The following is a 57671-nucleotide window of genomic DNA, read 5'->3' on the forward strand; positions in this document are numbered from 1 at the left end:
GATCTTGATCCACCCGCCCCTATCGGGAGGCCGAGTGGAGGTGTTCATCAGGGGGTGGGCGCGCAGCGCCGTACGGCGCAGCCGGACACATCGAGAGGAGGTCGTCGCGAAGCAGACCGTAGGCGATGCCCCCTGATGGACACCGGAGCGAGCAACTGTGTTTATCGTCAAGCCGATTTCAGCTCAAATGGCTTTTGATCCCTGAGCATCGCGTTCAGAATTGTCAGCAGCTTTCTCATGCAGGCCACCAACGCCACCTTCCTGGGTTTACCCGCGGCGAGCAAATGCTCATAGAACGCTTTCAATTGCGGGTTCTTCGCTCGGATCATGCCTAAAACCAGCATATACAGCACCCGTCTGACCTCGGTTCTACCACCCCAGATACAACGTTTCCCCTTCCAGGTACCGCTCTCGCGATTGAACGGGGCGACGCCGGCCAACGCGGCGATTTGCTTACGGTTGAGCTTTCCAAGCTCTGGAAGCAACGCCAGCATCGTCCAGCTTCCGACTGGGCCTATTCCTTTGCATTCGCTCAAAAGATCGTAGTTGGCTTGCCATGCGGGGATTTTCTTGACCGCCTCATGAAGCCCCTGATCCGAGGCTCTGAGGCGTTTTTCAAGCCACTCGACATGACCTTTGATGTCTTTGCGCAGGGCCTTGCCCTGTGCTTGTTTCAGTCTCTGCTTTTCAGAAACCAGCATGTCAACCAACTGCCGGCGGCGAATCAGCAGGTTCGCCAACTCCAGCGTTTCCTCCGACGGCGCCTCCCTCAGTTGCGGCTGGCAGCGCTCACCAAATAGCGCCAACAAACTTGCATCAAGCTTATCCGTCTTGGCCAATAGCCCAAGGCTACGACCGAAGTATTTAACCTGGCGTGGATTTACGACAATCGCAGGTAGTTTAGCTACCACCATCTGTGCAAACACCAGACGCTCATAGCCGCCCGTTGCCTCCATAATGATTCGGTGGGGACTGAGCTTGACCAGCGCCTCAACCAAAGCGCCAATCCCTGCCTCGTCATTGCTGTACTGACTGAACTCCTTCGTAGCGCTGACAAAAACGTCCAGCTTGTCCTTCGCAATATCAACCCCTATGAAAACCTGTGGCTGGTCCATAGCGATTCTCCTGTTTCCCGGCCTTGCTAATCGGGCTTTATGCCCAGGCAACTGTTCGGGATGTGGAAGAGAACCTGCTTCGACCCTCGCTCGCTCACGGTTTCGAAACCTAGGGGACCCTCGATCTGAAGCAGGCAATGACAAACTTACAAGGGGACGCCGAGCCTAGGCGAGGTGCCGTACGCTTGGGGTTTTTTTGCTTACTTTTTTTAGGCGCTTGTAAAAAAAGTGAGTCGCCGTCAGGCGAAACCCTAAGTGGCCGTTACCGCAGGAATGGATATGTACACCTGCAAGACATTGGCCGGCTGTCCGGCCGTCATCGCGAGCAGGCTCGCTCCCACAGGTGAACTGAGTACATCCGCAAGAGATAGGCCGGCTGTCAGGCCGCCTTCGCAGGCAAGCCAGCTCCCACAGTTTTGATTGGTGTACATCTGCGGGAGATTGGTCGGCTGTCAAACGCCGTGATGGTGAAAATCGAAAACACGAACAGCTTACGTGCCCAAACCGTGTCATCCACCGCCTTGTAGCCAGTCCACGCCATGTACAACCAGTACATGCCCATGGCCGCCGCAACCGCGAGATAACTCATGCCAGCGTAACCGCTGAACGTCAGCATCAAGGTCGCCACCAGGAACGCCAGGATGTACAGCAGGATGTGCTTCTTCGCCACCTGAATCCCGCGCTTCACCGGCAACACCGGAATCGATGCCGCCAGGTAATCGTTGAAGCGAAAGATCGCGATCGCGTAGGAATGCGGCATCTGCCACAAACTGAACATCACCAGCAGCGTCAGCGCCGCCATGTCGAAGCTATTGCTGACTGCGACATAGCCGATCACCGGCGGCATCGCCCCCGACAGACTGCCCACCAGCGTGCCGTGAACAGACTTGCGCTTGAGGTACAGGCTGTAGAAGCCGACGTAGATGACAAAGCCGATCACCGCGAACAACGCCGCCAGCGGGTTGGCCACGCGATACAGCAAGGCCACGCCGGCGACACCCAGGACGGTCGCGTAAACCAGTGCCAGTTTCAGGGAGATCAGGCCCTGCACCAGCACACGGTTCTTGGTGCGTTCCATCTTCAGGTCGATGTCACGGTCGATGCAGTTGTTGAACACGCAACCCGACGCGACCACCAGGGACGTGCCGATCATCGCAGCCAGGAAAATGGCCAGATCGACATGCCCTTTCGAGGCCAGGAAAAACCCGCCTGCCACAGAAAGCACGTTACCGAAAATGATCCCCGGTTTGGTGATTTGGATAAAGTGCTTTAAGGACATCCGGACTTTCCTCAGTGCGCCATCATGACGGAATGGATGCTGTACATGATCCACAGCGACAGACCGACCAACAGGACGATAACCAGCGCCGCGAAAACAAACGCAATCACGTTGTTACGCTGGGCGGCGGAGCGGTCCAGGTGCAGGAAGTAGACCAGGTGCACCAGCACCTGGATCACTGCGAAGGCCAGTACGATCGCCAGGGTCATGGCTTTCGGCAGGGATGGGTACATCACCAGGCCGAAAGGAATGATGGTCAGGATCACCGACAGGATGAAGCCGATAGCGTAGGACTTGACGCTGCCGTGGCTGTCGTCGTGACTATCGTGTGAGTGAGCTGCGTTAGCCATTTACAGAGTCCCCATCAGGTAAACAACGGTGAATACGCAGATCCACACTACGTCCAGGAAGTGCCAGAACAGGCTCAGGCAGCTCAGACGGGTCTTGTTGGTCGCCGTCAGGCCATTCTTCTGGACCTGATACATCATGATCGCCATCCAGATCAGACCGCTGGTCACGTGCAGACCGTGGGTGCCGACCAGGGTGAAGAACCCGGACAGGAAACCGCTACGGTTCGGACCGAAGCCTTCGGAGATCAGCGTATGGAACTCGTTGATCTCCATGCCGATGAAGCCCAGACCGAACAGGAAGGTGATGGCCAACCAGCCCAGCACCTGAGTCTTCTTGCCTTTGAACAACGCCAGCATGGCGAAGCCGTAGGTGATCGAGCTGAGCAACAGGCAGGCGGTTTCGCCCAACACGTAGGGCAGTTCGAAGATGTCGTGGCCCGACGGGCCACCGGCTACGTTGTTTACCAGTACCGCGTACACCGCGAAGATCGACGCAAACAGAATGCAGTCGGTCATCAGGTAGAGCCAGAAACCGAATACGGTCATCTCGCCCGAGTCGTGGTGATGGTCATCGTGCCCATGGTCATGACCATGGGCGTGTCCAACATTGGTCACTAAGTTCGACATGGTTTAAGCCTGTTCCAACGAGGTTTCAACACGGGTGGCGGTGGCCGGAATCGCTTTGGCCGCAACCAGACGCTTGTGCTGCTCGGCTTCAATGCGCTCGATCACGTCGACCGGCACCATGTAGCCTTGATCATCACGGGCAGCGTGGATCACGAAATAGATCACGGTGCCAGCCAGGCCAAAGATGGCCATCCACCAGATGTGCCAGATCATCGCGAAACCGAACACGGTCAACAGAGCACCCATGACCAGACCGGTCGCGGTGTTGTTTGGCATGTGGATCGGCTCGTACTTGGCCGGAGCCTTGTACGCAGTACCGTTTTCCTTGGCTTCGGTGAACGGGTCGATACCGTCGGCTTTCGGCAGTACAGCGAAGTTGTAGAACGGTGGTGGCGACGAGGTCGACCATTCCAGCGTGTGGGCATTCCACGGGTCGCCGGCTTCGCACATGTTCTGCGGCAGCTTGCGATCACGGATACTCACGTACAACTGGATCAACTGGCAGGCAATACCGAAGGCGATCAGTACCGCACCGACCATTGCCACGTGCAGGTATGGCGTCCACTCAGGGTTGGTGGTGCTGTTCAGACGACGGGTCATGCCCATGAAGCCCAGTACATAGAGCGGCATGAACGCGACGAAGAAGCCCGAGATCCAGAACCAGAACGCTGCCTTGCCCCAACCTTCGTGCAGCTTGAAGCCGAACGCTTTAGGGAAGTAGAAGCCGAAGCCAGCGATGTAGCCGAACACGGCGCCGCCGATGATCACGTTGTGGAAGTGCGCGATCACGAACAGGCTGTTGTGCAGTACGAAGTCAGCACCCGGGATGGCCAGCAGTACGCCGGTCATGCCGCCGATGGCGAAGGTCACCATGAAGCCCAGGGTCCACAGAACCTGGCTGGTGAAACGCAGACGGCCCTGGTAAATGGTGAACAGCCAGTTGAACAGCTTCACCCCGGTCGGGATCGAAATCAGCATCGTCGCCAGACCGAAGAAGGCGTTGACGTTGGCACCCGAACCCATGGTGAAGAAGTGGTGCAGCCAAACCATGAAGCCCAGGATCGAGATCGCGCCGCTGGCGTAGATCATCGAGTGGTGGCCAAACAGTTTCTTGCCGGAGAAGGTCGAGATGACTTCGGAGAAGATCCCGAACGCCGGCAGAATCAGGATGTAAACCTCGGGGTGACCCCAGGCCCAGAACAGGTTGACGTACATCATTGGATTGCCACCAAGTTCATTGGTGAAAATGTGGAAATCCATGTAACGGTCAAGCGTCAGCAGTGCCAGGGTAGCGGTCAGGATCGGGAAGGAAGCGACGATCAGTACGTTGGCCCAGGTGCAGGTCCAGGTGAAGATCGGCATGTCCATCATTTTCATGCCCGGGGTACGCATTTTCAGCACGGTGGCCAGGAAGTTGACCCCCGTCAATGTCGTACCCAGTCCGGACAGTTGTAATGCCCAGATGTAGTAGTCCACACCCACGCCCGGGCTGTAGCCCAGTTCCGACAGCGGTGGATACGCAACCCAACCGGTACGGGCGAATTCGCCGACACCCAGGGACACGTTCACCAGTACCACGCCGGAAACCAGCAGCCAGAAGCTCAGGGAGTTCAGGAACGGGTAGGCAACGTCACGCGCGCCGATCTGCAGCGGCACTGCAAGGTTCATCAGGCCGGTGAAGAATGGCATCGCCATGAAGATGATCATGATCACACCGTGAGCGGTGAAGATCTGGTCATAGTGTTCAGGTGGCAGGTAGCCAGGCGAACCCTCAGTGGCCAGGGCCAGCTGGGAGCGCATCATCACGGCGTCGGCAAAACCACGCAGCAGCATGATCATGGCAACGATGATGTACATCACGCCGATTTTCTTGTGGTCGACCGACGTCAGCCACTCGGTCCACAAATAGGTCCACTTCTTGAAGTAGGTGATTGCAGCAAATACCGCCAGACCACCGAGCGCGATCATGGCGATGGTCACCATCACGATCGGCTCGTGGAACGGGATCGCTTCCCAACTTAATTTACCAAACATCGTTTACTCCTCTGCCCCGGCAGCTGAATGCGAACTCATGTCCATCCCTTCCATACCGGCCACTTCCTTCCCTTCCTTCTCGTGGTGCATCGGCTTGCCCGGTTTCATGCCTTCATACTTGTCGATGATGGTCTGGAACAGGTTCGGCGCGTACGAGGAGTAGAGTTCAACCGGGTTGTTCTGGCTTGGTTTGGAAAGGGCTTCGTATTCAGCTTTTTCAAGCTGTTTAGGTGCCTTCTTGACATCACTGACCCAGGCGTCGAAATCTGCCTGAGAGGTGGCGATTGCTTTGAATTTCATGCCAGTGAAGCCAGCACCGCTGTAGTTGGCGGAGATACCGTCAAACTCGGCATTCTGATTGGCGATCAGGTGCAACTTGGTTTCCATGCCCGCCATCGCGTAGATCTGACCGCCCAGGCCCGGAATGAAGAACGAGTTCATCACGGTGTCGGAGGTGATCTTGAAGTTAACTGGCGTGTTGGCCGGGAACACCATCTTGTTGACGGTGGCGATGCCTTGTTCCGGGTAGATGAACAGCCACTTCCAGTCCATCGCGACCACTTGAATGGTGATCGGCTTGACGTCGGATTCCAGCGGACGGTAAGGGTCCAGCGCGTGGGTCGACTTGTAGGTGACGTAACCCAGGGCAATGATGATCAGGACTGGGACAGCCCACACCGCGATTTCAATCTTGGTGGAGTGCGACCATTTCGGGGTGTAGACGGCGTCCTTGTTGGAAGCGCGGTATTTCCAGGCGAACAGGAAGGTCATGACGATGACCGGAACCACGACCAACAGCATCAGCAGCGTTGCGGTGATGATCAGGTTGCGCTCGTCCAGGCCGACCTGGCCCTTGGGATCGAGCAGGGTCATGTTGCAGCCTCCCAGCAACAGCGTGCCGAGCAGCGGCAATAAGCCTAGTAGTCTGGGGTACCTGTTTTTACTCATCTCACGACCTCTAAAGCAGCTTGCGCAATGCAGTTGGGTTTTGATCGCCAACACTTCACCCTGCCAAGGGTTGGCATTTTTCTTGGATTGAATAAGGGCTTGCCCGTCGCGCGCTAAACGCTGGTCGACACATCCTGGGCTAGCGGTGAGTTCTTATTCGAATTCGTGGTCAAAGGCCTTGTTACAGACCAATTCCATTTGGTGCGGATAGTTGAAAGGCGCCGACACCTGGCGTCGAATGAAGCCCGTTACAGCCCCACGACCACCCCTTGTGCCAAGGAGAGTGCCGCCCCGGAATTTCAGTGCGGGCGATTGTAGATATGTAACGTTGTATAAACCATGTCTCAACTCGAAATAATTTTTATCGGATACCGCAACAATCATTAACGAAATCTGCAAAGATTATCCACGATATCGAGACAGATTCTCAACAACAACCCCGAAAAAACCAGCGCTACTGTCCGCAGTTCAGACAGCTTCAGCTTCTCTCGAAGCATCGCCGACCTCGCGCAAGCCCCCTTGTCACAAGGCCTTTAGCCATTCGTCCGAGCCTGTTAAAACTGCCTGCTGCAACGGATTTGCCGGCTTCCGGAGAGGTCCGTCAGCAAGGTAAATTCCCTGTCAGTTTCAGCGACGACAATCGTCTTTGAAATGAGTTGCGACACCTTGGCTGTGACAACATGTCGCACACGTGTCACACCCTTCTTTGCCGCACGTCACGATCCTTTGACAGACCCGCTGAAACGCAAAGCGCCCCGGCCTCTTTTCGAGGTCCGGGGCGCTTTATTCAAGGCCTGCGGCTGCGGCGAGAAGCCTCAGTTCAGGTGTTTGCGGTTACGCGAAATGAGCAGCGGCACCAGCACCACGGTCAACACGAAGGCCACCAGCGCCCACTGTGCCAGCGACAGGCCGAGGATCGGCGGGTACGGCGTCTCGCAGAAGCCGTCGACCTGGAAACCCAGCGGGAAGATCTTCGCCAGCGGCAAGCCGTCGACAATCGGTTGCAGCACATCGATGCCGCAGCTGACCGCCGGGTAGAACTGCGTATAGACGTGATGCCCGGCCGCTGCAGCGCCCGCGAGGGCGAAGATCACCACCAGACCTTCGAACACGGTGATGCTGCGACGGGTGCGCATGGCGGCACCGATAAAGGCACTGATCGCAATCAGCAACAGCGCATAGCGTTGCAGGATGCACAGCGGGCATGGCGCCTCGCCCAGCACCACTTGCATGTAGAGCGCGCCGCCGATCAGCGCCAGGCAGATGATGCCCAGCAACACCAGGAAGCGCCGCTCACGGCCCAACCGCATCATTTCCTCATTCATCGCGTTTCCCTTCTGACTATCTATTGCTCGCAAGTCTACACGCTGGCCCTGACCTTTGAGAGTCTGGCGCGTGCGGGTGGATAGGGGAATAGACGACAGGCGGGTTAAGAAGGGATTAACTTTCGGGTGTTTTGCAAGATTCGGGACCGTGGTGTGGCCATCGCGAGCAGGCTCGCTCCCACACTGGATCGATGTGAACACACATCGTGCGTACGTCGCAGTTCCAATGTGGGAGCGAGCCTGCTCGCGATGAAGGCGACTCGGTCCCCCGAGTCGCCTTCATCCGCTTACTCCAGCGCAGCAGCCGGGCCGAAGAACTCGTAGCGGCTCTGTTTCTCCGGAACACCCAAGGCCTTGAGGTGGCGCTTGATCGCGGCCATGAAGCCTTTCGGGCCGAGGAAGTAAGCGTCCAGGTCGCGCTCTTGCGGCAACCAGTCCGCCAACAGCTCCTGACTCAACAGCCCGACCTTGTCCGCCGCCGGGCTGACGCCGTCATCTTCGGCGTAGCAGTAGAAGCGCTTGAGTTGCGGGTGACGCTCGGCCAGGCCGTCGATCCAGTCGCGGAAGGCATGCACGCCACCGTTACGCGCACAGTGGATAAAGTGCACCGGACGCTCGGTGGCCAGCGCCGCTTCGAGCATCGGCAGGGTTGGCGTGATGCCGACGCCGCCGCTGATCAGCACCAGCGGTTTATCGCTGGCGGTCAGGGTGAACTCACCCGCAGGCGGGAACAGCAGGATGCTCGCGCCGACGTGGAGCTGGTCATGCAGGTAATTCGAGGCACGACCGCCCTCTTCGCGCTTGACGCTGATGCGGTACTGACCGTTGTCGCCCAGGGACGACAGCGAGTAGTTGCGGCGGATTTCTTCGCCGTCGAGGATCAGTTTCATGCCGATGTACTGACCCGGTTCTGCCGCGAGAATCGGCCCCTTGTCCGCTGGTTCAAAGTAGAACGAGGTGATTTCCGCGCTCTCTTCCACACGCTTGGCCAACTTGAATTCCCGCGCCCCGCGCCAGCCGCCGACCGCTGCGGCCTTCTGGTCGTAGATCGCGGTTTCGGCGCCGATCAAAATGTCGGCCAGTTGGTTGTAGGCGGCGCCCCAGGCGCTCATCACTTCGGGCGTGGCGATCTCGTCACCCAGCACTTCGGAAATCGCCCGCAGCAGACAGGCGCCGACAATCGGGTAATGCTCCGGCAGGATTTGCAGGGCAACGTGCTTGTTGATGATCTTCGCCACCAGGTCGCCCAACTGGTCGAGCTGATCGATGTGCCGCGCATACATCAGCACCCCGCGAGCCAAGGCCCGTGGCTGGTCGCCGCTGGCCTGGTGCGCCTGGTTGAACAGCGGACGAACCTCTGGGTACTCGGAGAGCATCATGCGGTAGAAGTGAGTAATCAGGGCTTCGCCACCGCTTTCCAACAGCGGTACGGTGGATTTGACGATGGCACGGTCTTGAGCGCTAAGCATTAAGGGGGTACTCCTGAACGACTGGGTTTATAGTTTTCTACCCATGACGTATCAGTTTCTGTGCCAACAATTAAAACCATATAAATCAATAACTTAATAAACATGTAGTCATAACGACACAAGCGGATTTATAGTCACCTCGACTACATGGAGTCAATATGACTGCAAAACCCTTGCTCACCGCGTTGCTGCCGCTGGTCTCCGACCTTTCCCGCGAACTGCCCGAAGGCGAGCGTTACCGGCGCCTGCTCGAAGCCATGCGCGCCCTGCTCCCCTGCGATGCCGCCGCCCTGCTGCGGCTCGACGGTGAATGGCTGGTGCCGCTGGCGGTGGATGGCCTGAGCACCGACACCCTGGGGCGGCGCTTCAAGGTCAGCGAACACCCGCGCTTTGAAGCATTGCTCAGCCGCTCGGAGCCGACGCGCTTCCCCAGCGACAGCACCTTGCCCGACCCTTATGACGGTTTGGTCGACGGCCACGGCGACCACCTGGAAGTCCACGACTGCATGGGCTGCCCGCTGTTTATCGATGAGCGTCCATGGGGCTTGCTGACCCTCGATGCGCTGGACCCGGAGCGCTTCGAACCGATCGAGCTGGACGCCTTGCAAGCCTTTGCCAGCCTCGCCGCCGCCACGGTCAACGCCGCCGAGCGTATCGAACGGCTGGCCAATCGCGCAGAAGATGAACACCAGCGCGCCGAGGTCTATCGCCAGGCCAGCGGTCAGCAGAACCGCGAAATGATCGGCCAGAGCAAAGCGCACAAACGCTTGGTGGAAGAAATCAACCTGGTCGGCGGCAGCGACCTGACCGTGCTGATCACCGGCGAAACCGGGGTCGGTAAAGAGTTGGTGGCCCAGGCGATCCACGCCGCTTCACCGCGTGCCGACAAACCGATCATCAGCCTCAACTGCGCCGCGCTGCCTGACACGCTGGTGGAAAGCGAACTGTTCGGCCACGTGCGCGGCGCCTTCACCGGGGCGCTGAACGATCGGCGTGGCAAATTTGAACTGGCCAATGGCGGCACGCTGTTTCTCGATGAAGTGGGCGAGTTGTCGCTGGCGGTGCAGGCCAAATTGCTCCGTGTGCTGCAAAGCGGTCAGTTGCAACGCCTGGGTTCGGACAAGGAACATCAGGTTGACGTGCGCCTGATCGCCGCGACCAACCGTGACCTGGCCGAAGAAGTGCGCAGCGGTCGCTACCGCGCCGACTTCTACCATCGCCTCAGCGTCTACCCGCTGCTGGTGCCGGCGCTGCGTGATCGCGGTCGGGATGTGTTGTTGCTCAGCGGTTACTTTCTTGAACAGAACCGCTCGCGGATGGGCCTCAACAGCCTGCGCCTGAGCAGCGACGCCCAAGCGGCATTGCTGGCCTACAGCTGGCCGGGCAACGTCCGTGAGCTGGAGCACTTGATTGGTCGCAGTGCCTTGAAAGCGCTGGGCAACTCGCGGGAACGGCCAAAGATTCTCAGCTTGAGCGCGGCAGATCTGGACTTGCCCCACACGCCCCTCGAATCGCCCCCGGCGCCAGCCAGCATTGAACCGCTGCCCACCGCAGAAGTGTTCGGCGACCTGCGCCAGGCCACCGAGAACTATCAACGCCAGTTGATCACCGCTTGTCTTGAGCGCCATCAAAACAACTGGGCCAGCGCCGCCCGTGAGCTAGGCTTGGACCGGGCGAACCTTGGGCGGATGGCCAAAAGATTAGGCATGAAATGAAGCGATCCCCGTAGCAGCTGCCGAAGGCTGCGTTCGGCTGCGTAGCAGTCGTAAACCCTGGGTACGCGGTGTAACAGATATAACGCGGTGCCCGGTTAAGCGAGGACTCCGGTCGAGCGCGACCCCGGCCCGAACGCAGCCTTCGGCAGCTGCTACGGGAGTTACGCCGATCAGGAAACCGGGATCAGTCCTAAAGCCTGCCCCGCTGACGTCGATAACCCGATATCAATAGTTGCTGGCGATCCAACTATCGCCCGTCACCTTTTCCACAGAAGGTTTTTATGTCCTCCAACAAAGCCCGCGCAGATTCACTTTCGCTTCTGCTCTTTACCTTGCGCAGTGGCAAGCTGATGGCGATCAACCTGCTGAAAGTCAGTGAAATCATCCCCTGCCCGCCGCTGACCAGGCTGCCGGAGTCGCACCCGCACGTCAAAGGCATCGCCACCCTGCGCGGTGCTTCGCTGTCGGTCATCGACCTGAGCCGGGCGATCGGCGAGCGGCCACTGGTGGACCCGGACGGCGGCTGCCTGATCGTCACCGACATCAGCCGCTCCAAACAGGGCCTGCACGTACAAGCGGTAAGCAAGATCGTCCATTGCCTGACCACCGACATCCGCCCGCCGCCCTACGGCTCCGGGGGCGTGCGTTCGTACATCACCGGCGTAACCTCGGTCGACGGCACGCTGGTGCAGGTGCTCGACATCGAAAAAGTCATCCACGGCATCGCCCCGGCGCAGATCGAAATGGCCCCGACCGAACTGAGCATGGAAGACGCCGAAGTATTGGGCAACGCACGCATTCTGGTGGTCGATGACAGCCAGGTGGCGCTGCAACAATCGGTACACACCCTGCGCAACCTCGGCCTGCAATGCCACACCGCACGCAGCGCCAGGGAAGCCATCGACTGCCTGTTGGACCTGCAAGGCACTGCGCAGCAGATCAACCTGATTGTCTCGGACATCGAAATGTCCGAGATGGACGGTTACGCGTTCACCCGAACCCTGCGTGAAACCCCGGATTTTTCCCACCTCTATATCCTGCTGCACACCTCGCTGGACAGTGCGATGAACAGCGAAAAAGCCCGTCTGGCCGGGGCGAACGGGGTGCTGACCAAGTTCTCTTCGCCAGAGCTGACCAAATGCCTGATCACCGCCGCAAAAGCCGTCGCGCAGCAAGAACAAGGTCACTGAGCCTTGGCTGAGGAGTATTGCCTGCTGCTGCGGCGCGACCTCGCCGGGGTGTTGCCGCCAGTCGTCTGGCCGGATGGCATCCGGCTGAGCCTCTATCGCCCGCAATTGGCCAACGCCGTTCATGAGGTGATGGAACAGGGTTATCAACACGGCGGCGGTCGAGTACCGGCGCTGGAGGTGTGGCGCGAGCGCTTTGAAAGCGATGCCGAATATGACCCGGCGCTGTGTTTCATCGCCTCGGATGCCCAAGGCATTGTTGGCGTGGCCCAGTGCTGGACCAGCGCCTACATCAAGAACCTGGTGGTGCATCCACGGGCTCAGGGCCAAGGCTTGGGACGGGCGTTGCTGTTGCATGCCTTCAGTGTGTTTCAACAGCGGCGCGAAGGGTTTGTTGATCTGAAGGTGCTGGAAGACAACCAGCGCGCTCGGTGCCTGTATGAAAGCGCCGGGATGCGCATGGTTCGCCGCGAGCTGGTTCCAGACTGATAATCGCGGCCCGCAACTGGCGCACAACTTGCTTTGGCCCCCTCCCTCGCGGTGGTTTTTCGTCATCGCTGACGCCCCTGGAATGTGACCGGTCGCCTAATGAATACGACGTTTTCCTGCGTAGGTTGTGGCAAATGCTGCAGCGACCACCATGTACCCCTGACCCTCGCCGAGGCCCGAATGTGGGCGGCTGACGGCGGGGCCGTGATCGTGCTGGTGGAAGGTTTTCTCGGTAATGGCCTGGGCCTTCCGGCCTTGCAACGCGAGCACGCCGAACGCCGTTCCGTGGTGGTGCCCAGCGGCGCGAGCCAGGCCCATGTGGCGATCACCTTCGCCGCGTACAACGCCGGCCCCTGCCGGAATCTTGACGAAGACAACCTCTGCCGCATCTACGAGCGCCGGCCGTTGGTGTGCCGCATCTACCCGATGGAAATCAATCCGCACATTCCGCTGACGCCAACGGCCAAGGACTGCCCGCCCGAATCGTGGGAGCAAGGTCCTGCGTTGATCGTCGGCGGTCAGTTGGTTGATCAGGCATTGGCCGATCTGATCCAGCGCTCGCGTCAGGCAGACCGCGACGATGTTCAGGCCAAGGAAGCGATTTGCCAACGGCTGGGGATTCGCACCACGGCGCTCAAGGGTGACGGGTTTACCGCCTACCTGCCGGACATGGCCGCGTTTGCCTCGGCAATTGATCAGGCCCTGGAAGCGCCGTTGCCAGGTTCGGCCAGTGAATGGCAGTTCCATGTGTCGGGCAACGACATCGCTGAGCAAGTGCAGGCCGCTGGTGCGAACGTGGTCACGGCAGAGCCGCTGAACTATGCGTTTATCTCGTTGCGCGCGGCCTGAGATTTATAACTGAGCGGAGCGACTCAGCGCTTGCCCATCGAGCGACGGGTGCCAGGAGGCGCTGCGCCCGGGACCTTGGTGTGGCCGTTCTTGGCGCCGTTCTTGTACCACGGCTGGCTGGCGTTTTTGGCGGAGCCCAACTCGCCCGGTTTGAACGGGAACTTGAAGGCCGGAATCACCGCTTTGGTTTCGCTGTCGGCGCTGGAGTCGACGCTGTCTGGCAGGTCAGCCTGTTCGTCAGCAGCAGGCGCTTGTATCGGGGAAGTCATGAATGCTCCGGGTGTTACAGTGAGTCGGGCCCGATGGGTGGGCCGCGAAAGGCCGGCAGTATACCTGCGTGCCCGCGATCTTTAACCTCCCGACGCATGAATGGTCACCTTTGCTGACAGCCCTGTCAGTTAGCCGTCACCCTGCTGACCGCAACGAAAGACTATAACTAGGCCATTATTCTCCGTCCTTTTGCCCCGGCGTTCGATGCTCATGCCCATTCCAGGAAAAAAACTGCTGATCGCCGCACTGCTGGTGACGGTCACTGCCGTGGCCATTGGCGTTGCGATCAAACCGGCGACGAGCAAACTCTCGGCCCCCACCGCGGTTCCGGTGCGGGTGGTCAGCGTCGTCGAACGCGATGTGCCGCGCTATGTCAGTGGGATTGGCTCGGTGCTGTCGTTGCACAGTGTGGTCATCCGTCCGCAGATCGACGGCATCCTCACCCGGCTACTGGTCAAGGAAGGTCAGTTGGTGAAGGCCGGTGACCTGCTGGCAACTATCGACGATCGCTCGATCCGCGCCAGCCTCGATCAGGCCCGTGCGCAATTGGGCGAAAACCAGGCGCAGTTGCAGGTCGCCGAGGTCAATCTCAAACGCTACAAATTGCTGAGTGTCGATGACGGGGTTTCCAAACAGACCTACGACCAGCAACAAGCCCTGGTCAATCAGTTGAAAGCCACCGCGCAGGGCAATCAGGCGGCCATCGATGCGGCGCAGGTGCAGCTCTCCTACACACAGATTCGCTCGCCGGTAACGGGTCGCGTCGGTATTCGCACTGTGGATGAAGGCAACTTCCTGCGCATGAGCGATACCCAGGGATTGTTCTCCGTCACCCAGATCGACCCGATTGCCGTCGAGTTCGCCCTGCCGCAGCAAATGCTGCCGACCCTGCAACGGCTGATCAGTGCAACCCCGCCGGCTGACGTGAATGCCTACCTCGGCGCCGACACCAATGGCCAGACCGGCGACCTGCTCGGCGAAGGTCATCTGACGCTCATCGACAACCAGATCAATGCCAACACCGGGACCATTCGCGCCAAGGCCGAATTCAGCAACGCCGGGCAAAAACTCTGGCCCGGGCAACTGGTGACCCTCAAGATCCAGACCGCCCTCGACAAGCATGCGCTGGTGGTGCCGCCGTCTGTGGTCCAGCGCGGGCTGGATCAGCATTTCGTTTACCGGGTCAACGGCGACAAGGTCGAATCGGTTCCGGTGCAAATGGTCTATCAGGACAGCGGGCTGAACATCATCACAGGGGTAAAGGCCGGTGATGTGCTGGTCAGCGATGGTCAGTCGCGGCTCAAGCCCGGGGCCAGCGTGCAGATTCTCGGCGAGCCGCCAGCGCTTACGCAAAGCACTGCGGCGGAGCAACAGCCATGAAAATCCATGGCGGCATTTCGGCCTGGTGCATTGACCATCCGGTCGCCACGGCACTGCTGACCTTCGCCCTGGTGCTGCTGGGCCTGATCGCCTTCCCTCGCCTGCCCGTCGCCCCTTTGCCGGAAGCCGAGTTCCCGACCATTCAAGTCGCCGCGCAGTTGCCCGGCGCCAGCCCCGATACCATGGCTTCGTCGGTGGCGACACCGTTGGAGGTGCAATTCAGCGCCATCCCCGGCATGACCCAGATGACCTCCAGCAGTGCCTTGGGTTCGACCAACCTGACCCTGCAATTCACCCTCAACAAAAGCATCGATACCGCTGCGCAGGAAGTTCAGGCCGCGATCAACACCGCTGCCGGCAAACTGCCCAAGGACATGCCGACGCTGCCGACCTGGCGCAAGGTCAACCCGTCCGACAGCCCGGTGCTGATCCTCAGCGTCAGTTCGACGCAAATGCCCGGCACCGAACTCAGCGACTACGCCGAAACCCTGCTGGCGCGGCAACTGAGCCAGATCGACGGCGTCGGCCAGATCTACATCACCGGCCAGCAACGTCCGGCGATCCGGGTCCAGGCCTCGGCCGACAAACTCGCCGCCATCGGCCTGACCCTGGCCGATGTGCGCCTGGCCATTCAGAAAACCAGCCTCAACCTGGCCAAGGGTGCGCTGTACGGTGAGTCGAGCATTTCCACACTGTCGACCAACGATCAGTTGTTCCATCCCGACGAGTACGGCCAGCTCATCGTCTCCTACAAGAACGGCGCACCGGTCCAGCTCCGGGACATCGCCACCGTGGTCAGCGGCTCGGAAGACGCCTACGTCCAGGCCTGGTCCGGCGATCGGCCGGGGGTCAACCTGGTGATCCTGCGGCAACCGGGCGCGAACATCGTCGACACCGTGGACCGGATTCAAGCCGCGTTGCCGGGCCTGCAAGCGATGCTTCCGGCGTCGATTCAGGTCAACGTGCTGATCGACCGGACCCAGACCATCCGCGCTTCGCTGCATGAAGTGGAAGTCACCCTGCTGATCGCGGTCCTGCTGGTGGTCGCAGTGATGGCGCTGTTCCTGCGCCAGTGGTCGGCGACGCTGATCGTTTCCAGCGTACTCGGGGTCTCGCTGATCGCCAGTATCGCGCTGATGTACATCATGGGCTTTAGCCTGAACAACCTGACGCTGGTGGCGATCGTCATTTCCGTGGGGTTTGTGGTCGACGATGCGATTGTGGTGGTAGAGAACATCCACCGCCACCTGGAGGCTGGCGACGGCATGCGCGAGGCGGCGATCAAGGGCGCTGGCGAGATCGGTTTTACCGTGGTCTCGATCAGCTTCTCGCTGGTGGCGGCGTTCATTCCGCTGCTGTTCATGGGCGGCGTGGTCGGTCGGTTGTTCAAGGAGTTCGCCCTGACCGCCACCTCGACCATCATGATTTCGGTGGTGGTGTCGTTGACCCTGGCACCGACCATGGCCGCCCTGTTCATGCGTGCGCCGGTACACGATGCCCACGCCAAACCCGGTTTCGGTGAACGCCTGCTGGCGCTGTATGAACGCGCACTGCGCCGCGCACTCGCCCATCAGAAACTGATGCTGGGGATCTTCAGCCTGACGCTGTGCATGGCGGTTGCCGGCTACGTGTTTATCCCCAAGGGTTTCTTCCCGATACAGGACACCGGCTTTATCCTCGGCACCACCGAAGCCGCCGCCGACGTGTCGTTTCCGGAGATGGTGAAAAAGCACCAGGCCCTGGCTGACATCGTCGCCGCCGACCCGGCAGTGCAGACCTTCTCCCACTCGGTGGGCGTGTCCGGCAGCAACCAGACCATCGCCAACGGGCGCTTCTGGATCTCCTTGAAAAAACGTGGCGACCGCGATGTGTCCGCCAGCGCGTTCATCGACCGGATCCGTCCGCAACTGCTGAAGGTCCCGGGCATTGTGCTGTACCTGCGCGCCGGGCAAGACATCAACCTCAGCTCCGGCCCCAGCCGCGCCCAGTATCAATACGTGCTCAAGAGCAACGACGGTCCGACACTGAACCTCTGGACCCAGCGCCTGACCGAAAAACTGCGCAGCATCCCGGCATTCCGCGACATTTCCAACGACCTGCAACTGGGCGGCAGCATCACCCACATCCACATCGACCGTGCCGCGGCGGCGCGCTTCGGGCTGACCGCCAGCGATGTCGACGAAGCGCTTTATGACGCCTTCGGCCAACGGCAGGTCAACGAGTTCCAGACCGAAATCAACCAGTACAACGTGATTCTCGAACTCGACACCCGCCAGCGCGGCAAGGCCGAAAGCCTCGCCTATTTCTACCTGCGCTCGCCGCTGAGTGGCGAGATGGTGCCGTTGTCGGCGCTGGCCCGTTTCGATGCGCCGACCATCGGCCCGTTGTCCATCGCCCACGACGGCATGTTCCCGGCCGCTAACCTGTCGTTCAACCTCGCGCCTGGCGTGGCCTTGGGTGATGCGGTGATTTTGCTCAACCAGGCGAAGAACGACATCGGCATGCCCGCCTCGGTCAACGGCAACTTCCAGGGCGCGGCCCAGGCATTCCAGAGTTCGCTGGCCAGCCAGCCGTGGCTGATTCTGGCGGCGCTGGTGGCGGTGTACATCATTCTTGGCGTGCTCTATGAGAGCTTCGTGCACCCGCTGACGATCATCTCGACCTTGCCTTCGGCCGGTCTCGGCGCCTTGATATTGCTGTGGATCCTCGGCCAGGACTTCTCGATCATGGCGCTGATCGGCCTGGTGTTGCTGATCGGTATCGTCAAGAAGAACGGTATCCTGATGATCGACTTCGCCCTCGACGCCCAGCGCAATCGCGGGCTGTCCCCGCAAGAAGCAATTTTCGAGGCATGCCTCACGCGGTTCCGGCCGATCATGATGACCACCCTCGCCGCCCTGCTCGGCGCGCTGCCGCTGATGCTCGGCTACGGCACCGGCGCCGAACTGCGCCAACCGCTGGGGATCGCGGTGGTCGGCGGTTTGCTGGTCAGCCAGGCGCTGACGCTGTTTACCACGCCAGTCATATACTTATGGCTTGAGCGGGTGTTCCATCGCTCCACACCAGCGCCTGCGCTGGCGACCACAGACTGAGGCGGGTCATGCGCGTTCTGATTATCGAAGACGAAGAGAAAACCGCGGATTATCTGTACCGCGGCCTGACCGAACAGGGTTACACCGTGGACCGTGCCCCGGACGGGGTCGAAGGTCTGCACCTGGCGCTCGAAAACGATTACGCGGTGATCATCCTCGATGTGATGCTGCCGGGTCTCGACGGCTACGGCGTGCTGCGCGCCCTGCGTGCCCGCAAACAGACCCCGGTGATCATGCTCACCGCCCGCGAGCGCGTGGAAGACCGGATCAAAGGCCTGCGCGACGGTGCCGACGATTATCTGGGCAAACCCTTTTCGTTTCTCGAACTGGTCGCCCGCCTGCAAGCGCTGACCCGCCGCAGCGGTGGCCACGAGCCGGTGCAAGTGACCATTGCCGACCTGTGGATTGACCTGATCAGCCGCAAGGCCACCCGCGCCGGTACGCGGCTGGACCTGACTGCCAAGGAGTTCTCGCTGCTCAGCGTGCTGGCCCGGCGTCAGGGCGAAATCCTCTCGAAAACCGCGATTGCCGAGATGGTCTGGGACATCAATTTCGACAGCGACGCCAACGTCGTCGAAGTCGCGATCAAGCGCCTGCGGGCGAAGATCGACGGGCCGTTCGAAGAGAAACTGCTGCACACCATTCGCGGCATGGGTTATGTGCTGGAGAGCCGCAGTGCCTCGTAACTCCATAGCCCTGCGCCTGAGCGGCATGTTCACGCTGGTGGCGGCGCTGGTGTTTCTGTTGATCGGCTGGGCGCTGTATCAACAGGTCGAAAAGGGTTTGGCGCTGTTGCCGGCAGCCGAACTGGATGCGCGCTACAGCGTGCTCGAATCCACGGTCGGACGCTTTGGTACGCCAGAGCACTGGGTGAAGATCAACAACAAACTCAAGCTGCTGGGCGAAGAAGACAAGCGCATCAGTTTCTGGATCATCAGCGGCGATGCCAACTACGAATACGGCAACATCACCCCGCAGATCCGCGCCTTGGCGCAAGGGCCAACCGGCAAGCGCGACGTCCAGCTGCCGGAGCAGTCCTATCCGATGAAAGTGCTGGTCAGCCAGTTTCCGGCCAAGGACCAGCGCCCACCGTTGCGCTTCATGATCGGCATCGACACGCAAACCTTCTATGAGACCCAGCATCACTTGCTGATCGCCTTGATCAGCCTGGCGATCATCGGCGTACTGCTGGCCTCGGCGCTGGGTTACTGGGTGGCGCGAATCGGCCTCAAACCGTTGATCAAGTTGTCTCAGGAAGCTCAACGACTGGCACCGCCGCTGCTGTCCTCACGGCTGCAACTGTCGCCGTTGCCGCCGGAACTCAATCAGTTCGTCAACTCGTTCAACGAGACGCTGGAGCGGGTCGAACAAGCCTATACGCGACTTGAATCGTTCAACGCCGATGTCGCCCACGAACTGCGCTCGCCGCTGACCAACCTGATCGGCCAGACCCAGGTTGCCCTGACCCGTGGGCGCTCGGCAGAGCACTACTTCGAAGTGCTGCAATCGAACCTCGAAGAACTCGAACGGTTGCGCTCGATCATCAACGACATGCTGTTTCTGGCCAGCGCCGACCAAGGCAGCAAGGCCACCAAACTGACCACCACCTCGCTTGCGGACGAAGTCGCCACCACCCTCGACTACCTGGATTTCATCCTCGAAGACGCTCAGGTCAAGGTTCAAGTCAGCGGTGATGCCCAGGTGCAGATCGAAATCGCCCACCTGCGCCGGGCGCTGATCAATCTGCTGAACAACGCCGTGCAGCACACGGCTCCCGGCCAGGTGATTCGGGTGCAGATCGATGTTCAGGAGCATCAGGTCAGTATCGGCGTCACCAACCCCGGTGAGCCCATCGCCAGTGAACATCTGCCGCGCTTGTTCGAGCGCTTCTACCGGGTCGACGCCTCGCGCAGCAACAGCGGCGCCAATCATGGCCTGGGGCTGGCCATCGTCAAGGCGATTGCGCTGATGCACGGCGGCAATGTGTTTGTGCGCAGCGATAACGGCGTGAACACGTTCGGGATCTATTTGCCGATTTGATTCCTGTGGCGAGCGAGCTTGCTCGCGCTGGGCTGCGAAGCGGCCCCAATACAATCAACCGTGTTTAATCAGATATACCTCCTGCCCCGAATTACGACTGCTACGCAGCCGAGCGCGAGCAAGCTCGCTCGCCACAGGTCGGTGCGACTGTTGCTCTTGATGCAACAGTCCTTTATGCAATCCGCTCTTTTTCCCGCCACCCAAGACCTTTACCTTGGCCACACCAAACAGTACTTGCCAAGCAAGAAGGTTTTCCAAATGTCCAACAGTATGGGTATTGCCAGCGCTTTCATTTTGTCGTCCTTGTTCCTGTCGCCGTTCGCCATGGCTGAAGAGTCGCCGGCATTTGTCGCGCATAATGCGGCGCGTGCCGCAGCCTTCGACAAGGCCCAGGCTGAACTGACCGCAAAATCACAGAAACCTGAGCAAACCCGGCAAACATCAGCTGATCAGGCTCAACCACAGGTTGGAAAAGACAGCTGATCGGCAACACCACTCAGTTTCCCTCGACACTTCTCAGGGCTCTTTCCCTTGAAAAGTTGTCTTCAAGCCGCTGCTATCAGCGGCTTTTTTTCGTTGTGTATTTGTCAGGCATTCCTTCGTTATTACCCAATAAGAAACCCCCGGATTATTAACTATAACAACGCTTGTTATTGACCCAAGGAGCGGTATCCCGCGTGAGCATCACCCTCAAACTCAGTCCGCTATTCATTGCAATGGCCGCAACGATGGCCGCAAACGTCCAGGCCGCCGACGATTCCCGCCGCGAAGGTTTCGTTGAAGGTGCAAGCCTTAAACTCAATGCCCGCAACTACTACCTGAACCGCAACCGTCAGCAGCAGACTAACGACAACATTGAATGGGGCCAGGGTTTCCTCGGTCTCTTCGAATCGGGCTACACCCAGGGCCCGGTCGGTTTTGGCGTGGACGCCAACGCCATGCTCGGGCTCAAACTCGACGGTGGCGGCGGCACCGGTGGTTCGAGCATCCTGCCGATCAGCGATGACAACGGCAAAGCACCGGGCTCGTTTTCAAGCGCTGGCGGCGCCCTGAAAATGCGCGCCCTGGACACCGAGCTGAAAGCCGGCGACCTGTTCCTCAACAACCCGGTAATCGCCGGCGGCATGAGCCGCATGCTGCCGCAGACCTTTCGTGGCGTCAGCCTGACCAACCACAGCTTCGACGGCTGGCTGATCGAGGGCGGCCAGGCGAGCTTCACCAAGCCTTACAACCAGAGCGGACACCAGCGCATCGGGACGTCCTACGGCAAACTGGCGGACGGCGACAAAAGCCAGCACCTGAACTGGGCCGGTGTGGCCTGGAGCGGTCTGCCGGGCCTGACCAGCAGCCTCTATGCGTCCGAGCTCAAGGACATCTGGAACCAGTACTACTACGACCTGGACTACACCTACGCGGTCAACGAACTGGTCAGCCTCAACCCGGGCCTGCACTACTATCACACCCAGGACACTGGCGACGCACTGCTCGGCAAAATCGACAACAACACCTACAGCCTGCACTTCACCGTGGGCGTCGGTAGTCACAGCGTCACCGCCGCTTACCAGCGCGTGAACGGCAACACGCCGTTCGACTACATCGCCCAGGGCGACAGCATCTTCCTCGACAACTCGCAGCAGTATTCGGACTTCAACGGCCCGAACGAGCGTTCGTGGAAGCTCAAGTACGCCTATGATTTCGCTGGCGTCGGCGTGCCGGGCCTGACCTCGGCCGTGTCGTATTCGCGTGGCACGCTGGACCTGAGCAAGGTCGACCCGAACAGTCGCGGTTATGCCAGCTTCTATAACGAAGCGGGTAAAAATGCCAAACACTGGGAGCGTGATGTCGATCTCAAGTACGTGGTCCAGGGCGGTACGGCCAAGGATCTGGCGGTGCGTCTGCAATGGGCCACCAACCGTGGCGGCAACGGCTATGGTGCGCTGGATACCGACACCGATGAATACCGGGTGATCGTCGACTACCCACTGAACGTTTTCTGAGAAAAATTCACAAAAAGGCCAGCACCGGTGCTGGCCTTTTTTGTATCCGGGATCTATACATGCACTGAGATCAACGAACTGATATCTGCAATGCCGCCCGGTATGTCCGGGAACTACGCTGATGATGTCCCTGTGCAGAAATCAGAACCATGAGTGCAAACCGCACACACCACGCCATAACGAGCCCTACCCGCCGACCGGAATTGCTGCTGGTTCTCGGCAGTTCGCTGACCGTCGTCGCGATCATCGCCATCGTCACCTTCCTGCTGATCCGCGAACACGCCAATGCCATGCAGGCGGCGACGCGGGGTGCGACCAACATCGTGCAACTGATCGACGCCGATGTGCTGCGCAACGTCGAGCTCTATGACCTGTCACTGCAAGGCTTGATCGCTGCCGCCCAACGTGACGACCTGCAGAAGGTTTCGGCGCAGATCCGCCACCTGGTGCTGTTCGACCGCGCAAGTACTGCACGCTACAAGGGTGATGTGCTGCTGCTCGACAAGCACGGCGATGTGATCGCCAACTCGTCGTCGATTCAGCCCAAACAGGGCAATTTTGCTGACCGTGACTACTTCCAGGCCCACGTCAGCAACAGCGATAGCGGGATGTTTATCAGTCGCCCGTTCAAACCCCGTTGCGACTGCCCCGAGAACGATCAGTGGCGCATCAGCTTCAGCCGGCGCATCTCTTCGCCCACCGGAGAGTTTCTTGGCGTTGCCGTCGCGTCCATGCAACTGGCGTACTTTGACGAGCTGTTCAGCAGCTTGGACATCGGCTCTAACAGTACCCTCAACGTGCTCGACAAGGACGGCATACTGCTGGCGCAAAAGCCGATGCTGACCGATGACAGCATCGGCAAGAGTTTCGGCAATCGACCCAACGTCATACGCATCATGCATGAAGGCAGTGGCCACTTCAGCAGCGTGTCGAGCATGGACCACCAGGAACGCCTGTACACCTTCTCGCGCGTCGGCAACCTGCCGTTGACGGTCAGCGTCGCGCTGTCGATGGACGAAATCTTCGCCAGCTGGAGACGCACCGCATACGTGATCAGTGGCGCAACCGGTGTGTTGTGTATCGGCTTGATGTGGCTGACCTTGCTGCTGTGCCGCGAGTTTCGCCTGCGCCATCACGCCGAGCAGGAGCTGGCGCAACAGGCCGCCATCGATGCCCTCACCGGCGTGGCTAACCGGCGGACCCTCGACCAGGCCCTGAATCGTGAATGGTCCCGCGCCCAGCGCTCGGGCAAACCGTTGTCGGTGTTGATGATCGACGCCGATCACTTCAAGTCGTTCAACGACCGCCACGGCCATCAGGGCGGCGACGATGCGTTGCGCGTGCTCGCTCGAGTCATCAGCGAAAACATCCGTCGCCCCTCCGATCTCGCCGCGCGCTATGGCGGTGAGGAGTTTTCCGTGGTGTTGGCCGAGACTGACAGCGCAGGAGCCCTGCGGATTGCCGAAAATATCCGTGCGGCAGTCGAGCAACTGCCACCGTTCGAAGATGACGAGGGGCCCATCACTGTCAGCATCGGCCTCAGCACCTCGACAGGGCAACCGGGCGAGAGCCTGGAAAACCTGATGCATGCAGCCGACAAAGCGCTGTATCAGGCCAAGCACCGTGGGCGTAATCGGGTGGTTAGCGCGCAGGAATAGGGGCGGATCTATCTCTCGTAGCAGCTGCTACAACGGCATAAAAAAAGGCCACCCGAAGGCAGCCTTTAAAAACTAGAGAGGTTTTTGCTTACACGGCCGCAACTGGACGCATGTAAGAGATCGGTGCAGTGCTGGCGTCTTCAAACGTCACGACTTCCCAAGCATCTTTCTGCTCAATCAATTTGCGCAGAAGCTGGTTGTTCAGTGCGTGGCCCGACTTGAAGCCTTTGAACTCACCAATCAGGCTATTGCCCAGCAGGTAGAGGTCACCAATTGCATCGAGGATCTTGTGCTTCACGAATTCGTCTTCGTAGCGAAGGCCGTCTTCGTTCAGTACACCATCCGCGTCGACCACGATGGCGTTTTCAACGCTACCGCCGAGTGCGAGGTTGTGCTTGCGCAGGTACTCGATATCACTCATGAAACCAAAGGTCCGGGCGCGGCTGACTTCTTTTACGAACGAAGTGCTGGAAAAATCCACGCTGGCACTTTGAGTGCGGTCACGAAACACCGGGTGATCGAAATCGATCTCGAAGCTCACTTTGAAGCCTTCGAAAGGGACGAAAGTGGCGCGCTTGTCGCCGTCTTCCACTGTCACTTCACGCAGGATCCGGATGAACTTCTTGGCTGCGTCCTGTTCTTCCAGGCCAGCCGATTGAATCAGGAATACGAAGGGTCCAGCGCTACCATCCATGATCGGGACTTCGGACGCGGAGAGCTCGACGTAGGCGTTATCGATGCCCAGGCCAGCCATGGCCGAGAGCAAATGCTCCACCGTGTCCACTTTGACGTCACCGTTGACCAGTGTCGTCGACATAGTGGTTTCACCAACGTTTTCCGCGCGAGCAGGAATCTGCACCACAGGGTCCAGGTCGGCACGACAAAACACGATGCCGGTGTCTACAGGTGCTGGCTTGAGGGTCAGGTATACCTTCTCCCCGGAGTGCAGGCCTACACCTGTGGCACGGATAATATTTTTCAGGGTGCGTTGTTTAATCATGGCTTGGGCCGCTTCAGCGCAAATTGCGAACTGGTATCAACAAAGGCTGGCGATAATAGCAGACCCGGCCTTTGCTGAACACCAATCACCTTCATAGCCCTGATACATTCCATCAATCGGCCTGACGACGCAGGAATGCCGGGATGTCCAGGTAGTCCAAATCGTCTTGCGGATTGAGTTTAGCCGCCGCCGCTGCGCCGGCCTGAGCCTGGTTGCGCATCACGGTTGGACGGTCCAGGTCGCGGTAGTTGACCGACGGCATTTCCTGACGCGCGGCAGCAGGTGCGGCAGCAGCCATGGAGGTTTGAACGGTATTGTCGATGACCTTCACAGGTTTCTCGATTTTTGCGCCCAGACCAGTGGCAACCACAGTCACGTGCAATTCGTCGCGCATGTCCGGATCGATAACGGTACCGACCTTGACCATCGCGTGCTCGGAAGCGAAGGCTTCGATGATGCTACCCACGTCGGAGTACTCACCCAGAGACAGGTCAGGACCGGCGGTGATGTTCACCAGGATGCCGCGTGCACCTTGCAGGTTGACGTCTTCGAGCAGCGGGTTACGGATCGCCGCTTCAGTCGCTTCACGTGCACGGTTCGGACCGCTGGCGCAGCCAGTGCCCATCATTGCCATGCCCATTTCGCTCATGACGGTACGGACGTCGGCGAAGTCGACGTTGATCATGCCTGGACGCTTGATGATGTCGGAGATACCGCGAACGGCACCGGCCAGTACATCGTCAGCCTTGGCGAAAGCCGACAGCAGGCTTGCGTCTTTACCCAGGATGGTCAGCAGCTTCTCGTTGGGGATGGTGATCAACGAGTCGACGCTTTCGCTCAGCGCGCGGATGCCTTCATCGGCGATCTGCATACGCTTGCGGCCTTCGAACGGGAACGGACGAGTCACCACCGCAACGGTGAGGATCCCCATTTCCTTGGCCACTTCAGCAATGATCGGCGCAGCACCGGTACCGGTACCGCCGCCCATGCCGGTGGTGATGAACACCATGTTCGTGCCTTGCAGCACTTCGGCGATGCGCTCGCGGTCTTCCAGAGCGGCCTGACGACCGACCTCAGGGTTCGCGCCAGCACCCAGACCCTTGGTCACGCCGGTGCCCAATTGCAGGATGGTCCGCGCGCCGATGTTTTTCAGCGCCTGGGCATCAGTGTTGGCGCAGATGAACTCAACGCCTTCAATGTTGCTCTTGACCATGTGATTCACAGCGTTTCCGCCGCCACCGCCAACACCGATAACTTTAATAACCGGGCTTGCGGGGATGTTGTCTACGAGTTCGAACATTTTCCCTCTCCTTACATTCTCTAGTTTTTTTCGCCTACTGCGCCTACTGCGTACAACGGTGCTGCGGTATCACGGTGTTGCGGTAAATCTTCAGAAATTGCCCTGGACCCAGCTTTTGATGCGATCGATCAACGGGCTCTTGGCCTCATCGTTGTTGTTGTAGCTATCGCGACTGCTGCTGATCCCGGAGAAGGAAATGCCATCGGACTGCTTTTGCAGGCCATACATCAGCAAACCAACACCGGTGGAATAAATCGGGTTGCGCACTACGTCGTCCAGGCCTCTGAGGCCATGCGGTACGCCCAGGCGAACCGGCATGTGGAAAATCTCTTCGGCCAACTCGACCGCGCCTTCCATCTTCGAAGTACCGCCGGTCAGCACGATGCCGGCCGGGATCAGGTCTTCGTAGCCGCTGCGACGCAGCTCGGCCTGGATCAGCGTGAACAGCTCGTCGTAACGCGGCTCGACCACTTCGGCCAGGGCCTGACGGGACAGCTCGCGCGGCGGACGATCACCGACGCTTGGGACCTTGATGGTTTCACCGGCGCCGGCCAGTTTGGCCAGGGCGCAGGCGTAGCGGATCTTGATTTCTTCGGCGTACTGGGTCGGAGTGCGCAACGCCATGGCGATGTCGTTGGTCACCTGATCACCGGCAATCGGGATCACCGCGGTGTGACGGATCGCGCCTTCGGTGAAGATCGCGATGTCGGTGGTACCGCCACCGATGTCCACCAGGCACACGCCCAGCTCTTTCTCGTCATCGGTCAGCACCGAGTACGCCGAAGCCAGTTGCTCGAGAATGATGTCGTCGATTTCCAGACCGCAACGACGCACGCACTTTTCAATGTTCTGTGCGGCGTTCACCGCGCAGGTGACCACGTGAACCTTGGCTTCCAGACGTACACCGGACATGCCCAAAGGCTCGCGAACGCCTTCCTGGTTATCGATCACGTAATCCTGCGGCAGCGTGTGCAGAACGCGCTGGTCCGCCGGAATCGCCACGGCCTGGGCGGCATCGAGCACGCGCTCGAGGTCGGCCGAGCTGACTTCGCGATCACGAATCGCCACGATCCCGTGGGAGTTCAGGCTGCGAATGTGATTGCCGGCCACACCGACGAACGCCGAGTGAATCCGGCAGCCGGCCATCAGTTGCGCTTCTTCGATCGCGCGCTGGATGGACTGCACGGTGGATTCGATATTCACCACCACGCCCTTCTTCAGGCCGCGGGAGGGGTGCGTACCGATCCCGACGATTTCCAGTTGGCCATCGGCCGCGACCTCGCCTACCAGCGCCACCACCTTGGAGGTACCGATATCCAGACCGACGATCATTTTGCCGCTTTGCACGTTTGCCATGGTCCTGCCTCTTCTCAATTCTTCGCGACAGCGCGTTGGGCCGTCGTGGGCGCTACAGGTTCCCGCCAGCCAACGGCCAGGCCGTTGGCATAACGCAGGTCGATGCGCGCAATGTTCGTAATCTGTTCTTTAAGCGTCTTGTCGTAGATGGCAATGAAGCGGCGCATCTTTTCCACCAGGTGATCGCGTCCCAGCAACAGCTCGATCCCAGGGCCCGCGCTACCCGCGCCAGTGGTCAGAAACCAGCTGCCGCGTTCACGCAATTCCAGCCGGGCAACCGAGAAGCCCAATGGCCGTAACATCTGGCTCAACACCTGATACTGCTGCATCACTTGCTGCTGGGCCCGTTGTGGGCCGAACAGCTGTGGCAAATGTTCGTAGTTGGCCAATTCACGCGGCGTAAACGCCTGCCCCTGGTTGTTCAGCAGCGCTTCGTCACCCCAACGGGCCACGGGCAGTTGCTCTTCCAGGCGAATCACCACCTGGTCAGGCCAGACGCGACGCACTTCGGCGTGGGCAATCCATGGCATCTGTTCCAGCTCGGTACGCATGCTCGCCAGGTCAATGGTGAAGAAGCTCGCCGCCACGTACGGGGCGATCCGCTGCTGCACCGCTTGCTGGCTGATGTAACTCAAATCGCCCTGCACGTTGATCTTGGTGATCGGCCGGTCGGCGTACGGCAGCAAGCGCTGTGCACCTTCGTAAGTACCGAACCCCAACGCGACCAACAGCACGGGCCAGAACAAGGCTTTGAGAAAACCAAAACTGGCTTTCGGCAGGCGCACCGACATCGGCTCTTTGGCCACCATTCGGCTGGCACCCCGCGGCACCGGCTTGCGGCCGGGTGCGGAGGGCTGATGACGTAGCTGGGCGCCTTGCATGGTCTTAACCTCGCGGCTCTACGTGACTGGCAACACTGGCCGCCAGGATCGCCAGCACCAACTGCTGGAAATCCAGACCGGCGGCGCGTGCGGCCATTGGGACCAGACTGTGATCGGTCATGCCCGGTGCGGTATTGACTTCCAGGAACCAGAACTGCCCATCGGCGTCCTGCATCACGTCAGCCCGTCCCCAACCGGCGATACCCAGCGCCTCACAGGCTTTTGCCGTGAGGTCCATGAGTTCTTGTTCCTTGGCGCTATCGAGGCCGCACGGGATCCGGTACTGGGTATCGGAAGCCAGGTACTTGGCGTCGTAGTCATAGAAAGTGTGTGGCGTGCCCAGAGCGATCGGTGGCAACACCTGATCACGCAGGGTCGCAATGGTGAACTCCGGACCTTGAATCCATTGCTCGACCAACACTTGCGAATCGTAGGTACTGGCCGCTTTCCAGGCTTCGATCAATTCAGCTGCCGAAGTCACTTTGGCCATACCGATACTTGAACCTTCATGCGCCGGTTTGACGATCAAAGGGAAGCCCAGTTCCTTCGCCGCCAAAATACAGTCGGCTTCGCTGCCCAGTACCGCGTGACGTGGCGTCGGAATGCCGAGGCTGTGCCAGACCTGTTTGGTCCGCAGCTTGTCCATGGCCAGTGCCGAAGCAAGGATGCCGCTGCCGGTGTACGGAATCCCTGCGCATTCGAGCAAACCCTGCATGCTGCCGTCTTCACCGCCACGACCGTGGAGAATGATGAAGGCGCGGTCGATTTTTTCGTTCAGCAGGCGTTGCAGGAAATCGTCGCCGACGTCGATGCCGAACGCATCCACGCCTGCGGACTGCAGCGCTTCAAGCACCGCGTTACCGGATTTCAGCGAAACCTCACGCTCGGCGCTTTTGCCACCGAACAGCACGGCCACGCGGCCGAAGTCTTTCGGGGCGATTGTCGAGAACAGGTTGGCGTAGGCAGCAGTCATTTCAACTTTCCTTCGTTAGGAGCGACAACGGCACCCGCGAACAACGGACTATTCAACAGTTTCGGTGCGAGACCGCCGATATCACCGGCGCCCTGGCACAGCAGGATGTCGCCGGCACGCAGCAGCGGCTTGACCAGCGGCGCAAGGTCGACACCACGTTCGATGTAGATCGGGTCGAGCTGACCGCGCTGGCGGATGCTGTTGCACAGCTTGCGGCTGTCAGCCCCCGGAATCGGCTCTTCGCCGGCCGGATAGACTTCCATCAGCAGCAGCACGTTGGCGTCGGCCAGTACATTGACGAAATCGTCGTACAGGTCGCGGGTTCGGCTGTAGCGGTGCGGCTGGTAAACCATCACCAGGCGCCGCTCTGGCCAGCCACCGCGCACGGCTTTGATCACCGCTGCGACTTCGGTCGGGTGGTGACCGTAGTCGTCCACCAGCATCACGTTGCCGCCTTCGACTGGCAGTTCGCCGTAGACCTGGAAGCGTCGACCAACACCCTGGAAGCCCGACAGCCCCTGAACGATGGCTTCATCGCTGACGCACTCGTCGGTCGCGATGCAGATGGTCGCCAGCGAGTTCAATACGTTGTGGTTGCCCGGCATGTTCACCGAAACATCCAGCGGCTCACGGTCAGGACGCAGCACGGTGAAGAAGGTCTGCATGCCTTGCTGGCGAACATTGATGGCGCGCACGTCGGCGTCTTCGCTGAAGCCGTAGGTCATGGTCGGACGCTTGACCAGCGGGAGGATTTCACGCACCACCGGGTCGTCCAGGCACATCACCGCCAGACCGTAGAACGGCAGGTTGTGGAGGAACTCGACGAAGGTTTTCTTCAGTTTGTTGAAGTCACCGTCGTAGGTCGCCATGTGGTCGGCGTCGATGTTGGTGACCACAGCCACCAACGGCTGCAGGTGCAGGAAACTGGCGTCGCTTTCGTCGGCTTCGGCGATCAGGTAACGGCTGGTGCCCAGCTGGGCATTGGTGCCCGCGGCATTCAGGCGACCACCGATCACGAAGGTCGGGTCCAGGCCACCGGCCGCGAACACCGAAGCGATCAGGCTGGTGGTGGTGGTTTTGCCGTGAGTACCGGCGACGGCGATGCCGTGGCGGTAGCGCATCAGCTCGGCGAGCATTTCGGCACGCGGCACCACGGGGATACGACGCTCCAGGGCCGTCGCAACTTCCGGGTTGGCGGTGTTCACGGCGCTTGATACCACCAGGACATCGGCGGTCGCGGCGTTCTCGGCGCGGTGCCCGATGAAGATCTGGGCGCCGAACGATTCGAGACGCTCGGTCACCGGCGAAGCTTTCAGGTCGGAACCGGACACTTGGTAGCCCAGGTTCAGCAACACTTCGGCGATTCCGCACATGCCCACACCGCCGACTCCGACGAAGTGGATGCGACGGATGCGGCGCATTTCCGGCTGCGGCATGGCTTTCTGATTCTCAACCATGAACCACCTCCAGGCAGATATCGACCACGTTGCGGGTTGCATCAGGTTTGGCCAGGCGACGAGCGGCGCCAGCCATGTCGTTGAGTCGTTGCGGTTGCATCAAGACCTCTGTCAGGCGTGCAGCGAGATCCGCTGCGCCAGTCGTTCTTTGCGGCATCAGGAAGGCAGCGCCTTCACGAGCCAAATATTCGGCATTGCGGGTCTGGTGATCGTCGATCGCATGGGGCAAAGGCACCAGCATCGAGGGCAGACCGGCAGCAGCCAGCTCACTGACAGTCAGCGCGCCAGCGCGACAGACCACCAGGTCGGCCCAGCCATAGGCTTGGGCCATGTCTTTGATGAAAGGCTGCACTTGCGCCTCGACACCGGCCGTGCGATAGCGCTCGGCAGTCACTTCATCGTGGTTTTTACCGGCCTGGTGAAACACTTCCGGACGCAGCTCAACAGGCACCTGCGACAGGGCTTCAGGCAGCAATTTGTTCAACGGTTCTGCGCCCAGGCTTCCACCCAGGATCAGCAAACGCGCTTTGCGTCCGGCCAGGGCTGGACGCGCTGTATCGAGGAACAACTCGGTGCGCACCGGGTTACCGGTAGTGCGCCGGCTGCCACTGGCAGCAAAGGTGTCCGGGAAAGCTTCGCAGACTCGCGCGGCCAACGGCACCAGCAGCCGATTGGCGGTACCGGCAACGGCGTTCTGCTCATGAACGATGACGGGTACACCGGCCAATCTGGCGGCTACGCCACCAGGGCCGGTGACATATCCGCCAAAGCCCAGGACGCAGACCGGTTTCAGCTGACGAATGACCGCGCGTGCCTGCCAGATCGCCTTGAGCAATACGAAAGGTGCCTTGAGCAGCGACAGCTTGCCCTTGCCGCGAAGGCCGCTGACGTTGATCAAATGCAACGGCAGGCCGGCATTCGGGACCAGTTCGTTTTCGATCCCGCGTGGCGTCCCGAGCCAGTGCACGGTGTAACCGCGCGCCTGAAACTCGCGAGCACAGGCCAGCGCCGGGAACACGTGGCCACCGGTGCCGCCCGCCATGATCAGCACGTTAGCGCCCATGGGTCGGCTCCTCGGCGAAGTCACTCTCGCTGAACTCCATCTCTTCGCTGCCCAAGTGGGTTCGACTCTCCCATTCAATGCGCAACAACAAGCCAAGACAGGCGCAGCAGATCACCAACGAACTGCCACCGTAACTGAGGAACGGCAGGGTCAGGCCCTTGGTCGGCAGCAAGCCGACGTTCACCCCGATGTTGATCAGGAACTGACCAATCCACAGGAACGACAAGCCGTAGGCGACATAGGCGGCAAAGAATTGCTTGGCCTTCTCTGCCCACAAACCGATGTACATGCCGCGTATGCACACGAAGACGAACAGCGCGACGGTGGCCAGGGAGCCGACCACGCCCAGCTCTTCGGCCAGGACCGAGAACACGAAGTCGGTGTGCGCTTCCGGCAGGTAGAACTGTTTCTGCACGCTGTTGCCCAGGCCAACGCCCAGCCACTCACCGCGACCGAAGGCGATCAGCGCCTGGGTCAACTGGTAGCCGGAACCGAACTGGTCCGCCCAAGGGTCGGTGAAGGTGGTCAGACGAGCCATTCGATAAGGCTGCATCTTGATCAGCAGCACCACCGCCACCACCGCCAGTATCACCATCAAGGTGAAGCGGAACAGCCCGACGCCGCCCAAAAACAGCATCGCCGCCGCGGCCCCCATCATCACGACGGTGGCACCGAAGTCGGGCTCCATCAGCAGCAGGCCGGCCATTGGCAGCAGCACGATGAACGGCTTGAAGAAGCCCATCCAGCTTTCACGCACTTCTTTCTGCCGACGCACCAGATAACCGGCGAGGTAGATCACCACAAAGACCTTGGCAATCTCGGAAGGCTGGACGTTGAAGAAGCTGAAACCGATCCAGCGCATCGAACCGTTCACCTCACGGCCGATCCCCGGGACGATCACCATCACCAGCAAACCGAACGCACCAATCAGCATCAGCCAGCCCAGGCGTTGCCAGGTCGCGATCGGAATCATCATGGTGACGATGCAGGCACCGACGCCGAGCACGATGTAGACAAGGTGGCGAATCATGTAATACAGGGCGCTGCCCGACTGTACCGCCGCCACTTCGGTCGAGGCGGAGGCGATCATGACCAGCCCCAGGCCGATCAATGCCAGGCAACCGGCGAGCATCGGGAAGTCGAGGTCGATACCACGCCCGGTGATGATCGGCGACGGGTACGGCTTGATGATATTTCTCAAGCTCATGCCAAGTCCTCCGCGGCCAGATCTTTCACGGATTGGACGAACAGGTGCCCACGCTCTTCGTAGTTCCGAAACATGTCGAAACTGGCGCACGCCGGCGACAGCAGCACGGCATCGCCTGGCTGGGCGATGGCGCGGCATTGCTCGACCGCTTCGATCAGCGAATGGACGCGAATCAGCGGCACGGCGTCGCCGATGGCCTGGCCAATCAGCTCGGCATCACGCCCCATCAACACCACGGCGCGGCAGTTGGCCGCGACCGGATCACGCAGATCCTTGAACTCGGCACCTTTGCCGTCGCCACCGGCGATCAGCACCAGCTTGCCTTGGATGTCTGCGCCCAGACCTTCGATAGCGGCCAAAGCGGCGCCAACGTTGGTGGCTTTGGAGTCGTTGTAGTAGCTCACGCCGTTCAGGTCGCGGACCCACTGGCAACGATGCTCAAGCCCGGCGAAGGTGCGCAGGCTCGAGAGCATGGCGTCGAACGGCAGGCCCACGGCGTGCCCCAAGGCCAAGGCCGCGAGGGCGTTGGACTGGTTATGCGCGCCACGAATTTTCAGCTCGCGCACCGGCATCAGGTTCTGGAATTCGAAGGCCAAGTACTTCTCGCCATTTTCCTCGCGCAGACCAAAAGCCTTGAAGTCCGGCTTGTTCAGGCCGAAGGTCCAGCACGGCAGGCCCTCGCTCATCAACGGACGGCTCAGCGCATCCTGACGATTGACCACCACTTGCTTCGCGCCCCGGAAAATCCGGTGCTTGGCCAGGTGATAGGCCGGCAGGCCGCTGTAACGGTCCATATGGTCTTCGCTGATGTTCAGCACGGTGGCCACTTCGGCGCCCAGCTGATCGGTGGTCTCCAGCTGGAAGCTCGAGAGTTCCATCACGTACAGTTCGACGTCATCGCTCAGCAGATCGAGTGCCGGAGTACCGAGGTTACCGCCCACCGCCACGCGCTTGCCGGCCGCTGCCGCCATTTCGCCGACCAGCGTGGTCACGGTGCTTTTTGCGTTGGAGCCGGTAATGGCGACAATCGGCGCCTTCGCGTTACGGGCGAACAACTCGATATCACCCGACAGCTTCACGCCACGGGCCGCCGCTGCTTGCAGGGCCGGAGTCGCCAAGGCCAGGCCCGGGCTCACGTAGAGCTCGTCGGCACGGCAGAGGAATTCGACATCCAGCTCGCCACAACGCACTTCCACCTGCGGGTAGTCACGGCGCAGCGTGGCCAGCTCCGGTGGATTTTCCCGCGTATCGGCGACAGCGAACGACACGCCCCGGTTCGCCAGGAAGCGAACCAGGGACATGCCGCTCTTGCCGAGGCCGACAACGATGCGGAAGTGGTCAGAAGCGATCAGAGACACTCGTTCTACCTCAGCTTCAGGGTGGCAAGGCCGACCAGTACGAGAATCACGGTGATGATCCAGAAACGGACGATCACGCGTGGCTCGGGCCAGCCCTTGAGTTCAAAGTGGTGGTGAATCGGTGCCATGCGGAACACGCGGCGACCGGTCAGCTTGAAAGAGGCAACCTGAATGACCACCGACAGGGTTTCCATCACGAACACACCGCCCATGATGAACAGGACGATTTCCTGACGGACGATCACTGCGATGGTGCCCAAAGCCGCGCCCAGCGCCAGTGCGCCGACGTCGCCCATGAAGACTTGAGCCGGGTAGGTGTTGAACCAGAGGAAACCCAGGCCGGCACCGATCAGCGCGCCGCAGAATACGATCAGCTCACCTGCGCCCGGTACGTAAGGAATCAGCAGGTATTCAGCGAATTTCACGTTACCCGACAGGTAGCAGAAGATCCCCAGCGCGCCGCCGACCATCACGGTTGGCATGATCGCCAGGCCGTCGAGGCCGTCGGTCAGGTTGACCGCGTTGCTGGAGCCGACGATCACGAAGTAGGTCAGGACCACGAAGCCAATGCCGAGCGCGATGCTGGCGTCTTTGAACATCGGCACGATCAAGGTCGTTTCAACCGCGCTTGGCGCAGTCATATAAAGGAAGATCGCCGCGCCCAGGCCGAACACCGACTGCCAGAAGTATTTCCAGCGGCTCGGCAAGCCACGGGAGTTCTTCTCGATGACTTTGCGGTAATCGTCGACCCAGCCCACGGCACCGAACAACAGGGTGACCAGCAACACGACCCACACATAGCGGTTGTGCAGGTCAGCCCAAAGCAAGGTGCTGACGCCGATGGCGGTCAGAATCAGTGCGCCGCCCATGGTCGGAGTGCCCGACTTGGACAAGTGCGATTGCGGGCCGTCATTACGGACAGACTGGCCGATCTGGCGGTTCTGCAACGTGCGGATCATCCAGGGACCCAGGCACAGCGACAACGACAACGCGGTCAGCACACCGAGAATCCCGCGCAGGGTCAGGTACTGAAAGACCGCGAAGCCTTTGTAGAACTGTTGCAGATACTCCGCTAACAACAGCAGCATTAATGTTTCTCCCCGCTCGAACCGCACAAAGCCGCAACGACGTTTTCCATCGCAGCGCTTCGCGAGCCCTTGATCAAAATAGTGGTGTTTGTATCGTGTTCGGCGCCCAGCGCCGCGATCAGATCAGCCTGATTGGCAAAGTGACGAGCCTGTTCACCGAAGGCTGCGACGGCATGCGCCATCATCGGGCCAACGGCATAAAGCGCGGAAACCTTGCCGCTGGCGTACGCGCCAACGTCGCGGTGCCCCTGCTCCGCCCACTCGCCCAACTCGCCAATATCCCCGAGCACCAGAATGGTGCGGCCGGAAAAGCCGGCGAGTATATCAACGGCGGCGCACATTGAGGTGGGGTTCGCGTTGTAAGAATCATCAATGACGCGCATGCCATTGGTTGCCAGTTGCGCCACGGCACGGCCCTTGACCGGCTGCACCGCATTCAGCCCCGTGGCGATACCGAACAGCGACACACCCAGCGCATGGGCGGCAGCCGCGGCGGCCAGGGCATTGGCAACGTTGTGGTTGCCAAGCAGGTTCAGTTGAACCTGCTCGACGCCTTGCGGGCTGTGCAGCGTGAAGGACGGGCAACCGCGAGCGTCACGAGCCAGATCGCTGGCATGGAAATCGGCACGGCTGTCGTTCAGGGCAAAGCTCAGCACCTGCCGACCGGCGGCACGTTTCTTCCAGATATCAAAAGCCTTGTCGTCGAGGTTCAAAACGGCGACGCCATCGGCGTCCAGCCCTTCGAGAATCTCGCCCTTGGCTTCAACGATTTTTTCCGGCCCGCCGAACTCGCCGACGTGGGCGGTCCCGGCGTTGTTGATCACAGCCACATGTGGCTTGGTCATGCCGACGGTGTAGGCAATTTCGCCGATCCGCGAAGCACCCAGTTCGATGACGGCAGCGGTGTGTTCCGCGGCCAGTTCGAGCAAGGTCAGCGGAACGCCGAGGTCATTGTTCAGGTTGCCACGGGTCGCCAGTACCGGACCGCGCGTGCGCAGGATGCTCGCGAGCATTTCCTTGACCGTGGTCTTGCCGCTGGAACCGGTAATTGCCGCGACCGGGTTCGAATACGCAGCACGGTTCAGCGCGCCGAGTTCGCCAAGGGCCTGACGAGTATCGGTGACCAGTAGCTGAGGCAACGTGGAGTTCGTCACTTCACGCTCGACCAAGGCCGCGACCGCGCCTTTGGCAGCCACGTCGTTCAAGTAGTCATGGCCATCGAAACGCGGTCCGGTCAGGGCAACAAACAACTGGCCTGGCTTGATCGCCCGGCTGTCGATGCTGACGCCATCGAAGCTGCTGTCGGCAGTCAGCAGGCGACCGGCCAATGGGCCAGCCACTTCGCTCAATTTCAAGGCTTTAAGCATGGGCCACCTCCCACGCGGTCAAGGCACGGTCGGCCTCCACCAGATCGGAGAAATCATGGCGCACGCCGTTGATTTCCTGATAGTCCTCGTGACCTTTACCGGCCAGCACAATCACGTCATCCGCGCTGGCGCTGGCGATCAACTGGGCAATCGCCTGGCCACGGCCGGCGACAAAACGGACGTTATCCACCGCCGTGAAACCGGCGCGGATGTCATCGAAAATCTGTGCAGGGTCTTCGGTGCGCGGGTTGTCATCGGTGACCAGCACGCCGTCGGCCAGACGCTCGACCACTTCGGCCATCAACGGGCGCTTGCCGCGATCGCGATCACCGCCGCAACCGAACAGGCAGAGCAATTTTCCCTTGGCGTGTGGACGCAGGGCCATCAGGACTTTTTCCAGCGCATCCGGGGTGTGGGCGTAATCGACCACCACCAGCGGCTGAGTACCGCCGCCCAGGCGCTGCATGCGACCGGCCGGGCCTTCGAGTTTTGGCAGTACGTGGAGGATTTCATCCAGCGCGTAATCCAGACCGAGCAAGGCACCGACAGCGGCCAGTACGTTGCTCAGGTTGAAGCGGCCGAGCAAGGTGCTGCGCAAATGGTGTTCGCCCTGCGGCGTCACCAGCGTGGCACGCACGCCCTCATCGTCGAACTGCGCTTCACGGCAATAGAGGTAGGCGCTGGCGTCTTCGAGACTGTAAGTGATCAGGCGCGACTCAGCTTCTTCAGCCGCGAGTTGCCGACCGAACGCGTCGTCGAGGTTGATCACCCGGCACTTCAGATCGTTCCAGGCAAACAGCTTGGCCTTGGCCTCGCCATAGGCTTGCATGGTCCCGTGATAATCCAGGTGATCGCGCGACAGGTTGGTCATCACTGCCACATCGAACGCCAGAGCCGTCACGCGCCCTTGATCCAGACCGTGGGAGGACACTTCCATGGCCACGGCTTTGGCACCGGCCTTTTTCAGGTCGGCCAGGGTTGCCTGTACTGCAATCGGGTTCGGCGTGGTGTGCAGGCCGCTTTCCAGTGCGCCGTAGAAACCGGTGCCCAGGGTGCCAACGATGCCGCAGTGCTGCCCCAACAGGTCCAGGGCTTGTGCGACCAGTTGGGTCACGCTGGTCTTGCCGTTGGTGCCGGTCACGCCAATCAGGTTCAGGTTACGGCTCGGGTCGCCGTAAAAGCGCCCGGCAATGTCCGACAACTGCGCAGCCAGGCCCTTGACCGGAATCAGCGGTACTTCGGTAATCGGCAGGACGGTCGCGCCTTCGACTTCGTAGGCCACAGCTGCGGCACCACGCTGCAAGGCGTCGGCAATGTGTGCACGACCATCGAACTTGCCACCTGGCACGGCCAGAAACAGGTCGCCAGCCCGGACATTACAGCTGTCCAGGGTCAGTTCGCGAATCAACAGATCACGGCCAGCGTGGGCGAAAATCTTGTTCAGGCTAAGCGACATCAGCCACGCCCTCCGTTAGCTTTTACAGGGATAACCGGCGCCGCATTGGCTTGCTGGGTGGGCGGCAGGTTGTCCGGGGTAACGTTCATCAGACGCAGGGTCCCGGACATCACTTTGCTGAACACCGGCGCCGAAACCAGACCACCGAAGTAGCCGGCCTTGCTCGGTTCATCGATCACCACGACGATCGCGTAGCGCGGGTCGCTCATGGGACCAAAACCTGCGAACAGCGAGCGGTAGGAGTTTTCGGCATAGCCTTTGGTGCCCACCGATGTCTTACGTGCAGTACCGGACTTGCCAGCGACGTGATAGGCCGGCACTTGCGCACGGAATACACCGCGCGGCGCTTCGATCACCTGCTGCAACATGCCCTGCATGGTTTTCGCCACGGCTTCCGGAATCACTTGAGTAGTTTGCGCGGCCTTGTCGGTCTTGATCAGGGTCAGCGGTGCGATACGGCCGTTGTTGGCCAGCGCCGAGAAGGCGTGGACCAGCTGAATGGCGGTCACCGAAATGCCGTAGCCGTACGACAGCGTGGCCGTCTCGGCCTTGCGCCATTCGCGGTAGTTCGGCAGGTTGCCGACACGCTCGCCCGGGAAACCCAGGCCGGTGTCCTGGCCGAGGCCGACTTTCTGCGCCAGACGGAAAATCGTTTCGCCACCGATATCGAACGCGACCTTACTCATGCCGACGTTACTGGAGTTGATCAGAATGCCGGTCAGGTCAAGCACCGGGCCTTCGGTCTTGGATACGTCCTTGATGGTGTATTTACCAATCTGCAAGCTGCCCGGGTACACCTCGACGGTGTCGCTCGGTTTCCAGCGCCCGGTTTCGATCGCGGCGCTCATGGAGATCGCTTTCATGGTCGAACCCGGCTCGAACACGTCGATCATCGCGCGGTTGCGCATCATCGCCGGTTGCAGGTTGCGACGGTTGTTCGGGTTGTAGGTCGGCTGGTTGACCATGGCGAGGATCTCGCCGGTCTTGACGTCCATGATCACCAGGCTGCCAGCCTTGGCGCCGTTCTCGATGATCGCGTTGCGCAGCTCGCGGTTCGCCAGGTATTGCAGGCGCAGGTCAATCGACAACGCCAAGGGCTTGCCGGCCTTGGCGTTTTTGGTCACTTGAACGTCTTTGATCAGTCTGCCGCGCCGGTCCTTGATGACCTGGCGCTTGCCAGCGACACCGGCCAGCCATTCGTCGTACGCCAACTCCACGCCTTCACGCCCGTGATCATCGATGTCGGTAAAGCCGACCATGTGCGCGGTGACTTCGCCAGCCGGGTAGAAACGCCGGAACTCTTCGATGCCGTAAACGCCCGGTACTTTCAGATCGAGCGCGACCTGGCCCTGCTCGGGGGTCAGCCCGCGCACCAGATAGATGAATTCTTTATTCGCCTGAGCTTCGAGTCGCTCGGCCAGGACTTTAGGGTCCTGCCCCAGCACAGTCGCCAGTGCCGGCCACTTTTCCTTGGCCAGCTGCATTTCCTTGGGGTTGGCCCACAGGGTGGTGACCGGAGTACTCACGGCCAACGGCTCGCCGTTACGGTCGGTGATCAAACCACGGTGAGCCGGAATCGGGATGTGTCGAACACTGCGCGCATCGCCCTGACCAATCAGGAAGTCACGGTCGATCACCTGCAGGTCGACAATGCGCCACGCGATGGCTACTACCATGACGCCCAGCAAGCCGAGCACCACACGAAACCGCCAAGGAAAGAGTGCCCCTTCGAGTTTCATCATGGCGCCACCATCCGTACATCAGCGGCGCCGGGAATGCGCATCTTCAGTTGTTCGGTGGCCAATACTTCGATACGGCTGTGGGCGGTCCAGGTGCTCTGCTCGAGAATCAACCGGCCCCACTCTGCCTGCGCCTTGTCGCGCACACTCAACTCGTTGTACAGCGAGTTCAGCAACTGGCGGTTCCAGTGAGCGCTATAGGAAACTCCGATCGCGGAGACCAATACGGCAATAAATAGCAGCAGCATGAAAAAGCTTCCGCCTGGAAGTGGCTTGGCGAAGAGCTTGCTCACCGAAGTTTCTCCGCGACACGCATGACGGCGCTACGGGAACGAGGGTTGGCTTTGAGTTCGGCTTCGCCAGCGAACTGCGGTTTGCCATGAATCTTGATTTTCGGTACGAAGGCTTCGAAACGTACCGGCAGGTTGCGCGGCAGGTTATCGGTTTCACCCTTGACCAGTTTGCGCATGAACTGTTTGACGATGCGGTCTTCCAGCGAGTGGAAGCTGATCACCACCAGGCGACCACCCACTTCGAGGGCTTCAAGCGCGGCTTCGAGGCCGGTCTCAAGATCGCCCAACTCGTTGTTGACGTGAATTCGCAGGCCCTGGAACGCGCGGGTCGCCGGGTTCTTGCCTTTTTCCCAGGCCGGATTGGCGACTTTCAGGACTTCAGCCAGATCGCCAGTGCGCTCGAAGGGCTTGATATCGCGACGCTCGACCACGGCACGGGCCATACGACCGGAGAAACGCTCTTCGCCGTATTCCTTGAACACGCGGGCAATTTCTTCGACGGGCGCGGTGTTGACGAACTCTGCCGCACTGATCCCGCGAGACGGGTCCATGCGCATGTCCAGCGGACCGTCATTGAGAAAGCTGAAGCCACGCTCCGGGTCGTCGAGCTGTGGCGAAGACACGCCCAGGTCAAGCAGAACGCCGCTGACCTTGCCGGCCAGACCGCGTTCGGCAACTTCCGAGCCGAGCTCGGCAAAGCTGCGCTGTACAACGACAAAGCGGCCGTCTTCGGCCGCTAGCGTTTGCCCGGTGGCAATCGCCTGAGGATCTTTGTCGAACCCCAGCAACCGACCATCGGGACCGAGCTGGCTGAGAATCAGGCGGCTATGCCCGCCACGCCCGAACGTGCCATCCAGATAGCAGCCATCAGGGCGTACGGCGAGAGCCTCAACGGCTTCGTCAAGCAGTACGGTGATGTGGTTAAAGCCGCTATCAATAGTCACAGGATCAAATCACGCAGTTCATCAGGCATGGCGCCCGGTTGTTGAATAGCAGCCAGGTCAGCAGCAGAAACCGCATCCCAGGCATCCTCGTCCCACAATTGGAACTTGTTCAGTTGGCCTACCAGCATCGCGCGCTTATCCAATTTGGCGTATTCGCGCAGACGCGGCGGAACCAGAAAACGACCACTGCCATCGAGCTCGAGGTCGACGGCATTACCAATCAGCAAACGTTGCAAGCGGCGGTTCTCTTCGCGAAGCGAAGGCAGTGCGCGCAGTTTGGTTTCAATCAGCTCCCACTCATCGAGCGGGTAAACACACAAACAAGGGTCAACGGCATCAATTGTGACAATTAATTGCCCGGAACTTCGCGAAACGAGCTCGTCACGATACCGGCTCGGCATGGCGAGACGGCCTTTTGCATCGAGACTGATAGCGTTAGCTCCGCGAAACACGTCAGCGTTTCTCCAAATTTTAGCGTTTTACGCTTAAAAAACCCACTTCATGCCACTTTCCGCCACTTGCGCACACTATAGGAATGCGCCCACCACACCGTCAAGGCGCGGATTAAAGGAAAACCCTTACAGATCGGAGATTTAGCGCTGTAAAAGAAGGGGTTACGAGTATTTGGCGGATGATTTGGCTCAATAACTTGAAGCAGCACGGAAGGCTACGTTCAGAAGTTAAAGTGATTTGTTAAGAGTAAGATTTTTTCGGTATTACAAAAGCGCTTCTGCTATTGATTCAAGCAGGGAGGGTAATCGCCACTACATCAATGCCTCTGCTTGGGGTTCAGCAGATGGCCAACCAGTATTACCACGCCCTTCCGCCAAAGATTCAAGCCGAAGGAACAAAAAGGTGGAGAGTCGATCTATAAGCCGGGTTCTGTCTTGAACAGTCATTCGTCTACGATGGCCATCACTGGACATCTTTAGCAACCTACCCGGTCCCAGCGCGGGCCACGCCTTGGGACCCTATTTGGTCTTGCTCCAAGTGGGGTTTACCTAGCCACGAACTGTTGCCAGTCGTGCGGTGCGCTCTTACCGCACCTTTTCACCCTTACCGGCACCGAAGTGCTTAGGCGGTTATTTTCTGTGGCACTTTCCGTAGGCTCACGCCTCCCAGGCATTACCTGGCACTTCGCCCTATGGAGCCCGGACTTTCCTCCCCCCCCTAATTTTCATAGAGGGCAGCGACTGTCCAATCGACTCTCCGCCGCAAAGGTTAACGGCAGAGCGCCCGAAGAACAAGCGATAAAAGCCTTTGACCGCCCTGCAACCCGCGTTTTTACTCGCTTTTCTGTTTATCCAGGGCTACCTGATAGAGAACGTTCTTACGCTCACCGGTAATTTGCGCCGCCAACGCCGCTGCACGCTTGAGTGGCATTTCTTCGAGCAGCAGATCGAGAATACGCATCGCCTCACTACTCACCGCCTCCTCACTCTCCGGTGCCGACCAGCCGGCCACCAACACCACACACTCGCCGCGCTGCTGATTGCTATCGTTCTCGACGAATGCCCGCAACTCGGCCAACGGCAGCCCCTTGAGGGTTTCGAAGGTTTTGGTCAGCTCGCGAGCGAGCAGCGCCGGACGCTCCGGACCGAATACCAGCTCCATGTCCTGCAAGCACTCGAGAATCCGGTGTGGCGCTTCGTAAAAGATCAACGTACGCGGTTCTTCCTTTATGGACTCCAGGCGCGCACGTCGCCCCACCGCCTTGGCCGGCAAAAAGCCTTCGAAGATGAACCGGTCGGATGGCAACCCTGCCGCAGACAACGCCGCGATCAATGCGCACGCACCGGGAACCGGTACTACATTGATACCTGCCGCCCGCGCCTGCCGCACCAGGTGATAACCCGGATCAGAGATCAGCGGCGTTCCCGCATCGGAGATCAGCGCGACATTGTCACCAGCCAGCAAGCGCGTGATGAAGCGACTGCCCTCATCGCGCTCATTGTGCTCATGACACGCCGCCAGCGGTGTGGCGATCCCGAAATGCTGCAGCAACCGCAAGGAGTGACGAGTGTCTTCAGCCGCGATCAACGCCACTTCACGCAAGATTTTCAGCGCCCGCGCACTGATGTCATCCAGGTTGCCGATGGGCGTCGCCACCACATAAAGCGAGCCAGCAACGGAATTCAAAGCACCTGGAGCAGTCAAAGCGCACACCTCATGATCGGTAAAACCGGCATTGTAGCGCGTAGAAGTGCCTCAAATGCGCACCGCGATCATCTTGCTCCACGCCCTTTTGTTGATCGTCGTAACATTTACACGACCTAATTTGAAGGTTTCATGCCAGTAACATCGCGCCCCGGCCAGCGCTTGGGTACAATTCCACGCTAATTTGATCGAGTATCAGGAACATTACATGATCGCTTGCCTGCGGCTGTTCTCTGCCCTCTGCCTCGCTGCCCTGTTGGCGGCTTGCGCCAGCTCGCCCTCCTCCAGCCTTGGCGAACTTCCACGGACTGCGGATGCCAGTATCGAGCAATTGCTCGAACAGGCTGCCACCAGCAAAACACCGGAGAAGGCCGCCCTGTTTCGCCTGAGCGCAGCAGACCTGGCCTACCGCCAGGGAAATGCCGGCCAGTCTGCACAAATTCTTCAGCAGGTCCCGATGGACCAGCTGAAACCCGGCCAACAGGTGTACGCCAGCACCCTGGCCGCCGAACTGGCGCTGACTCGCAACCAGCCCAAGGCAGCACTGACCGCCTTGAGCCATCCGAGCCTGCAACACCTGAGCGAGATGCCGGTCGACCAGCAAGTGCGAACCGGCACCGTCCATGCCCGCGCCCTTGAAGCTGACGGCCAGACCCTGGCCGCCGCCCGCGAGCGCATCTTTATCGCGCCGCTGCTCAAGGACGACGCGGCCAGCAAAAACCACGAGGCCATCTGGGCACTCATTTCGTCCCTGCCGACCGATCAACTGCAACCCATCACCACCGACGACCTCGGCGGCTGGATGAGCCTGGCGGTGGCAGTGAAAAACGCCGCTACGCTGGAACAGCAGCAGGCCGCTATCGACAACTGGCGCGCACAACACCCTAAACACCCGGCCGCACTGGTGCTGCCACTGCCTTTGACCAAGCTCAAGGAACTGGCCAGCCAACCGGTCAGCAAGATTGGCCTGCTGCTGCCACAAGACGGTCCGCTGGCATCGGTTGCCAAAGCACTGCGCGAAGGGTTCCTGGCCGCTCACTATCAGGCCCAGCAAGCCGGACAGAAGCCGCCTGCCATCGAGTTCTATGACAGCTCGCACCTGACCTCGCTGGACGACTTCTATCGCAAGGCACAAGCCGACGGCGTGCAACTGGTCATCGGCCCGCTGGAAAAACCGCTGGTCAAACAACTCAGCACTCGCCCGCAACTGCCGATCACCACGCTGGCGCTGAACTACAGCGAAGGCGAACAAGGCCCGGCCCAACTGTTCCAGTTCGGCCTGGCTGCCGAAGACGAAGCCCGCGAAGTTTCCCGCCGGGCCCGCGCCGACGGCCTGCACCGCGCCGCTGCCCTGGTGCCGAAAGGCGAATGGGGCGATCGCGTGCTTAAAGCCTTCCGCCAGGATTGGGAAGCCAACGGTGGTACCGTCGTTGGTATCGAACGCGTTGATCAACCGGTGGCCCTGGCTCAGCAAATCGCCGACCTGTTCCAGCTGCGTCAGAGCGAAGGTCGCGCCAAGAGCCTGCAAAGCACCGTAGGCTCGCAGGTCGCTGCACAACCTTCGCGCCGTCAGGACATCGAGTTCATTTTCCTCGCCTCGACACCGCAGCAAGCCCAACAGATCAAACCAACGCTGAACTTCCAATACGCAGGCGACGTACCGGTTTACGCCACCTCCCACGTATTCAGCGCCAGCGGCGACCAGAACCAGTACAACGACATGAACGGCGTTCGCTTCTGCGAAACCCCATGGCTGCTGGACGCCAACGACCCGCTGCGCAGACAAGTGACCGCTCAATGGCCACAAGCTGCGGGCAGCCTGGGCCGCCTCTATGCAATGGGCGTCGACGCCTATCGCCTGGCGCCGCGCCTGGGCCAACTCAAGGCATTGCCAGACAGCACCATCGAAGGCCAGTCGGGCACCTTGAGCATGACCTCCACGCAACGCATTCAACGTCAGCTGCCGTGGGCACAGTTCATCAACGGCCAGGTTCAACGCCTGCCTGACACGCCACGCTGATGCCCGACAGGTCACGCCAACAAAGCGGTCGAGATGCTGAAAGCCAGGCGCTCAAGCATCTCCAGCAACAAGGTCTGCGCCTCCTGGCGCAGAACTGGTTGTGTAAACGCGGCGAGCTTGATCTGGTCATGCTTGACGGCGATACAGTAGTATTCGTCGAAGTCCGCTACAGACAAAACACCCAATGGGGTGGCGCGCTCGGCAGCATCGATGCGCGCAAGCGTCAGAAATTGATACTCGCCGCGCAGTATTTTCTGCAGCGCGAGTCGCGCTGGGCCAACTCCCCCTGCCGTTTCGACGTAGTTGCCATAGACGGCAGCGCGGCTCATTTGAACTGGCTAAGGAACGCCTTTGACAGCTGACTGCTCAAAGGCAAGGCCGATCTTCACTCAACACTTTTGCTCTTTGCTTTGCGGGCCGCACATTGCTGTGCCACCAAGCCGCGCTACTTAAGGTCACACAGATGGACATGCAATCGCGAATTCGCCAGCTTTTTCAGGCCAGTATCGATACCAAGCAACAGGCGATGGACGTACTTGCACCGCACATCGAGCAAGCCAGCCAGGTGATGGTCAACGCCCTGCTCAACGAAGGCAAAATGCTCTCGTGCGGCAACGGCGGTTCAGCCGGTGACGCACAACACTTCTCCTCCGAGCTGCTCAACCGCTTCGAGCGCGAACGCCCGAGCCTGCCGGCGATTGCACTGACGACCGACAGTTCGACAATCACCTCGATCGCCAACGACTACAGTTACAACGAAATCTTCTCCAAACAGATCCGCGCGCTCGGCCAACCCGGCGACGTGCTGCTGGCAATTTCCACCAGCGGCAACTCGGCGAACATTATTCAAGCGATCCAGGCCGCACATGATCGCGAAATGATTGTCGTAGCATTGACTGGACGCGATGGCGGCGGCATGGCATCGCTGTTATTGCCCGAAGACGTCGAAATACGCGTGCCGGCCAATGTCACTGCACGTATTCAGGAAGTCCACCTGCTGGCGATCCACTGTCTTTGCGACTTGATCGACAGCCAACTGTTCGGGAGTGAAGAATGACCCTTAATCGCCTTGGCCTTCTGGCCTTGACTCTAAGCCTGGGCATCAGCGGCTGCACCTCGGTACTCACCGCGACCCGCGACGCCCCCATTGAAGACGATCGCGGCACTCGCACCTTCGGCAGCAAGATCGACGACTCCCTGATCGAAACCAAGGTCGGCGTGAACGTGGCCAAGGCCAGCCCGGACCTGGATAAAGGCTCGCGCATCATCGTCACCAGCTTCAACGGTGTGGTACTGCTCGCCGGACAAACGCCACGCCCCGACCTCAAGGAACTGGCCGGACAAGCCGCTGCTGCAGTTCAGCGGGTAAAGACCGTGCACAACGAACTGCAAGTGATGCAGCCTTCGTCGATACTGGCCCGCAATAACGATGCCTGGCTGACCACCAAGATCAAAACCCAGATGATCGCCGACGCCAGCATCCCGGGCTCGCGCATCAAGGTTGTGACCGAGAACGGTATCGTCTACTTGCTGGGTCTGCTGACCAAACAGGAAGCCGAACAGGCCACCAACCTGGTGCAGGGCGTTTCTGGCGTACAGAAGATTGTGAAGCTGTTCGAGTACATCGACTGATCGACAACTCCTGCGTAATAAAAAAGGCGATCCGCAAGGATCGCCTTTTTTATTACTTCACAACCTTCAAGCTTGGCCGGCCGCTGGGACGCGGTGGCTCGCTGTCAGGTGGTGGAAGGTCATCATCCGGCTCGATCTCTTCCTCGTCTTCCATAGGCGATTCCAGATCGAACACCATGCCCTGACCGTTCTCCCGGGCGTAAATGCCGAGGATCGCAGCGATAGGCACGTACAGCGTATGCGGCACGCCGCCGAAGCGCCCTTCAAAGCTGACCGCATCGTTGTCCATGTGCAGATGACGCACCGCCGCAGGCGATACGTTCAGGACAATCTGTCCATCGCTGGCAAAGCCTTGCGGCACCTGCACCGACGGATACTCGGAGTTGACCAGCAGGTGCGGGGTGCAATCGTTGTCCACAATCCACTCGTAGAGCGCGCGGACCATATAAGGTCGACTGGAGTTCATAGCGGCTCCTTAAGCCTTAGCGCATATCGCGTTCGACACCAGACAGACTCGCCTGGAAAGCCTCACGCGCAAACTGGCGCTCCATGTAATCAAGCAGCGGCTTGGCAGGCCGCGGCAGTTCAATACCCAGAATCGGTAAACGCCAGAGTATTGGCAGTAGGCAACAATCCACCAGACTTTGTTCCTCACTCAAGAAAAACGGCTTGTCGGCGAACAGCGGCGAAACGCCGGTCAGGCTCTCACGCAATTCCTTGCGAGCCTGCACACGCGCCGGCTCCTTGGTCCGCGAATCCAGAATCAGATCCACCAGAACACACCAGTCACGCTGAATACGGTGAATCAGCAGACGACTGTTGGCACGCGCCACCGGATAAACCGGCAGCAACGGTGGATGCGGGTAACGCTCATCCAGATATTCCATCACCACGGTCGACTCCCACAACGCCAGGTCACGATCGACCAGGGTGGGCAAGCTGCCGTAAGGGTTCACTTCGATCAGTTTTGGCGGCTGACGGCCCGCCTCCACGCTGATGATCTCGGCGCTGACACCCTTCTCTGCCAGTACGATACGCACTCGGTGGGAATAGTGGTCGGCGGGGTCGGAGTAACAGGCCAACCGATTGGTCACGCCCATGGCGGTCCTCCTCGCTTGTAGAAATTATCGGGAGCGGAAAAACGAGCGCGCCCAGAGGGCGTCTCCCGTAACGTCTGGATGACCAGACTCGTTACACGTTCAGAGACGCCCTTGGGCGCGCGCGATTAACAGCAATTGCTTAAAGCTTTATCAATGCACGTCTTTCCAGTATTCACGCTTGAGCAAGTAAGCGAATACGAAGAAGAACGCCAGGTACAGCAACACATAGGTACCGATGCGCTGATGCTGCAGCTTCACCGGGTTGGCCGAATAGGCCAGGAAGGTCACCAGATTCTTGACCTTCTCGTCGAACTGCTCTTCGTTCAGTGCACCGGTTTTCGGCACGATGGTCAGCTGATCGCACGCTTCATGAGTCAGCTTCGTGCCGGTCAGCGGATCATACTGCTTCTTGCCGTCTTCGACGATTTGAACTTGTTTGCAGCCTATCACCTGACGACCCTGCAGGCCGACCAGAACGTTAGGCATACCGACGTTCGGGAACACCTTGTTGTTCACGCCCCAAGGACGACTCGGATCTTCATAGAACGACCGCAGGTAGCCGTAGAGCCAGTCAGTACCACGAACGCGAGCCACCAGCGTCAGGTCGGGCGGCGCAGCGCCGAACCAGGACTTGGCGTCTGCCGGCTGCATGCCGATGCTCATGTGGTCACCGATCTTGGCGCCCGTGAACACCAGGTTCTTCAGCATCAGATCATGAGGAATCCCCAGATCGTCGGCAACGCGCTCATAGCGCTGGAACTTGGCACTGTGGCAACCCATGCAGTAGTTGGCGAACGTACGTGCGCCATCTTGCATTGCCGCTTTATCGGAGACGTCGATATCGACTTTTTCGAGCTCTGGACCGCCATGCTCGGCCGCGAAGGACAAGACAGGCAACGCAGCAAGAATCAGTACAGCAAATAGCTTTTTCATCAGCCAGTCACCCTTTCCGGAACCGGTTTGGTCTTCTCGAGCCTGGTGTAGAACGGCATCAGAATGAAGTAGGCGAAGTACAGGAAGGTACAAACCTGCGACAGCAACGTACGTTCCGGGGTAGGCGCCATGACGCCCAGCCAGCCAAGAATCACGAAGGAGATGCAGAACACCCAGAGCCAGATCCTGCTCAGCCAGCCCTTGTAGCGCATGGACTTGACCGGACTACGGTCAAGCCACGGCAGGACGAACAGCAAGGCAATCGAAGCACCCATGGCCACAACACCCAGGAGCTTGTCCGGAACCGCACGCAGAATCGCGTAGAACGGCGTGAAGTACCAGACCGGGGCAATGTGTTCCGGGGTCTTGAAGGCGTTCGCCACTTCGAAGTTCGGCTTCTCGAGGAAGTAACCACCCATTTCCGGGAAGAAGAACACGATCGCGCAGAAGATGAACAGGAACACCACCACGCCGACGATATCTTTCACGGTGTAGTACGGGTGGAAGGCAATGCCGTCCAGCGGTACGCCGTTTTCGTCCTTGTGTTTCTTGATGTCCACGCCGTCCGGGTTGTTCGAGCCGACTTCGTGCAGCGCCAGAACGTGTAGCACCACCAGACCGAGAATCACGATCGGCAAGGCCACGACGTGCAGGGCGAAGAAGCGGTTCAGGGTGATACCCGAAATCAGGTAGTCACCACGGATCCACTGGGTCAGGTCGTTACCGATGACCGGGATCGCACCGAACAGCGAGATGATCACCTGGGCGCCCCAGTAGGACATCTGGCCCCACGGCAGCAGGTAGCCCATGAAGGCTTCAGCCATCAGCGCCAGGTAGATCAGCATGCCGAAGACCCACACCAGCTCACGCGGCTTCTGGTACGAACCGTAGAGCAGGCCACGGAACATATGCAGGTAAACCACGATGAAGAACGCCGAAGCGCCGGTGGAGTGCAGCAGACGCAGGATCGAGCCGTACTCGACGTCGCGCATGATGTATTCGACGGAGGCGAACGCCTCTTCCGCCGACGGGGTGTAGCTCATGGTCAGCCAGACGCCGGTTACGATCTGGTTAACCAGAACCAGCAGCGCCAGTGAGCCAAAGAAATAGAAGAAGTTGAAGTTCTTCGGGGCGTAGTACTTGCTGAGATGGTCTTCCCACATTTTAGTGGCGGGAAAGCGCGCATCAACCCAATCCATGAACTTGCTCATCACGCTTTCTCCGTATCGACGCCGATGACAATGATGTCGTTCGACTCATAGGAATGCGGGGGAACTGGCAGATTCAAAGGCGCGGGTTGCGACTTGAAGACGCGGCCAGCCAGATCGTAGTGGGAACCGTGGCAAGGGCAGAAATAACCACCTACCCATTTTGGGCCAAGATCGGCAGGCGCTACTTCTGGGCGGAAGGTCGGAGAGCAACCCAGGTGCGTGCAAATACCGATCAGCAGCAGAACTTCCGGCCTGATCGAACGCGTCTTGGGGTCTACGTAAGTTGGCTGTACCGAATTCTTGGAGTCTGGATCAGAGAGATCACCCTCGATCTTTGCAAGATTCCCCMAAATCTCCTGCGTACGGCGGACGATGAATACCGGCTGACCGCGCCATTCAGCAATCATTTGCTGACCTGGTTCGATTTTGCTGACATTCACTTTCACCGGTGCACCTGCGGCTTTCGCCTTGGCACTGGGAAACCATGACCCCACGAACGGGACCGCAGCCCCCACCGCTCCTGCAGCACCCACCACGGATGTGGCTGCTACCAAGAAGCGACGCCGGCCTGCATTCACGCCGTCATTGCTCATTCAGTCCTCTCCCATCAGCTTTGTGGCCTGTTAAATCAGGCATCTACTAAGTAAAAATCTGAACTTATAAAAATTTTGCAGAATGGTAATGAAAAGCCCCAATTCTGACAAGGTAATTACCATCCGGGGTCAGCGCTAAGCCTTGTAGTATAGGGGCTCTACGGATGTGGCAAGTTGTCACATCATAAATCTTTAAGCAAAAAAAACGCCCAGCTCCGTGAGGAGACTGGGCGCTTTTGAACGCAAAAGCGAATTAACGCTTCGAGTACTGCGGACGCTTACGCGCTTTACGCAGACCAACTTTCTTACGTTCAACTTCACGTGCATCGCGAGTAACGAAGCCCGCTTTGCGCAGAGCGCTGCGCAGAGTTTCATCGTACTGCATCAGAGCGCGAGTGATACCGTGGCGGATTGCGCCAGCTTGACCACTTACACCACCACCGATCACGGTGACGTAGATGTCGAACTTCTCGACAGTCTCAGTCAATTCCAGCGGCTGACGAACTACCATGCGGGCAGTTTCGCGACCGAAGAAATTATCCAGGGAGCGGTTGTTGATGGAGATGTTACCAGTGCCCGGACGCAGGAAAACGCGTGCGGTTGCGGTCTTGCGACGGCCAGTGCCGTAATTTTGAGTCGCCGACATAATGAACTATTCCGTTAAAACTTCAGTTCTTGGGGCTGCTGAGCAGTATGAGGGTGTGCAGCGCCCGCATAGACTTTCAGCTTACGATACATGTCGCGACCCAGCGGGTTCTTAGGCAGCATGCCTTTGACCGCGGTCTCGATCACGCGCTCAGGGGCTTTAGCGATCAGCTTTTCGAAGTTGATCGACTTGATGCCGCCCGGGAAACCGGAGTGGGAGTAGTACATTTTGTCGGTGGTTTTAGCACCGGTTACACGAATCTGCTCGGCATTGATAACGACGATGTAGTCGCCGGTGTCAACGTGAGGAGTGTACTCAGGCTTGTGCTTGCCACGCAGACGGCTCGCGATCTCGGTGGCCAGACGACCCAGGGTCTGACCAGCAGCGTCGACGACAAACCAGTCGCGCTTTACTGTTTCCGGTTTAGCAGTAAAAGTTTTCATTCTTTATAGCCTCAGGGGCCGCCCTGTAAATTAGACGGCGGATCTTACTGAATAGTGCGTACTTTGACAAGTCAAAGGCAGCCGGATACAGACGCTTTCGGGGGCTCGGGTCGGCGCGTCCGTTCAACGGCAAGATTCTTCGGCGGCGGCGCATCACTTCCACTGCAGAAAGAGGTGCGCAATTATGCAGATTGCGAAAAAAAATTCAACCTGCTTTTATGAATGTTTTCCTCCAAGGACTACCCGATGGACTATCGAAAGCTGGGCCGTACCGATCTGAACGTGAGTGCAATCTGCCTCGGGACCATGACCTGGGGTGAGCAAAACAGCGAGGCAGAGGCCTTCGCACAGATTGAACGGACCAAGAGCGCCGGGATCAATTTCATCGACACCGCCGAGATGTACCCGGTGCCACCCAAGGCTGAAACCTACGCCACCACCGAGCGCTACATCGGCAACTACTTCAAGAGCCGTGGCGATCGCGCCGACTGGATTCTGGCGAGCAAGATCGCCGGCCCCGGCAACACCATCGACTACATTCGCGGCGGCCACCTCAAACACAACCGCGAACACATCGTCCAGGCCCTGGATGCCAGCCTCAAGCGCTTGCAGACCGACTACATCGACCTCTATCAACTGCACTGGCCGGAACGCAGCACCAATTTCTTCGGTCAGCTGGGCTACACGCACAAGAGCGAAGTCAACCTGACTCCGCTGGAAGACACCCTCGAAGCACTCGACGAACAGGTCAAGGCTGGCAAGATCCGCCACATCGGCCTGTCCAACGAAACGCCGTGGGGCACCATGAAGTTCCTCGCACTGGCCGAAGCCCGTGGCTGGTCGCGTGCGGTATCGATCCAGAACCCCTACAACCTGCTCAATCGCAGCTTTGAAATCGGCCTGTCGGAAATCGCCATCCGCGAACAATGCGGATTGCTCGCCTATTCGCCGCTGGCGTTTGGTTTTCTGTCCGGCAAGTACGAAGGCGGCGCGCGCCCGGCAAAAGCTCGCCTGAGCCTTTACAGTCGCTTCAGCCGTTATTTCAACGCGCAGTCGGAAGCCGCGTGCAGCCGTTATGTGGCACTGGCCCGTGAACACGGCCTGGACCCGGCACAAATGGCCCTGGCATTCGTGACCCGGCAATCGTTCGTCACCAGCAACATCATTGGCGCGACCACGCTGGAACAGCTGGACAGCAACATTGCCAGTTTCGATCTGAAACTGTCGGATGAAGTGCTGGCGGGGATCGAGGCGATTCACAAGGATCACCCGAACCCGGCACCTTGATCGACTCATAAATCCAATCGCGAGCAGGCTCGCTCCCACAGGAACCTATGCCGATCACAAACATGTGGTCATACATAGAACCAGTGTGGGAGCGAGCCTGCTCGCGATGGCGTCCGCCCAGTCACCCCAGGTCAAAGCGAACGCGCAATGATCTCCTTCATGATTTCATTGGTCCCGGCATAAATCCGCTGCACCCGCGCATCCGCCCAGGCCCGGGCGATCGGGTATTCCCACATGAAACCGTAACCGCCATGCAGTTGCACGCACTCGTCGAGCACCTTGCATTGCAGGTCGGTGCCCCAGTATTTGGCCATCGCCGCCGTCGGCACATCGAGCTTGCCCTGCAGGTGCAGCTCCAGACAGCGGTCGACGAAGACCCGGCCAATCTGAATCTCCGTGGCCATCTCCGCCAGTTTGAAGCGGGTGTTCTGAAAGTCCGCTATCGCCTTGCCGAACGCCTTGCGCTCGCGGGTGTATTCCAGGGTCCACTGCAACGCTGCCTCGGCTGAGGCCAAACCGCCGATGGCGACCGTCAGACGCTCCTGCGGCAATTCCTGCATCAGATAGGCGAAGCCCATCCCGGCCTGGCCCAAGAGGTTTTCCCTGGGCACACGGACGTCCTGGAAGAACAGCTCCGAGGTGTCCTGCGCTTTCATCCCGACCTTCTCCAGGCGCTTGCCCTTTTCGAAGCCCGGGGTGTTCGCTTCCACCAGAAACAGACTGGTGCCCTTGGCCCCGGCCTTGGGATCGGTCTTGGCCACGACAATCACCAGGTCCGCGAGGAAGCCGTTGGTGATGAAGGTTTTCGACCCGTTGATCACGTACTCGTCGCCGTCCAGCACAGCTGTGGTTTTCACCCCTTGCAGGTCGGAGCCGGCGCCCGGCTCGGTCATGGCAATCGCGGTAACCATTTCACCCGAAACCAGTTTCGGCAGGTATTTGTGCTTCAGCACTTCGCTGCCGTAATGCAGGATGTACGGCGCCACAATATCCGAATGCAGGGAAAAGCCGATCCCGGTCAACCCCAGCCGCCCCACCTCTTCGATCACCACCGCGCTGTAGAGGAAGTCCGCATCGAACCCACCGTACGCTTCCGGCAAATGAGAACAGAGCATCCCCGCCTCCCCGGCCCTGTTCCACAGCATGCGATCGACGTAGCCCTGTTTTTCCCACTGCGCATGAAACGGCACGGCTTCTTTTTCGAGGAAGGTTCGTACGCTGTCGCGAAACAGTTCGTGATCGGAACTGAACAAGGTTCTGGGGATCATCGGGGCACCTGTGGTTATGGTTGATCGCAAATGAACCCTGAGCCTAAGCCCCCAGTAGATAACAGGACACTGGACACATCAGACAAAAAATAAGACGATCCAGCCGCTTGGTGACCACTTTCCCCTATAAGAATAAATTGAATATGTCTATCCAACTCTCTACGCCCCTGCGGCGCGTCAGCATCCTGGCAATCGATCGGGTTTTTGCATCCACCCTCATGCAAGCCAAGGATTTCTTCCATCTGGCCAGCCTGCGTTACGGCAAACAACTGGGCCACGGCCTGACCCCGGCGTTCGAAACCCGCCTGGTCAGCCCCGACGGCAAACCGGTCAACAGCTTCAGCGATGTGATCATGCCGGTGGATGGCGGCCTGGAAAACGCCGACATCATCATCCTCCCGGCGTTCTGGGACGATTTCGATACGCTCTGCAAACGTTATCCACAGGTGCTGCCGTGGCTGCGCGAGCAACACGCACGCGGCGCGGTGCTCTGCGGTGAAGCCACCGGGGTGTTCTGGCTCGCCGAGGCAGGCTTGCTCGATGGCAAGGAAGCGACCACTTACTGGCGTTTCTTCAACGCCTTCGAAGAGCGCTTCCCCAACGTTCAGCTCAATCAGGACAAGCACCTGACCGACGCCGACAACCTGTACTGCGCCGGCGGCACCACCTCGGCCTGCGACCTCTACATTTACTTGATCGAGCGCTTCTGCGGGGCCAACGTGGCCCAGGCCGTGGCCCGCGACATTCTGTATGAAGTGCAGCGCAGTTATTCGCCAGGGCGTATCGGTTTCGGCGGGCAGAAGCTGCATCAGGACGTAATCATCCTGCAGATCCAGCATTGGCTCGAAGAGCATTTTGCCGACAAGTTCCGCTTCGAAGACGTCGCCCGCGAGCACGGCATGAGCATCCGCAACTTCATGCGGCGCTTCCAGACCGCCACTGGCGACAAGCCGCTGCACTACCTGCAACGGTTGCGTATCGAAACCGCCAAGGGTCTGCTGTCCGCCAGCCGCAAAAGCATCAAGACCATCAGCTACGAAGTCGGCTACGACGACGCGAGCTTCTTCGCCCGGCTGTTCCGCCAGCACACGGAGTTGTCGCCGAACCAGTATCGGCAGCAGTTCCAGCAGGCCGCGTAAACCAAGGGCCAACGCAGCCCCCCCCCCTGTGGGAGCGAGCCTGCTCGCGATTGCGGTCTGACATCCAACATCGATGTCGACTGGCACTCAGTCATCGCGAGCAGGCTCGCTCCCACACCGGGATCTTCAGCGTATAAAAAAGGCCTGCATTGCAGGCCTTTTTTATTTCCCGAAATGTCCTACGGCTTGTGCGCCCGCGCCAGGAACTCATGGGACTGCATTTCCAGCAGACGGCTGAGGGTGCGCTGGAACTCGAAGTTCAGGCGACCGCCGGTGTAGAGGTCTTTCAACTCGACTTCAGCGGAAATGATCAGCTTGACGTTACGGTCGTAGAACTCGTCGACCATGTTGATAAAACGTCGGGCGATGTCGTCGGTGGTGACGCTCATCTGCTCTACGCCGCTGAGCAACACGGCGTGGAAGATCTTGCCGAGTTCGATGTAGTCGTTCTGGCTACGCGGGCCGTCGCACAGTTCGCGGAAGTCGAACCAGGCCACGTCGTCGCACGTACGCACGGCACGGATCTCACGGTTCTCGATGATCAGCACATCGTTTTCGATGGCCTGAGTGCATTCCGGCGTGAGTGCGCGGAAGCTTTTGCGCAGGCTCTCGTGGGACGCTTCGTCGAGTGGGGAGTGAAACAGTTCGGCTTGCTCAAGGTGACGCAGACGGTAGTCGACGCCGCTGTCGACGTTGACGATGTCGGTGTTCTGCTTGATCAGCGCGATGGCTGGCAGGAAGCGCGCACGTTGCAGACCGTCCTTGTACAGACCGTCCGGCACGATGTTCGAGGTCGCGACCAGGGTCACGCCGTTCTTGAACAGCTCTTCCATCAAGGTGCCGAGGATCATCGCGTCGGTGATGTCGGACACGAAGAATTCATCGAAACAGATCACTCGCGCTTCGTCGGAGAAACGCTTGGCGATGATGGTCAGCGGGTTTTTCTCGCCGCCGAGGGTCTTCATCTCTTCGTGCACGCGCTTCATGAAGCGGTGGAAGTGAGTGCGGACCTTTTCCTTGAACGGCAGCGCTTCAAAGAAGGTGTCGACCAGGTAAGTCTTGCCGCGACCTACGCCGCCCCAGAAGTACAGGCCCTTGACCGGCGCCTGGTCTTTCTTGCCAAACAGCTTGCCGAGCAGGCCCGGTTTGTTCTGCGAGGCCGCGACCAGATCGTCGTACAGGCGCTGCAAATGGCGCACGGCAGTTTCCTGGGCGGCGTCATGGAAGAATTCCGGGCGTTTCAGATCAGCTTGATATCGTTCTAGGGGCGTCATAATTCGTTAGCAAGGCAACAAAAACGGGCCGACACTGTAGCGACGACCCTTGAGAATGGCAATCAGCCCTTGGTCGGGCCGAACCGATGATTATTCCTGAACAGGCGTCAGCGCCACCCGCAAGGCGTCGATGGCGACATCCCGCGCAGTGCTGTCAGCGAAGGCCGGGCTGTCGGCAACGCACTCGCCTTCGAGCCAGACGCTGAAGCTCAGGTCTTCACTGCGAACGTCCAGCGCCTGGCCGGATTGCAGTTGCTTGGTCACCTGGCCTGCGGTTTTGCCGTCTGCGAAGTTGCGCGACAGCAGCAGTTGCTCGCCATCGGCCGCCAGCAAACGGAAACGGAAGCTGCCGTCGTCTTCACGGAAGCTGACGAAACGTGCGGCTTTCGCGGCTTTCTTCTTGGTGGTGGCCGCCACTTGCGTCTGCTTGACGAAAGAGCGCAGGCCGACCGCTTCACGCAGCTCGTTGAGGAACGGCGTGGCCACGGCGCGAGCCTTGGCGGCACCGTGCTGCAGAATGTCTTCGAGGTCTGCCGGGCGTTCGATCAGTTGGTAGTAACGCTCGCGGGACTCGCCCAGTTCGTTGTCGAGCAGTTGGAACAGACGATTCTTCGCCTCGCCCCAACCCAGGCCCTGCAACAGTTCGCTGCGGAACTCGTCGG

General features: G+C 59.7%; 53 protein-coding genes and 1 other RNA gene (1 of these 54 running past the window's edge). 17 read left to right on the top strand and 37 right to left on the bottom strand.

Annotated elements, in window-relative coordinates:
• Positions 1-167 precede the first annotated feature (167 nt).
• The 8 genes from AC1DIH_RS23105 to hmpA all read right to left on the bottom strand — a co-directional run bounded on the left by AC1DIH_RS23105 (position 168) and on the right by hmpA (position 9147).
• Positions 168-1115, bottom strand: coding sequence for an IS110 family RNA-guided transposase (locus AC1DIH_RS23105; protein WP_477773424.1), 948 nt, complete (start codon positions 1113-1115; stop codon positions 168-170).
• 379 nt (positions 1116-1494) lie between these two features.
• Positions 1495-2394, bottom strand: a complete 900-nt coding sequence (gene cyoE, locus AC1DIH_RS23110; protein ID WP_477773425.1) for a heme o synthase — start codon at positions 2392-2394, stop codon at positions 1495-1497.
• Positions 2395-2405: 11 nt separating this feature from the next.
• Positions 2406-2744, bottom strand: a complete 339-nt coding sequence (gene cyoD / locus AC1DIH_RS23115; protein WP_054595736.1) for a cytochrome o ubiquinol oxidase subunit IV — start codon at positions 2742-2744, stop codon at positions 2406-2408.
• On the bottom strand, positions 2745-3371 hold the full coding sequence (locus AC1DIH_RS23120; RefSeq protein ID WP_054595735.1) for a cytochrome o ubiquinol oxidase subunit III: 627 nt from the start codon (positions 3369-3371) through the stop codon (positions 2745-2747).
• A 3-nt stretch (positions 3372-3374) separates the two neighbouring features.
• Positions 3375-5405 carry a cytochrome o ubiquinol oxidase subunit I gene (gene cyoB, locus AC1DIH_RS23125; protein WP_477773426.1) on the bottom strand — a complete coding sequence of 677 codons (2031 nt, stop codon included), beginning with the start codon at positions 5403-5405 and terminating at the stop codon, positions 3375-3377.
• A gap of 3 nt (positions 5406-5408) precedes the next feature.
• Positions 5409-6353, bottom strand: coding sequence for a ubiquinol oxidase subunit II (gene cyoA / locus AC1DIH_RS23130; protein WP_019693536.1), 945 nt, complete (start codon positions 6351-6353; stop codon positions 5409-5411).
• Positions 6354-7168: 815 nt separating this feature from the next.
• Positions 7169-7678, bottom strand: coding sequence for a disulfide bond formation protein B (locus AC1DIH_RS23135; protein ID WP_473218018.1), 510 nt, complete (start codon positions 7676-7678; stop codon positions 7169-7171).
• 287 nt (positions 7679-7965) lie between these two features.
• Entirely contained in the window at positions 7966-9147 is a 1182-nt protein-coding gene (hmpA, locus tag AC1DIH_RS23140; RefSeq protein ID WP_103319156.1) for an NO-inducible flavohemoprotein, read from the bottom strand.
• A gap of 158 nt (positions 9148-9305) precedes the next feature.
• On the opposite strand from hmpA, the gene norR reads away from it, so the two are divergent.
• The 4 genes from norR (at position 9306) to AC1DIH_RS23160 (ending at position 13387) form a co-directional block, all read left to right on the top strand.
• Positions 9306-10862 carry a nitric oxide reductase transcriptional regulator NorR gene (gene norR, locus AC1DIH_RS23145; protein WP_477773427.1) on the top strand — a complete coding sequence of 519 codons (1557 nt, stop codon included), beginning with the start codon at positions 9306-9308 and terminating at the stop codon, positions 10860-10862.
• A gap of 281 nt (positions 10863-11143) precedes the next feature.
• Positions 11144-12052 carry a chemotaxis protein CheW gene (locus AC1DIH_RS23150; RefSeq protein ID WP_477773428.1) on the top strand — a complete coding sequence of 303 codons (909 nt, stop codon included), beginning with the start codon at positions 11144-11146 and terminating at the stop codon, positions 12050-12052.
• Positions 12053-12055: 3 nt separating this feature from the next.
• Complete coding sequence (locus AC1DIH_RS23155; protein ID WP_477773429.1) at positions 12056-12538, top strand: GNAT family N-acetyltransferase; 483 nt, start codon at positions 12056-12058, stop codon at positions 12536-12538.
• Between the two features lie 99 nt (positions 12539-12637).
• Positions 12638-13387 carry a YkgJ family cysteine cluster protein gene (locus AC1DIH_RS23160; RefSeq protein WP_477773430.1) on the top strand — a complete coding sequence of 250 codons (750 nt, stop codon included), beginning with the start codon at positions 12638-12640 and terminating at the stop codon, positions 13385-13387.
• Between the two features lie 23 nt (positions 13388-13410).
• Here AC1DIH_RS23160 and AC1DIH_RS23165 read toward each other — a convergent pair whose 3' ends face one another.
• Positions 13411-13656, bottom strand: coding sequence for a hypothetical protein (locus AC1DIH_RS23165; RefSeq protein ID WP_477773431.1), 246 nt, complete (start codon positions 13654-13656; stop codon positions 13411-13413).
• A gap of 211 nt (positions 13657-13867) precedes the next feature.
• Here AC1DIH_RS23165 and AC1DIH_RS23170 point away from each other — a divergent pair, with 211 nt between their 5' ends.
• The 7 genes from AC1DIH_RS23170 (at position 13868) to AC1DIH_RS23200 (ending at position 23824) form a co-directional block, all read left to right on the top strand.
• Positions 13868-15037: an efflux RND transporter periplasmic adaptor subunit gene (locus AC1DIH_RS23170; protein WP_477773432.1), complete on the top strand. Its 1170-nt coding sequence runs from the start codon at positions 13868-13870 to the stop codon at positions 15035-15037.
• A complete protein-coding gene (locus tag AC1DIH_RS23175; RefSeq protein ID WP_477773433.1) occupies positions 15034-18129 on the top strand; it encodes a multidrug efflux RND transporter permease subunit in 3096 nt (1031 codons plus the stop codon). Before AC1DIH_RS23170 ends, AC1DIH_RS23175 begins: the two co-directional genes overlap by 4 nt.
• Positions 18130-18137: 8 nt before the next feature.
• The gene (locus AC1DIH_RS23180; protein WP_145015036.1) at positions 18138-18815 is read left to right on the top strand and encodes a heavy metal response regulator transcription factor; all 678 of its coding nucleotides are present in this window, start codon (positions 18138-18140) and stop codon (positions 18813-18815) included.
• Positions 18805-20169, top strand: a complete 1365-nt coding sequence (locus tag AC1DIH_RS23185) for a heavy metal sensor histidine kinase (protein WP_477773434.1) — start codon at positions 18805-18807, stop codon at positions 20167-20169. Before AC1DIH_RS23180 ends, AC1DIH_RS23185 begins: the two co-directional genes overlap by 11 nt.
• Positions 20170-20427: 258 nt before the next feature.
• The gene (locus AC1DIH_RS23190) at positions 20428-20652 is read left to right on the top strand and encodes a hypothetical protein (protein WP_477773519.1); all 225 of its coding nucleotides are present in this window, start codon (positions 20428-20430) and stop codon (positions 20650-20652) included.
• Positions 20653-20885: 233 nt separating this feature from the next.
• Entirely contained in the window at positions 20886-22166 is a 1281-nt protein-coding gene (locus AC1DIH_RS23195; RefSeq protein ID WP_477773520.1) for an OprD family porin, read from the top strand.
• Between the two features lie 149 nt (positions 22167-22315).
• Positions 22316-23824 carry a sensor domain-containing diguanylate cyclase gene (locus tag AC1DIH_RS23200; RefSeq protein ID WP_477773435.1) on the top strand — a complete coding sequence of 503 codons (1509 nt, stop codon included), beginning with the start codon at positions 22316-22318 and terminating at the stop codon, positions 23822-23824.
• A gap of 88 nt (positions 23825-23912) precedes the next feature.
• On the opposite strand, the gene lpxC is transcribed toward AC1DIH_RS23200, so the two are convergent.
• The 18 genes from lpxC to rsmI form a co-directional block, all read right to left on the bottom strand.
• On the bottom strand, positions 23913-24824 hold the full coding sequence (lpxC, locus tag AC1DIH_RS23205; RefSeq protein WP_054595720.1) for a UDP-3-O-acyl-N-acetylglucosamine deacetylase: 912 nt from the start codon (positions 24822-24824) through the stop codon (positions 23913-23915).
• A gap of 112 nt (positions 24825-24936) precedes the next feature.
• On the bottom strand, positions 24937-26124 hold the full coding sequence (gene ftsZ / locus AC1DIH_RS23210; RefSeq protein WP_019693552.1) for a cell division protein FtsZ: 1188 nt from the start codon (positions 26122-26124) through the stop codon (positions 24937-24939).
• 90 nt (positions 26125-26214) lie between these two features.
• A complete protein-coding gene (gene ftsA / locus AC1DIH_RS23215; RefSeq protein WP_477773436.1) occupies positions 26215-27480 on the bottom strand; it encodes a cell division protein FtsA in 1266 nt (421 codons plus the stop codon).
• Between the two features lie 14 nt (positions 27481-27494).
• Positions 27495-28361 (bottom strand): cell division protein FtsQ/DivIB, encoded by an 867-nt coding sequence (locus tag AC1DIH_RS23220; protein WP_477773437.1) that lies wholly within the window; start codon positions 28359-28361, stop codon positions 27495-27497.
• A gap of 4 nt (positions 28362-28365) precedes the next feature.
• Positions 28366-29334 (bottom strand): D-alanine--D-alanine ligase, encoded by a 969-nt coding sequence (locus AC1DIH_RS23225; protein ID WP_477773438.1) that lies wholly within the window; start codon positions 29332-29334, stop codon positions 28366-28368.
• Positions 29331-30791: a UDP-N-acetylmuramate--L-alanine ligase gene (gene murC, locus AC1DIH_RS23230; RefSeq protein WP_477773439.1), complete on the bottom strand. Its 1461-nt coding sequence runs from the start codon at positions 30789-30791 to the stop codon at positions 29331-29333. Before murC ends, AC1DIH_RS23225 begins: the two co-directional genes overlap by 4 nt.
• Positions 30784-31854, bottom strand: a complete 1071-nt coding sequence (gene murG / locus AC1DIH_RS23235; RefSeq protein WP_103319133.1) for an undecaprenyldiphospho-muramoylpentapeptide beta-N-acetylglucosaminyltransferase — start codon at positions 31852-31854, stop codon at positions 30784-30786. Before murG ends, murC begins: the two co-directional genes overlap by 8 nt.
• Entirely contained in the window at positions 31844-33061 is a 1218-nt protein-coding gene (gene ftsW / locus AC1DIH_RS23240; RefSeq protein WP_477773440.1) for a putative lipid II flippase FtsW, read from the bottom strand. Before ftsW ends, murG begins: the two co-directional genes overlap by 11 nt.
• Positions 33058-34419 carry a UDP-N-acetylmuramoyl-L-alanine--D-glutamate ligase gene (murD, locus tag AC1DIH_RS23245; RefSeq protein WP_477773441.1) on the bottom strand — a complete coding sequence of 454 codons (1362 nt, stop codon included), beginning with the start codon at positions 34417-34419 and terminating at the stop codon, positions 33058-33060. The genes ftsW and murD overlap by 4 nt, the downstream gene beginning before the upstream one ends.
• A 5-nt stretch (positions 34420-34424) precedes the next feature.
• The gene (gene mraY, locus AC1DIH_RS23250; protein WP_054595712.1) at positions 34425-35507 is read right to left on the bottom strand and encodes a phospho-N-acetylmuramoyl-pentapeptide-transferase; all 1083 of its coding nucleotides are present in this window, start codon (positions 35505-35507) and stop codon (positions 34425-34427) included.
• Positions 35507-36874 (bottom strand): UDP-N-acetylmuramoyl-tripeptide--D-alanyl-D-alanine ligase, encoded by a 1368-nt coding sequence (locus AC1DIH_RS23255; protein ID WP_477773442.1) that lies wholly within the window; start codon positions 36872-36874, stop codon positions 35507-35509. Before AC1DIH_RS23255 ends, mraY begins: the two co-directional genes overlap by 1 nt.
• On the bottom strand, positions 36867-38330 hold the full coding sequence (locus AC1DIH_RS23260) for a UDP-N-acetylmuramoyl-L-alanyl-D-glutamate--2,6-diaminopimelate ligase (protein WP_477773443.1): 1464 nt from the start codon (positions 38328-38330) through the stop codon (positions 36867-36869). Before AC1DIH_RS23260 ends, AC1DIH_RS23255 begins: the two co-directional genes overlap by 8 nt.
• Entirely contained in the window at positions 38330-40069 is a 1740-nt protein-coding gene (locus AC1DIH_RS23265) for a peptidoglycan D,D-transpeptidase FtsI family protein (protein ID WP_477773521.1), read from the bottom strand. The genes AC1DIH_RS23260 and AC1DIH_RS23265 overlap by 1 nt, the downstream gene beginning before the upstream one ends.
• Positions 40069-40362: a cell division protein FtsL gene (ftsL, locus tag AC1DIH_RS23270; protein ID WP_103319127.1), complete on the bottom strand. Its 294-nt coding sequence runs from the start codon at positions 40360-40362 to the stop codon at positions 40069-40071. Before ftsL ends, AC1DIH_RS23265 begins: the two co-directional genes overlap by 1 nt.
• Complete coding sequence (gene rsmH / locus AC1DIH_RS23275) at positions 40359-41306, bottom strand: 16S rRNA (cytosine(1402)-N(4))-methyltransferase RsmH (protein WP_427533294.1); 948 nt, start codon at positions 41304-41306, stop codon at positions 40359-40361. Before rsmH ends, ftsL begins: the two co-directional genes overlap by 4 nt.
• Positions 41303-41758 (bottom strand): division/cell wall cluster transcriptional repressor MraZ, encoded by a 456-nt coding sequence (gene mraZ, locus AC1DIH_RS23280; protein WP_019693566.1) that lies wholly within the window; start codon positions 41756-41758, stop codon positions 41303-41305. Before mraZ ends, rsmH begins: the two co-directional genes overlap by 4 nt.
• A gap of 403 nt (positions 41759-42161) precedes the next feature.
• Positions 42162-42515: RNase P RNA component class A (gene rnpB, locus AC1DIH_RS23285), an RNA gene on the bottom strand.
• Positions 42516-42590: 75 nt separating this feature from the next.
• The gene (rsmI, locus tag AC1DIH_RS23290; protein ID WP_024264767.1) at positions 42591-43463 is read right to left on the bottom strand and encodes a 16S rRNA (cytidine(1402)-2'-O)-methyltransferase; all 873 of its coding nucleotides are present in this window, start codon (positions 43461-43463) and stop codon (positions 42591-42593) included.
• Positions 43464-43671: 208 nt separating this feature from the next.
• Between rsmI and AC1DIH_RS23295 the strand changes: the two genes are divergently transcribed.
• The 4 genes from AC1DIH_RS23295 to AC1DIH_RS23310 all read left to right on the top strand — a co-directional run bounded on the left by AC1DIH_RS23295 (position 43672) and on the right by AC1DIH_RS23310 (position 47115).
• Positions 43672-45483 carry a penicillin-binding protein activator gene (locus tag AC1DIH_RS23295; RefSeq protein WP_477773444.1) on the top strand — a complete coding sequence of 604 codons (1812 nt, stop codon included), beginning with the start codon at positions 43672-43674 and terminating at the stop codon, positions 45481-45483.
• Complete coding sequence (locus AC1DIH_RS23300) at positions 45483-45845, top strand: YraN family protein (RefSeq protein ID WP_019693569.1); 363 nt, start codon at positions 45483-45485, stop codon at positions 45843-45845. Before AC1DIH_RS23295 ends, AC1DIH_RS23300 begins: the two co-directional genes overlap by 1 nt.
• A gap of 101 nt (positions 45846-45946) precedes the next feature.
• Positions 45947-46540 carry a phosphoheptose isomerase gene (locus AC1DIH_RS23305; RefSeq protein ID WP_007904374.1) on the top strand — a complete coding sequence of 198 codons (594 nt, stop codon included), beginning with the start codon at positions 45947-45949 and terminating at the stop codon, positions 46538-46540.
• On the top strand, positions 46537-47115 hold the full coding sequence (locus AC1DIH_RS23310) for a BON domain-containing protein (protein WP_477773445.1): 579 nt from the start codon (positions 46537-46539) through the stop codon (positions 47113-47115). The genes AC1DIH_RS23305 and AC1DIH_RS23310 overlap by 4 nt, the downstream gene beginning before the upstream one ends.
• A gap of 52 nt (positions 47116-47167) precedes the next feature.
• Here AC1DIH_RS23310 and AC1DIH_RS23315 read toward each other — a convergent pair whose 3' ends face one another.
• From AC1DIH_RS23315 to rplM, 7 genes are all read right to left on the bottom strand, one after another.
• A complete protein-coding gene (locus AC1DIH_RS23315) occupies positions 47168-47581 on the bottom strand; it encodes a ClpXP protease specificity-enhancing factor (RefSeq protein WP_477768015.1) in 414 nt (137 codons plus the stop codon).
• A gap of 16 nt (positions 47582-47597) precedes the next feature.
• Positions 47598-48215 carry a glutathione S-transferase N-terminal domain-containing protein gene (locus AC1DIH_RS23320; protein ID WP_019693572.1) on the bottom strand — a complete coding sequence of 206 codons (618 nt, stop codon included), beginning with the start codon at positions 48213-48215 and terminating at the stop codon, positions 47598-47600.
• Positions 48216-48365: 150 nt separating this feature from the next.
• Positions 48366-49148, bottom strand: coding sequence for a cytochrome c1 (locus AC1DIH_RS23325; protein ID WP_477773446.1), 783 nt, complete (start codon positions 49146-49148; stop codon positions 48366-48368).
• Entirely contained in the window at positions 49148-50359 is a 1212-nt protein-coding gene (locus AC1DIH_RS23330) for a cytochrome b (protein ID WP_054595702.1), read from the bottom strand. Before AC1DIH_RS23330 ends, AC1DIH_RS23325 begins: the two co-directional genes overlap by 1 nt.
• The gene (petA, locus tag AC1DIH_RS23335) at positions 50359-50952 is read right to left on the bottom strand and encodes a ubiquinol-cytochrome c reductase iron-sulfur subunit (RefSeq protein WP_477773447.1); all 594 of its coding nucleotides are present in this window, start codon (positions 50950-50952) and stop codon (positions 50359-50361) included. The genes AC1DIH_RS23330 and petA overlap by 1 nt, the downstream gene beginning before the upstream one ends.
• 253 nt (positions 50953-51205) lie before the next feature.
• Entirely contained in the window at positions 51206-51598 is a 393-nt protein-coding gene (gene rpsI / locus AC1DIH_RS23340; RefSeq protein ID WP_102591612.1) for a 30S ribosomal protein S9, read from the bottom strand.
• Positions 51599-51612: 14 nt separating this feature from the next.
• On the bottom strand, positions 51613-52041 hold the full coding sequence (gene rplM, locus AC1DIH_RS23345; protein ID WP_007917032.1) for a 50S ribosomal protein L13: 429 nt from the start codon (positions 52039-52041) through the stop codon (positions 51613-51615).
• Positions 52042-52287: 246 nt separating this feature from the next.
• Here rplM and AC1DIH_RS23350 point away from each other — a divergent pair, with 246 nt between their 5' ends.
• Entirely contained in the window at positions 52288-53328 is a 1041-nt protein-coding gene (locus AC1DIH_RS23350) for an NADP(H)-dependent aldo-keto reductase (protein ID WP_477773448.1), read from the top strand.
• A 131-nt stretch (positions 53329-53459) separates the two neighbouring features.
• Here the strand turns inward: AC1DIH_RS23350 and AC1DIH_RS23355 are convergent, their stop codons facing one another.
• Positions 53460-54596: an acyl-CoA dehydrogenase family protein gene (locus AC1DIH_RS23355; RefSeq protein ID WP_477773449.1), complete on the bottom strand. Its 1137-nt coding sequence runs from the start codon at positions 54594-54596 to the stop codon at positions 53460-53462.
• A gap of 242 nt (positions 54597-54838) precedes the next feature.
• On the opposite strand from AC1DIH_RS23355, the gene AC1DIH_RS23360 reads away from it, so the two are divergent.
• Positions 54839-55735, top strand: a complete 897-nt coding sequence (locus AC1DIH_RS23360; RefSeq protein ID WP_173859988.1) for a GlxA family transcriptional regulator — start codon at positions 54839-54841, stop codon at positions 55733-55735.
• A gap of 179 nt (positions 55736-55914) precedes the next feature.
• Here AC1DIH_RS23360 and zapE read toward each other — a convergent pair whose 3' ends face one another.
• Both zapE and AC1DIH_RS23370 read right to left on the bottom strand, forming a co-directional pair.
• Positions 55915-57009, bottom strand: coding sequence for a cell division protein ZapE (gene zapE / locus AC1DIH_RS23365; protein WP_054595692.1), 1095 nt, complete (start codon positions 57007-57009; stop codon positions 55915-55917).
• 90 nt (positions 57010-57099) lie between these two features.
• A protein-coding gene (locus AC1DIH_RS23370; RefSeq protein ID WP_477773450.1) for a tryptophan--tRNA ligase crosses the window boundary here: on the bottom strand, positions 57100-57671 show its 3' portion. The gene runs 784 nt beyond the window's last position; 572 of the gene's 1356 nt are visible here — the last part of the coding sequence; its start codon lies off the right edge, out of view; it ends in the stop codon at positions 57100-57102.

Source organism: Pseudomonas sp. 05N36 (assembly GCF_056397385.1).

What these genes read in the sequence shown, in the direction of transcription:
- AC1DIH_RS23260 (WP_477773443.1), bottom strand. Translation starts at nt 38,330, where the DNA reads ATGTCGCTTAGCCTGAACAAGATTTTCGCCCACGCTGGCCGTGATCTG.
- AC1DIH_RS23170 (WP_477773432.1), top strand. Translation starts at nt 13,868, where the DNA reads ATGCCCATTCCAGGAAAAAAACTGCTGATCGCCGCACTGCTGGTGACG.
- AC1DIH_RS23200 (WP_477773435.1), top strand. Translation starts at nt 22,316, where the DNA reads ATGAGTGCAAACCGCACACACCACGCCATAACGAGCCCTACCCGCCGA.
- AC1DIH_RS23355 (WP_477773449.1), bottom strand. Translation starts at nt 54,596, where the DNA reads ATGATCCCCAGAACCTTGTTCAGTTCCGATCACGAACTGTTTCGCGAC.
- AC1DIH_RS23350 (WP_477773448.1), top strand. Translation starts at nt 52,288, where the DNA reads ATGGACTATCGAAAGCTGGGCCGTACCGATCTGAACGTGAGTGCAATC.
- AC1DIH_RS23255 (WP_477773442.1), bottom strand. Translation starts at nt 36,874, where the DNA reads ATGCTTAAAGCCTTGAAATTGAGCGAAGTGGCTGGCCCATTGGCCGGT.
- cyoE (WP_477773425.1), bottom strand. Translation starts at nt 2,394, where the DNA reads ATGTCCTTAAAGCACTTTATCCAAATCACCAAACCGGGGATCATTTTC.
- AC1DIH_RS23300 (WP_019693569.1), top strand. Translation starts at nt 45,483, where the DNA reads ATGCCCGACAGGTCACGCCAACAAAGCGGTCGAGATGCTGAAAGCCAG.
- AC1DIH_RS23165 (WP_477773431.1), bottom strand. Translation starts at nt 13,656, where the DNA reads ATGACTTCCCCGATACAAGCGCCTGCTGCTGACGAACAGGCTGACCTG.
- rplM (WP_007917032.1), bottom strand. Translation starts at nt 52,041, where the DNA reads ATGAAAACTTTTACTGCTAAACCGGAAACAGTAAAGCGCGACTGGTTT.
- AC1DIH_RS23265 (WP_477773521.1), bottom strand. Translation starts at nt 40,069, where the DNA reads ATGAAACTCGAAGGGGCACTCTTTCCTTGGCGGTTTCGTGTGGTGCTC.
- cyoD (WP_054595736.1), bottom strand. Translation starts at nt 2,744, where the DNA reads ATGGCTAACGCAGCTCACTCACACGATAGTCACGACGACAGCCACGGC.
- AC1DIH_RS23225 (WP_477773438.1), bottom strand. Translation starts at nt 29,334, where the DNA reads ATGACTGCTGCCTACGCCAACCTGTTCTCGACAATCGCCCCGAAAGAC.
- AC1DIH_RS23105 (WP_477773424.1), bottom strand. Translation starts at nt 1,115, where the DNA reads ATGGACCAGCCACAGGTTTTCATAGGGGTTGATATTGCGAAGGACAAG.
- AC1DIH_RS23315 (WP_477768015.1), bottom strand. Translation starts at nt 47,581, where the DNA reads ATGAACTCCAGTCGACCTTATATGGTCCGCGCGCTCTACGAGTGGATT.
- AC1DIH_RS23190 (WP_477773519.1), top strand. Translation starts at nt 20,428, where the DNA reads ATGTCCAACAGTATGGGTATTGCCAGCGCTTTCATTTTGTCGTCCTTG.
- cyoB (WP_477773426.1), bottom strand. Translation starts at nt 5,405, where the DNA reads ATGTTTGGTAAATTAAGTTGGGAAGCGATCCCGTTCCACGAGCCGATC.
- AC1DIH_RS23295 (WP_477773444.1), top strand. Translation starts at nt 43,672, where the DNA reads ATGATCGCTTGCCTGCGGCTGTTCTCTGCCCTCTGCCTCGCTGCCCTG.
- ftsZ (WP_019693552.1), bottom strand. Translation starts at nt 26,124, where the DNA reads ATGTTCGAACTCGTAGACAACATCCCCGCAAGCCCGGTTATTAAAGTT.
- norR (WP_477773427.1), top strand. Translation starts at nt 9,306, where the DNA reads ATGACTGCAAAACCCTTGCTCACCGCGTTGCTGCCGCTGGTCTCCGAC.
- cyoA (WP_019693536.1), bottom strand. Translation starts at nt 6,353, where the DNA reads ATGAGTAAAAACAGGTACCCCAGACTACTAGGCTTATTGCCGCTGCTC.
- AC1DIH_RS23305 (WP_007904374.1), top strand. Translation starts at nt 45,947, where the DNA reads ATGGACATGCAATCGCGAATTCGCCAGCTTTTTCAGGCCAGTATCGAT.
- AC1DIH_RS23330 (WP_054595702.1), bottom strand. Translation starts at nt 50,359, where the DNA reads ATGAGCAAGTTCATGGATTGGGTTGATGCGCGCTTTCCCGCCACTAAA.
- AC1DIH_RS23320 (WP_019693572.1), bottom strand. Translation starts at nt 48,215, where the DNA reads ATGGGCGTGACCAATCGGTTGGCCTGTTACTCCGACCCCGCCGACCAC.
- AC1DIH_RS23120 (WP_054595735.1), bottom strand. Translation starts at nt 3,371, where the DNA reads ATGTCGAACTTAGTGACCAATGTTGGACACGCCCATGGTCATGACCAT.
- AC1DIH_RS23325 (WP_477773446.1), bottom strand. Translation starts at nt 49,148, where the DNA reads ATGAAAAAGCTATTTGCTGTACTGATTCTTGCTGCGTTGCCTGTCTTG.
- mraY (WP_054595712.1), bottom strand. Translation starts at nt 35,507, where the DNA reads ATGCTGCTGTTGTTAGCGGAGTATCTGCAACAGTTCTACAAAGGCTTC.
- AC1DIH_RS23220 (WP_477773437.1), bottom strand. Translation starts at nt 28,361, where the DNA reads ATGCAAGGCGCCCAGCTACGTCATCAGCCCTCCGCACCCGGCCGCAAG.
- murC (WP_477773439.1), bottom strand. Translation starts at nt 30,791, where the DNA reads ATGGTTGAGAATCAGAAAGCCATGCCGCAGCCGGAAATGCGCCGCATC.
- ftsW (WP_477773440.1), bottom strand. Translation starts at nt 33,061, where the DNA reads ATGAGCTTGAGAAATATCATCAAGCCGTACCCGTCGCCGATCATCACC.
- AC1DIH_RS23310 (WP_477773445.1), top strand. Translation starts at nt 46,537, where the DNA reads ATGACCCTTAATCGCCTTGGCCTTCTGGCCTTGACTCTAAGCCTGGGC.
- AC1DIH_RS23150 (WP_477773428.1), top strand. Translation starts at nt 11,144, where the DNA reads ATGTCCTCCAACAAAGCCCGCGCAGATTCACTTTCGCTTCTGCTCTTT.
- AC1DIH_RS23195 (WP_477773520.1), top strand. Translation starts at nt 20,886, where the DNA reads ATGGCCGCAACGATGGCCGCAAACGTCCAGGCCGCCGACGATTCCCGC.
- ftsA (WP_477773436.1), bottom strand. Translation starts at nt 27,480, where the DNA reads ATGGCAAACGTGCAAAGCGGCAAAATGATCGTCGGTCTGGATATCGGT.
- lpxC (WP_054595720.1), bottom strand. Translation starts at nt 24,824, where the DNA reads ATGATTAAACAACGCACCCTGAAAAATATTATCCGTGCCACAGGTGTA.
- AC1DIH_RS23180 (WP_145015036.1), top strand. Translation starts at nt 18,138, where the DNA reads ATGCGCGTTCTGATTATCGAAGACGAAGAGAAAACCGCGGATTATCTG.
- hmpA (WP_103319156.1), bottom strand. Translation starts at nt 9,147, where the DNA reads ATGCTTAGCGCTCAAGACCGTGCCATCGTCAAATCCACCGTACCGCTG.
- zapE (WP_054595692.1), bottom strand. Translation starts at nt 57,009, where the DNA reads ATGACGCCCCTAGAACGATATCAAGCTGATCTGAAACGCCCGGAATTC.
- AC1DIH_RS23175 (WP_477773433.1), top strand. Translation starts at nt 15,034, where the DNA reads ATGAAAATCCATGGCGGCATTTCGGCCTGGTGCATTGACCATCCGGTC.
- rpsI (WP_102591612.1), bottom strand. Translation starts at nt 51,598, where the DNA reads ATGTCGGCGACTCAAAATTACGGCACTGGCCGTCGCAAGACCGCAACC.
- murG (WP_103319133.1), bottom strand. Translation starts at nt 31,854, where the DNA reads ATGGGCGCTAACGTGCTGATCATGGCGGGCGGCACCGGTGGCCACGTG.
- AC1DIH_RS23160 (WP_477773430.1), top strand. Translation starts at nt 12,638, where the DNA reads ATGAATACGACGTTTTCCTGCGTAGGTTGTGGCAAATGCTGCAGCGAC.
- AC1DIH_RS23135 (WP_473218018.1), bottom strand. Translation starts at nt 7,678, where the DNA reads ATGAATGAGGAAATGATGCGGTTGGGCCGTGAGCGGCGCTTCCTGGTG.